The organism is Bradyrhizobium sp. NBAIM18 (assembly GCF_020193825.1).
GTDB lineage: Bacteria > Pseudomonadota > Alphaproteobacteria > Rhizobiales > Xanthobacteraceae > Bradyrhizobium > Bradyrhizobium yuanmingense.
In genome coordinates, this window is sequence record NZ_JADYVO010000001.1 from 170,578 (window position 1) to 227,909 (window position 57,332).

Annotated in this window: 52 protein-coding genes and 2 pseudogenes (2 of these 54 only partly in view); 18 read left to right on the forward strand and 36 right to left on the reverse strand. The window is 65.0% G+C overall.

Annotated features, from left to right (window positions below; all coding sequences use genetic code 11):
* Positions 1-215 carry the 5' portion of a hypothetical protein gene (locus I6F17_RS00780; RefSeq protein ID WP_225112735.1) on the reverse strand. The gene continues 22 nt to the left of window position 1, outside the view, so 215 of the gene's 237 nt are visible here — the first part of the coding sequence; its start codon is at positions 213-215; its stop codon lies off the left edge, out of view.
* A gap of 514 nt (positions 216-729) precedes the next feature.
* On the opposite strand from I6F17_RS00780, the gene I6F17_RS00785 reads away from it, so the two are divergent.
* The 3 genes from I6F17_RS00785 (at position 730) to I6F17_RS00795 (ending at position 3,290) form a co-directional block, all read left to right on the forward strand.
* Positions 730-1,779: a LysR family transcriptional regulator gene (locus I6F17_RS00785; RefSeq protein ID WP_036004499.1), complete on the forward strand. Its 1,050-nt coding sequence runs from the start codon at positions 730-732 to the stop codon at positions 1,777-1,779.
* Between the two features lie 29 nt (positions 1,780-1,808).
* Positions 1,809-2,180, forward strand: coding sequence for a helix-turn-helix transcriptional regulator (locus I6F17_RS00790; RefSeq protein ID WP_020608151.1), 372 nt, complete (start codon positions 1,809-1,811; stop codon positions 2,178-2,180).
* Positions 2,181-2,468: 288 nt separating this feature from the next.
* Entirely contained in the window at positions 2,469-3,290 is an 822-nt protein-coding gene (locus I6F17_RS00795) for an enoyl-CoA hydratase (RefSeq protein ID WP_225112665.1), read from the forward strand.
* A 33-nt stretch (positions 3,291-3,323) separates the two neighbouring features.
* Here the strand turns inward: I6F17_RS00795 and I6F17_RS00800 are convergent, their stop codons facing one another.
* The 8 genes from I6F17_RS00800 to I6F17_RS00835 form a co-directional block, all read right to left on the reverse strand.
* Positions 3,324-4,403 carry an isocitrate/isopropylmalate dehydrogenase family protein gene (locus I6F17_RS00800; RefSeq protein ID WP_225123701.1) on the reverse strand — a complete coding sequence of 360 codons (1,080 nt, stop codon included), beginning with the start codon at positions 4,401-4,403 and terminating at the stop codon, positions 3,324-3,326.
* A gap of 133 nt (positions 4,404-4,536) precedes the next feature.
* A complete protein-coding gene (locus I6F17_RS00805) occupies positions 4,537-5,604 on the reverse strand; it encodes an alcohol dehydrogenase (RefSeq protein ID WP_225123702.1) in 1,068 nt (355 codons plus the stop codon).
* A 75-nt stretch (positions 5,605-5,679) separates the two neighbouring features.
* Positions 5,680-6,651, reverse strand: a complete 972-nt coding sequence (locus tag I6F17_RS00810; RefSeq protein ID WP_225123703.1) for an oligopeptide/dipeptide ABC transporter ATP-binding protein — start codon at positions 6,649-6,651, stop codon at positions 5,680-5,682.
* Positions 6,648-7,640, reverse strand: coding sequence for an ABC transporter ATP-binding protein (locus tag I6F17_RS00815; protein ID WP_225123704.1), 993 nt, complete (start codon positions 7,638-7,640; stop codon positions 6,648-6,650). The genes I6F17_RS00810 and I6F17_RS00815 overlap by 4 nt, the downstream gene beginning before the upstream one ends.
* Positions 7,637-8,509: an ABC transporter permease gene (locus I6F17_RS00820; protein ID WP_036037768.1), complete on the reverse strand. Its 873-nt coding sequence runs from the start codon at positions 8,507-8,509 to the stop codon at positions 7,637-7,639. Before I6F17_RS00820 ends, I6F17_RS00815 begins: the two co-directional genes overlap by 4 nt.
* Entirely contained in the window at positions 8,496-9,446 is a 951-nt protein-coding gene (locus tag I6F17_RS00825) for an ABC transporter permease (protein WP_036037769.1), read from the reverse strand. Before I6F17_RS00825 ends, I6F17_RS00820 begins: the two co-directional genes overlap by 14 nt.
* 7 nt (positions 9,447-9,453) lie before the next feature.
* Positions 9,454-10,989: an ABC transporter substrate-binding protein gene (locus I6F17_RS00830; RefSeq protein WP_225123705.1), complete on the reverse strand. Its 1,536-nt coding sequence runs from the start codon at positions 10,987-10,989 to the stop codon at positions 9,454-9,456.
* Between the two features lie 131 nt (positions 10,990-11,120).
* Positions 11,121-12,317 (reverse strand): CoA transferase, encoded by a 1,197-nt coding sequence (locus tag I6F17_RS00835; protein ID WP_225123706.1) that lies wholly within the window; start codon positions 12,315-12,317, stop codon positions 11,121-11,123.
* Positions 12,318-12,508: 191 nt separating this feature from the next.
* Between I6F17_RS00835 and glgA the strand changes: the two genes are divergently transcribed.
* Positions 12,509-13,924, forward strand: a complete 1,416-nt coding sequence (glgA, locus tag I6F17_RS00840) for a glycogen synthase GlgA (RefSeq protein WP_225123707.1) — start codon at positions 12,509-12,511, stop codon at positions 13,922-13,924.
* Between the two features lie 141 nt (positions 13,925-14,065).
* Here glgA and I6F17_RS00845 read toward each other — a convergent pair whose 3' ends face one another.
* From I6F17_RS00845 to I6F17_RS00855, 3 genes are all read right to left on the reverse strand, one after another.
* On the reverse strand, positions 14,066-15,013 hold the full coding sequence (locus I6F17_RS00845) for an oxygenase MpaB family protein (RefSeq protein ID WP_225123708.1): 948 nt from the start codon (positions 15,011-15,013) through the stop codon (positions 14,066-14,068).
* 91 nt (positions 15,014-15,104) lie between these two features.
* On the reverse strand, positions 15,105-16,250 hold the full coding sequence (locus I6F17_RS00850) for a patatin-like phospholipase family protein (RefSeq protein WP_036025933.1): 1,146 nt from the start codon (positions 16,248-16,250) through the stop codon (positions 15,105-15,107).
* Positions 16,251-16,308: 58 nt separating this feature from the next.
* On the reverse strand, positions 16,309-17,133 hold the full coding sequence (locus I6F17_RS00855) for a 3-hydroxybutyrate dehydrogenase (RefSeq protein ID WP_225123709.1): 825 nt from the start codon (positions 17,131-17,133) through the stop codon (positions 16,309-16,311).
* A gap of 180 nt (positions 17,134-17,313) precedes the next feature.
* Here I6F17_RS00855 and I6F17_RS00860 point away from each other — a divergent pair, with 180 nt between their 5' ends.
* Positions 17,314-18,201, forward strand: coding sequence for a LysR family transcriptional regulator (locus I6F17_RS00860; RefSeq protein ID WP_036004434.1), 888 nt, complete (start codon positions 17,314-17,316; stop codon positions 18,199-18,201).
* A gap of 67 nt (positions 18,202-18,268) precedes the next feature.
* On the opposite strand, the gene I6F17_RS00865 is transcribed toward I6F17_RS00860, so the two are convergent.
* Entirely contained in the window at positions 18,269-18,985 is a 717-nt protein-coding gene (locus tag I6F17_RS00865) for a peroxiredoxin-like family protein (RefSeq protein ID WP_225123710.1), read from the reverse strand.
* Positions 18,986-19,258: 273 nt separating this feature from the next.
* Between I6F17_RS00865 and I6F17_RS00870 the strand changes: the two genes are divergently transcribed.
* Both I6F17_RS00870 and I6F17_RS00875 read left to right on the forward strand, forming a co-directional pair.
* Positions 19,259-19,738 (forward strand): cupin domain-containing protein, encoded by a 480-nt coding sequence (locus tag I6F17_RS00870; RefSeq protein ID WP_225123711.1) that lies wholly within the window; start codon positions 19,259-19,261, stop codon positions 19,736-19,738.
* Positions 19,739-19,924: 186 nt separating this feature from the next.
* Positions 19,925-21,127: an MFS transporter gene (locus I6F17_RS00875; protein WP_225123712.1), complete on the forward strand. Its 1,203-nt coding sequence runs from the start codon at positions 19,925-19,927 to the stop codon at positions 21,125-21,127.
* Here I6F17_RS00875 and ccoS read toward each other — a convergent pair.
* The 10 genes from ccoS to I6F17_RS00925 all read right to left on the reverse strand — a co-directional run bounded on the left by ccoS (position 21,124) and on the right by I6F17_RS00925 (position 30,698).
* A complete protein-coding gene (gene ccoS, locus I6F17_RS00880) occupies positions 21,124-21,291 on the reverse strand; it encodes a cbb3-type cytochrome oxidase assembly protein CcoS (protein WP_225123713.1) in 168 nt (55 codons plus the stop codon). The two genes, I6F17_RS00875 and ccoS, sit on opposite strands and share 4 nt — an antisense overlap.
* Positions 21,291-23,480, reverse strand: a complete 2,190-nt coding sequence (locus I6F17_RS00885) for a cation-translocating P-type ATPase (RefSeq protein WP_225123714.1) — start codon at positions 23,478-23,480, stop codon at positions 21,291-21,293. The genes ccoS and I6F17_RS00885 overlap by 1 nt, the downstream gene beginning before the upstream one ends.
* Before the next feature lie 11 nt (positions 23,481-23,491).
* Positions 23,492-23,977, reverse strand: coding sequence for a FixH family protein (locus tag I6F17_RS00890; RefSeq protein ID WP_036004419.1), 486 nt, complete (start codon positions 23,975-23,977; stop codon positions 23,492-23,494).
* Between the two features lie 15 nt (positions 23,978-23,992).
* A complete protein-coding gene (gene ccoG, locus I6F17_RS00895; protein WP_225123715.1) occupies positions 23,993-25,459 on the reverse strand; it encodes a cytochrome c oxidase accessory protein CcoG in 1,467 nt (488 codons plus the stop codon).
* A gap of 121 nt (positions 25,460-25,580) precedes the next feature.
* The gene (ccoP, locus tag I6F17_RS00900) at positions 25,581-26,456 is read right to left on the reverse strand and encodes a cytochrome-c oxidase, cbb3-type subunit III (RefSeq protein WP_225123716.1); all 876 of its coding nucleotides are present in this window, start codon (positions 26,454-26,456) and stop codon (positions 25,581-25,583) included.
* A gap of 6 nt (positions 26,457-26,462) precedes the next feature.
* A complete protein-coding gene (locus I6F17_RS00905) occupies positions 26,463-26,627 on the reverse strand; it encodes a cbb3-type cytochrome c oxidase subunit 3 (RefSeq protein ID WP_025034779.1) in 165 nt (54 codons plus the stop codon).
* A gap of 13 nt (positions 26,628-26,640) precedes the next feature.
* A complete protein-coding gene (gene ccoO, locus I6F17_RS00910; RefSeq protein ID WP_036025943.1) occupies positions 26,641-27,375 on the reverse strand; it encodes a cytochrome-c oxidase, cbb3-type subunit II in 735 nt (244 codons plus the stop codon).
* Positions 27,376-27,387: 12 nt separating this feature from the next.
* Positions 27,388-29,037, reverse strand: a complete 1,650-nt coding sequence (ccoN, locus tag I6F17_RS00915) for a cytochrome-c oxidase, cbb3-type subunit I (protein ID WP_036037781.1) — start codon at positions 29,035-29,037, stop codon at positions 27,388-27,390.
* Positions 29,038-29,398: 361 nt separating this feature from the next.
* Complete coding sequence (locus I6F17_RS00920; RefSeq protein WP_036037783.1) at positions 29,399-29,824, reverse strand: CBS domain-containing protein; 426 nt, start codon at positions 29,822-29,824, stop codon at positions 29,399-29,401.
* 40 nt (positions 29,825-29,864) lie between these two features.
* Positions 29,865-30,698: a universal stress protein gene (locus tag I6F17_RS00925; RefSeq protein ID WP_225123717.1), complete on the reverse strand. Its 834-nt coding sequence runs from the start codon at positions 30,696-30,698 to the stop codon at positions 29,865-29,867.
* Between the two features lie 217 nt (positions 30,699-30,915).
* On the opposite strand from I6F17_RS00925, the gene fixL reads away from it, so the two are divergent.
* The 4 genes from fixL to I6F17_RS00945 all read left to right on the forward strand — a co-directional run bounded on the left by fixL (position 30,916) and on the right by I6F17_RS00945 (position 34,300).
* Positions 30,916-32,433: a sensor protein FixL gene (fixL, locus tag I6F17_RS00930; protein ID WP_225123718.1), complete on the forward strand. Its 1,518-nt coding sequence runs from the start codon at positions 30,916-30,918 to the stop codon at positions 32,431-32,433.
* Positions 32,434-32,435: 2 nt separating this feature from the next.
* Complete coding sequence (fixJ, locus tag I6F17_RS00935) at positions 32,436-33,053, forward strand: response regulator FixJ (RefSeq protein WP_036037810.1); 618 nt, start codon at positions 32,436-32,438, stop codon at positions 33,051-33,053.
* 43 nt (positions 33,054-33,096) lie between these two features.
* Entirely contained in the window at positions 33,097-33,513 is a 417-nt protein-coding gene (locus I6F17_RS00940; RefSeq protein WP_225123719.1) for a response regulator, read from the forward strand.
* Positions 33,514-33,616: 103 nt separating this feature from the next.
* Positions 33,617-34,300, forward strand: a complete 684-nt coding sequence (locus I6F17_RS00945) for a helix-turn-helix domain-containing protein (RefSeq protein WP_225123720.1) — start codon at positions 33,617-33,619, stop codon at positions 34,298-34,300.
* A 38-nt stretch (positions 34,301-34,338) separates the two neighbouring features.
* Here the strand turns inward: I6F17_RS00945 and I6F17_RS00950 are convergent, their stop codons facing one another.
* The 4 genes from I6F17_RS00950 to I6F17_RS00965 are packed head-to-tail and all read right to left on the reverse strand — an operon-like array spanning position 34,339 to position 40,242.
* Entirely contained in the window at positions 34,339-35,652 is a 1,314-nt protein-coding gene (locus I6F17_RS00950) for an MFS transporter (protein WP_225123721.1), read from the reverse strand.
* A gap of 23 nt (positions 35,653-35,675) precedes the next feature.
* Complete coding sequence (locus I6F17_RS00955) at positions 35,676-36,197, reverse strand: PRC-barrel domain-containing protein (RefSeq protein WP_036004387.1); 522 nt, start codon at positions 36,195-36,197, stop codon at positions 35,676-35,678.
* 18 nt (positions 36,198-36,215) lie between these two features.
* Entirely contained in the window at positions 36,216-38,420 is a 2,205-nt protein-coding gene (locus I6F17_RS00960; protein WP_036004384.1) for an amylo-alpha-1,6-glucosidase, read from the reverse strand.
* A 58-nt stretch (positions 38,421-38,478) separates the two neighbouring features.
* A complete protein-coding gene (locus tag I6F17_RS00965) occupies positions 38,479-40,242 on the reverse strand; it encodes an ABC transporter ATP-binding protein (protein WP_036004382.1) in 1,764 nt (587 codons plus the stop codon).
* Between the two features lie 274 nt (positions 40,243-40,516).
* On the opposite strand from I6F17_RS00965, the gene I6F17_RS00970 reads away from it, so the two are divergent.
* Positions 40,517-41,587, forward strand: coding sequence for a glycosyltransferase family 4 protein (locus I6F17_RS00970; RefSeq protein ID WP_036004379.1), 1,071 nt, complete (start codon positions 40,517-40,519; stop codon positions 41,585-41,587).
* A gap of 228 nt (positions 41,588-41,815) precedes the next feature.
* Here the strand turns inward: I6F17_RS00970 and I6F17_RS37880 are convergent, their stop codons facing one another.
* From I6F17_RS37880 to I6F17_RS00985, 3 genes and pseudogenes are all read right to left on the reverse strand, one after another.
* Complete coding sequence (locus tag I6F17_RS37880; RefSeq protein ID WP_036004463.1) at positions 41,816-43,096, reverse strand: TRAP transporter large permease subunit; 1,281 nt, start codon at positions 43,094-43,096, stop codon at positions 41,816-41,818.
* A gap of 219 nt (positions 43,097-43,315) precedes the next feature.
* A pseudogene (locus tag I6F17_RS37885) lies at positions 43,316-43,873 on the reverse strand (TRAP transporter small permease); the annotation flags it as partial.
* A 182-nt stretch (positions 43,874-44,055) separates the two neighbouring features.
* Positions 44,056-44,826, reverse strand: a complete 771-nt coding sequence (locus tag I6F17_RS00985) for a methyltransferase domain-containing protein (protein ID WP_225123722.1) — start codon at positions 44,824-44,826, stop codon at positions 44,056-44,058.
* Between the two features lie 162 nt (positions 44,827-44,988).
* Between I6F17_RS00985 and I6F17_RS00990 the strand changes: the two are divergent.
* A pseudogene (locus tag I6F17_RS00990) lies at positions 44,989-45,141 on the forward strand (SDR family NAD(P)-dependent oxidoreductase); the annotation flags it as partial.
* 280 nt (positions 45,142-45,421) lie between these two features.
* On the opposite strand, the gene I6F17_RS00995 reads toward I6F17_RS00990, so the two are convergent.
* The 4 genes from I6F17_RS00995 to I6F17_RS01010 all read right to left on the reverse strand — a co-directional run bounded on the left by I6F17_RS00995 (position 45,422) and on the right by I6F17_RS01010 (position 49,175).
* Complete coding sequence (locus I6F17_RS00995) at positions 45,422-46,039, reverse strand: hypothetical protein (protein ID WP_081494513.1); 618 nt, start codon at positions 46,037-46,039, stop codon at positions 45,422-45,424.
* 24 nt (positions 46,040-46,063) lie between these two features.
* Positions 46,064-46,693, reverse strand: a complete 630-nt coding sequence (locus I6F17_RS01000; RefSeq protein WP_074447514.1) for a hypothetical protein — start codon at positions 46,691-46,693, stop codon at positions 46,064-46,066.
* Positions 46,690-47,733: a TAXI family TRAP transporter solute-binding subunit gene (locus tag I6F17_RS01005; protein ID WP_225123723.1), complete on the reverse strand. Its 1,044-nt coding sequence runs from the start codon at positions 47,731-47,733 to the stop codon at positions 46,690-46,692. The genes I6F17_RS01000 and I6F17_RS01005 overlap by 4 nt, the downstream gene beginning before the upstream one ends.
* Positions 47,734-47,795: 62 nt before the next feature.
* Positions 47,796-49,175, reverse strand: a complete 1,380-nt coding sequence (locus I6F17_RS01010; protein ID WP_225123724.1) for a hypothetical protein — start codon at positions 49,173-49,175, stop codon at positions 47,796-47,798.
* A 1,291-nt stretch (positions 49,176-50,466) separates the two neighbouring features.
* On the opposite strand from I6F17_RS01010, the gene I6F17_RS01015 reads away from it, so the two are divergent.
* The 4 genes from I6F17_RS01015 (at position 50,467) to I6F17_RS01030 (ending at position 53,789) form a co-directional block, all read left to right on the forward strand.
* On the forward strand, positions 50,467-50,856 hold the full coding sequence (locus tag I6F17_RS01015; RefSeq protein ID WP_225123725.1) for a hypothetical protein: 390 nt from the start codon (positions 50,467-50,469) through the stop codon (positions 50,854-50,856).
* A gap of 280 nt (positions 50,857-51,136) precedes the next feature.
* Positions 51,137-52,876 (forward strand): sulfate permease, encoded by a 1,740-nt coding sequence (gene sulP, locus I6F17_RS01020; protein WP_225123726.1) that lies wholly within the window; start codon positions 51,137-51,139, stop codon positions 52,874-52,876.
* A 191-nt stretch (positions 52,877-53,067) separates the two neighbouring features.
* The gene (locus I6F17_RS01025) at positions 53,068-53,499 is read left to right on the forward strand and encodes a pyridoxamine 5'-phosphate oxidase family protein (RefSeq protein WP_128263559.1); all 432 of its coding nucleotides are present in this window, start codon (positions 53,068-53,070) and stop codon (positions 53,497-53,499) included.
* Positions 53,500-53,513: 14 nt separating this feature from the next.
* Positions 53,514-53,789 carry a hypothetical protein gene (locus tag I6F17_RS01030; protein WP_225123727.1) on the forward strand — a complete coding sequence of 92 codons (276 nt, stop codon included), beginning with the start codon at positions 53,514-53,516 and terminating at the stop codon, positions 53,787-53,789.
* A gap of 157 nt (positions 53,790-53,946) precedes the next feature.
* On the opposite strand, the gene cax is transcribed toward I6F17_RS01030, so the two are convergent.
* Positions 53,947-55,050 carry a calcium/proton exchanger gene (cax, locus tag I6F17_RS01035; protein ID WP_225123728.1) on the reverse strand — a complete coding sequence of 368 codons (1,104 nt, stop codon included), beginning with the start codon at positions 55,048-55,050 and terminating at the stop codon, positions 53,947-53,949.
* A gap of 445 nt (positions 55,051-55,495) precedes the next feature.
* On the opposite strand from cax, the gene I6F17_RS01040 reads away from it, so the two are divergent.
* Positions 55,496-56,884 carry an MFS transporter gene (locus I6F17_RS01040; RefSeq protein WP_225123729.1) on the forward strand — a complete coding sequence of 463 codons (1,389 nt, stop codon included), beginning with the start codon at positions 55,496-55,498 and terminating at the stop codon, positions 56,882-56,884.
* Positions 56,885-56,888: 4 nt separating this feature from the next.
* Here I6F17_RS01040 and I6F17_RS01045 read toward each other — a convergent pair whose 3' ends face one another.
* Positions 56,889-57,332: the end of a B12-binding domain-containing radical SAM protein gene (locus tag I6F17_RS01045; protein ID WP_128263563.1), read on the reverse strand. 1,161 nt of this gene lie beyond the right edge of the window; the window shows 444 of its 1,605 coding nt (coding positions 1,162-1,605); the start codon falls outside the window, past its right edge; it ends in the stop codon at positions 56,889-56,891.

Consider the following 57,332-nt stretch of genomic DNA (forward strand, 5'->3'; position numbering starts at 1 on the left):
GGACGCCGGGGCTGGTCCTGCGTCTGCTTGGAAGGGGGCGGCGGCTCGCTGGCAGCGCTCCGCAGCATTTCGTCGCACAGCGCCTTGAGATCGGCACTGTCGATTCCTTTCAGTTTCATCCTGACGTCGAGGATGACGATGGACAGCATCTCGGCCGACTCGCGGCTGTTGCAGGCATTGAGAACCCTGCGGCACTCCTCGAGCGTTTCCAGCACCGACTGCAACTGTTCGTCTGAATGCGACACCGGCGTTCTTTCCGTTAACTCGGGCTGCGAGACGTATCCGTCACGCCCCCTTCGGCCCCCATGGAAGACGATAGATAGCACGAGGCGACTGCGCCTTCGAACCTGATTTCAGTGTGTTTCTGCTGTGGAACCGGGTTCCCGCTCGCATCGCCATGCGGTGCCTTTGGCGACCGCCGCAATGCTCCGGGACCGAACGCCTGACGCGGTGCGATTGATCCAGCAACGGCGAAGAGCACCGACTCCTGCGCAAGACCGTTCATTGCAGTCAGCGCCGGCACTCCCGCAGCCATCTCGCGGCTCGCAACGGAACTCACGTCATACCCCTCACTCGAGCCGATAGCCTCGCCCGAATTCCCAGCCAATGGGAGCATCCAAATACCGCCCTAAGGTAGTAAGGATGACGTTCAAAACTCGTCGTTCCCCAACCCGTCGTGGTTGTGGTTTGCGCCAGATTCTGCCAGTTTAGCGTTCCAAAGGGAATTGTATGCACTCCTTGGCGGAAAGGGGCGTTCCTCTGGAGGAACGCCCAAAGACAAATATCAGCGGCCTCTCCGACTGGGACGCCGCCCGCATATTCTTGGAAGTCGTCAGATGCGGAAGCTTTCGCTCGGCGGCCGAGCGCCTGTCTCTGTCGATCAACGCCGTGCGGCGCCGAATCGACGATTTCGAACGCCAGACCGGCACCACGTTATTCACGCGCGACGTCCACGGCACCCATCTGACCGATGAGGGCGCCTTGGTAGTCTCCGCTGTCGAACGCATGGAGGCGGCCACCTTCGACGTGCTGCGCGCCAGCGATTCGATGGCCAACGCGCTGTCGGGCGAGGTCCGCGTGGCCGTCACCGAAGGGCTCGGCACATTCTGGCTTGCCCCCCGCTTGGTCGAATTCCAGCAGGCCTATCCGAAAATCCTGGTGGACCTGCATTGCGCGATGCGCTCGGCCGACGTCTCGCGCCACGAGGCCGACGTCGCCATTCATCTGTCTCGTCCCTCGGCGCTGGACATCAAGCTGGTGCGGCTCGGCCGCATGCATCTGATGTTCTGGGCCTCCGAGAAATACATCGCAAAGCATGGCGCGCCGCGCTCGGCGGCGGAATTGATCAAGCATCGTCTGGTGCTGCAATTCGCCGACCAGCTCGCCGCCAAGGAATCCTTCGAGAGCTTCTTCCCGGGCGTGTCGGAACGTGACCTTCTGGTCATGAAGACGAACGTCTCCAGCGCCAATTATTGGGCGGTCGCGAACGGCGCCGGCATCGGCGTCTTCCCGAGCTACGCCATTGCGCTCGGCGGGAAACTAATTCCACTGGAGGTCGAGCTGAACCGGCCGCTGGATATCTGGTTGTCCTACCACCCCGGTAGCGGCCGTATCCCGCGCGTGCGGCACATGATTGACTGGCTGATCGACGCTTTCAATCCGGCCCGCTTCCCGTGGTTTAAGGAAGAGTTCGTGCACCCGCATGAATTCAAGGACTCGTATATGGGCGAACCCCTGACCCAGCTCTTCGGGGGATTTTCAACCGAAGAACAAAGGTGAAAACAGAGATGAAAGCAGCGGCGAAAAGAATGAAGCAGCGCAGCGCGGGCAAGCCGGACATCGAGCTTGGCAAGCGGATCCGTCTGCGGCGCGTCGAGATGAAGATCTCGCAGGCCGAGCTCGGCGAGAAGCTCGGCGTCAGCTTCCAGCAGGTGCAGAAATACGAGAAGGGCGTCAATCGCGTCGGCGCGGCTCGGCTTCAGCAGATCGCCTCCGCCCTCGATGTGCCCGTGACCTTCTTCTACGACGGCGACAACAAGGCCCGAGAAGTCGAGAGCCTGCTCTTCCTCGACTCGGCCTTCAGCCTCCGCCTGCTGCGCGCCTACAGCAAGATCAAGGACCAGACGGTGCAGCGTCAGCTCGTCTCGCTGATGGAATCGATCGCGGCGAACGAGAGCTGAGGCCGGTCGACGGTCCGGCCTTCGCGGCCGACGTTCAATCCGCCGCGTCACCGGGGGGCGCGGCCGGATTGCACGAGATCGGCCGAAAGATGTCTGCGCGCAACTGCGCGCGGCCTGTCTCGGGGCGGCCTGGCCGCCCCTTTTTCTTGCCGGTCTTCCTTCGAAGTTTCCGGCCGCGCGCCATGCAATCGCAGCACAGGCGGATGCAGGCTCTGCTCTCCCGCGCCGGTTGACCGCGGCGGCGCCTGCGCCGCACATTGCGCCTCGCCACCGAGCAGCGAGCACGCGATGCCAGACGTTATCAGCACGACCGGAACACCTTACGCCGACGGCAAGATTCTGACGCACACGGCCGATGGCGTCGGCGTGATCACCTTCAACAATCCCGACAAGCGCAACGCGATGTCGCTGGAGATGTGGGAGGGATTTGGCGAGGCGCTGACGGCCTTGCGCGACGACGACACGGTGCGCGTCGTGATCCTGCGCGGCGCCGGCGGCAAGGCGTTCGTCTCGGGTGCCGACATCAGCCAGTTCGAGAAGGTGAGGCACAATGCGGCGGCGTCCGAGCAATACGCCAAGCGCAGCGCCGCCCAGCGCGCGCTGCTCGCCGATTATCCCAAGCCGACCATCGCCTGCATCGACGGCTATTGCCTCGGCGGCGGCATGCAGGTCGCCATGCTCGCCGACATCCGCCTCGCCTCGCATGAAAGCCAGTTCGGCATTCCCGCCGCCAAGCTCGGCATCGCCTATGGCTATGACGGCCTGCGGCATCTGGTGTCGCTGGTCGGGCCGTCCTGGGCGCGGCTGCTGATGTATACGGGCATGCGCATCGATTCCGCCGAGGCGCTGCGCATCGGCCTCGTCGAGCGCGTGTTTCCGCAAGGCGAGCTCTGGGGCGAGACCATGGCGATGGCCGAGACGATCGCGCAGAACGCCCCGCTCGCGATCAAGGCGGCCAAGATCACAATCGCGCAGGTGCTGAAGGACGAGAGCCGGCGCGACATGGAGGCGATCAAGGTGATCGGCAATGCCTGCATGGACAGCGCGGATTTCCGCGAGGGCCGGCAGGCCTTCATGGAAAAGCGCAAGCCGCAGTTTAGGGGGAAGTAATTTCGTCGTGGAGAGAGGCGAGGAGCACAGCCCCTACAGCGCTCCCAGCACCGCCTTCGTGATGTCCGCCGTGCCGCTGCCGCCGCCAAATTCCATCGGCTTGATGCCGCCGGCATAGACCTGGTCCACCGCACGCTCGATTGTCTGGCCGGCCTCCGCCGCACTCTCGACGCCGTGCTTGTCGGCGAGCCAATCCAGCATCATCGCGGCGGACAGGATCATGCCGGTCGGGTTGGCCTTGCCCTGCCCCATGATGTCGGGCGCCGTGCCGTGGCAGGGCTGGAACACCGCGTATTTGTCGCCGATGTCGGCGGACGGCGCCATGCCGAGGCCGCCGATCAGGCTCGCGGTGATGTCGGAGACGATGTCGCCGAACATGTTCTCCATCACCATCACGTCGAAATCCCAGGGGCGCTTGACCAGCATCGCCGAGCAGGCATCGACATAGAGGTGATCCGTCTTCACGTCCGGATGACGTTTGGCGGCCTCGTCGAAGATCCGGCGGAAGAAGGCGAACGCCTTGAACACATTTGCCTTGTCGACACAGGCAAGCGACCCCGGCTTGCCGCGCGCCTTGCGCCGCTCGGCAAGGCGAAACGAGAACTCGAACAGACGCTCGGAGGTTTTGCGCGTGATCACCAGGGTCTCGCGCCCGTCCTCATGGGTGACGACGCCCTTGCCCATCGAGGCGAACAGGCCTTCGGTGGACTCCCTGATCACGACGAGATCGATGCCGCGCTGGTCCGCGCCGACGATCGGGCTCGGCACGCCCGGAATGAGACGCGCCGGACGCACGCCGGCGTAGAGATCGAAGATGAAGCGCAGCTCGATCTGCGGCGCGATCTCGGTGTTGTCGGGGTAGCGCACCGACGGCAGGCCGCAGGCCCCGAGCAGGATCGCGTCCGCCTCCTCGCAGAGCTTGATGGTGCTATCCGGCATCGACTTGCCAGTCGCGAGATAATGGTTGGCGCCGGCCGGCGCCTCGGTGAAGCGGAAGCCGAGGCCGGACTTCTCGCCGACCTTGCGCAGCACCTCCAGCGCCGGCGCCATGACTTCAGGGCCGATACCGTCACCGGCGAGCACGACAATGTGGAAGGCGTTGTTTGCGGACATTTAAGGCCTCAAGGAAGGTGTCAACCAAGTCGTCATTGCGAGCGAAGCGAAGCAATCCAGAACTGCATCCACGGAGACATTCTGGATTGCTTCGTCGCTTCGCTCCTCGCAATGACGAGGGAGAGAGCGTTCGTTACGGCGTCAGCACCGTACGCCCGACCACCGCGCCCTGCTGCAATTGCAGCAGGGCGTCGTTGGCCTTGGCGAGCGGTTGTTGCGTCACCGGGATCGGCGGCACCTTCTTCGACCGCACGAGGTCGAGCAGCTCCTGCGTCTCGCGCAAATTGCCGACATAGCTGCCCTGGATCGTCACCGCCTTGATCGGAATCAGCGGCAGCGCCCAGGTCGCGCCGCCGCCGAACAGGCCAACGATGACGAGCTTGCCGCCCTTGGTCAGGCAGTCGAAGCCGAGCTGCGTCGTAGCAGCGTTGCCGACGAGGTCGATCACGGCGCGGATAGGGCCGCCCGCCTTCTTGGCAAGCTGCTCCAGCGCGTCAGGCGCCTTGGGATCGACGGTCGCAAGCGCACCGGCCTTCTCCGCCGCCTCGCGCTTCCTCGCGTCGATATCGACCATGATCGCGCCCTTGCCGCCCATTGCCTTGAGCAGCGACAACGCCATCAGGCCGAGGCCGCCGGCGCCGAACATCACGATCGGCGTGTCGAAATGCTGCTCGACCTTCTTCAGCGCGCTGTAGGTGGTGACGCCCGAGCAGGCATAGGGCGCCGTCGTCGCGGGATCGAGGCCCTTCAGATTGAGCAGGTAGCGCGGATGCGGCACCAGCATGTGATCGGAATAGCCGCCGTCGCAATAGACCCCGAGCGAGCGCGGCGTCAGGCACATGTTCTCGTCACCGGCGAGGCACGTGGCACATTTGCCGCAGCCGATCCAGGGATAGACCAGCCCGACATCGCCGACCTTCAGGTCGCCCTGGTCGGTCGGCTTCACGTCGGGGCCGAAGGCGAGGACCTCGCCGACCGTCTCGTGGCCCATGGTCAGCGGCAGGTTGATGCCGCGGTCCTTCAACGAGAGCGGCTTGCGTCCATGGCCGAGATCATAGCCGCCTTCCCAGATGTGGAGGTCGCTGTGGCAGACGCCGGCGGCCTTCACCTTGATCAGCACCTGCGTGCCCGAGGGCTGCGGCGTCGCCTCGTCGACCTCCTGCAGCGGCGCCTTGAAATCGGCAACCTTGAAACTCTTCATCGGCGTCCTCCCGCATGCTTCTTGTTGTCGTGCCACCATGCCATGGTCGGCGCGACCAGACAAACCGGTCTTAGTTCAGGCCAGCGGATGATGGCAAGCCGCGAACTGGCCGGGTGCGACCTGGCGCAACTCCGGTATCTCCGCGCTGCAACGCTGATCCGCGCGCGGGCAGCGGGTGCGGAAGCGGCAGCCGGATGGCGGCGCAATCGGCGATGGTGGCTCGCCGGCCGCCACACTTTCGGCGGGTCGCACGTCCGGATCCGGCACCGGGATCGCCTGCAACAGCAGCGCGGTGTAGGGATGCGCAGGCCGCGCGAACAATTGCTCGGAGGGGGCGACCTCGCAGAGCCGGCCGAGATACATCACCGCGACGCGGTCGCTGACCGCTTTGACCACCGCGAGGTCGTGCGCGATGAACAGCAGCGTCAGGCCGAAGCGCGCCTTCATCTCCTCCAGCAGGTTGAGGATCTGCGCGCGGATGGAGACGTCGAGGGCCGACACCGGCTCGTCGCAGACGATGAATTCCGGGTTGAGCACCAGCGAGCGCGCGATGCAGATGCGCTGGCACTGGCCGCCGGAGAATTCGTGCGGCAGGCGGTTCGCCACGAGATCGGGGTCGAGCCCGACCGCGGAGAGCACCTCGTGAACGCGCCGTTTGCGCTCGGCGGCATCCTTGATCCCGGCGATGATCAGCGGCTCGGCGACGATGTCGCCGATGCGCCGGCGCGGATTGAGCGAAGCAATCGGATCCTGGAAGATCAGCTGCACGCGGCGGCGCATCCGGCGCAGCGCCTCGCCCTCCATCGCGGTGAGGTCCTCGCCGTCGAACATCACGCGGCCGGACTTGGCGCGGCGCAGTTGCAGCACCGCGCGCCCGAGCGTCGACTTGCCGCAGCCGGATTCGCCGACCAGCCCAAGCGTCTCGCCGCGCGCGACCTGGAGGCTGACACCGGAAACGGCATGAACAATCTTGTTGCCGAGGCCGTATTCGACCACGAGATTGTCGACGTTGAGAAGCGGCGCGGGGCGCGCGGCAAGCTGCATCATGCCTCGATCCCCTCCGTCATCCGGATCGGATGGAAGCAGGCATAGAGATGTCCCGACACCTCTGCGCTGGTCAGGACCGGTTTGGCCTCATGACAGCGCCCGCCGGCATAACTGCAGCGCGGCGCGAAGGAGCAGCCCTTCAGCGGGCGCGTCGGATCGGGTGGACGGCCCGAGATCGCCGGCAGCGGCGTATGCGGCGCGGTCTCGAGCTTCGGGATCGCCGCCAGCAGCGCCTCGGTGTAGGGCATGTGCATGCGCTTGAACAAGGCTTGCGTCGGCGCGCGCTCCACCACCCGGCCGGCATACATTACCGCGACCTCGTCGGCGCGGCCGGCGACCACGCCGAGATCGTGGGTGATGATGATCATCGCCATGTGGCGGCGGCGCTGCTCGCGCGCGAGCAGATCGAGGATCTGCGCCTGGATGGTGACGTCGAGCGCGGTGGTCGGCTCGTCCGCGATCAGGAGCTTCGGCTCGCAGGACAGTGCGATCGCAATCGCGATGCGCTGGCGCATGCCGCCGGAGCATTGATGCGGATATTGCGCGAGCCGCTGCTGCGGGGCGGGAATGCCGACGGCGGCGAGCAGCTCGATGCTGCGGGCCTTCGCGGCGGGAGCGTCAAGCTCGAGGTGCTCCTGGATCGTCTCCATCAGCTGCGTGCCGATGGTGAGCACCGGGTTAAGCGAGGTCATCGGGTCCTGGAACACGACCGCGAGGTCGCGTCCACGCAGGCGCCGCAGGCTTTCAGCCTCGAGCCGCACCAGATCCTCGCCGTCGAACATCACCCGGCCCGTCAGCTTCGCCTTCTTCGGCAGCAGCTGCAGCACGGCGCGCGAGAGCATGGTCTTGCCGCAGCCGGATTCACCGACGATTCCGAGCGTGCGGCCGGCCTGCAGCGAAAGGTCGACGTGATCGACCGCGCGCAGGTTTCCGCGCGGGGTCGGCAGCTCGACCGCGACATCCTCGATGGCCAGGAGCGGCGCGGTCACAGTGCCCCCTGACGTGGGTCGGTGAGAGCCCGCAAGGTGTCGCCGACGAGGTTGAACGCCAGCACCGTCGCAAACAGTGCTGCCGCCGGCAGAAAGGCGAGGCGCGGCGCGACGTCCAGACTGTCACGTCCCTCCCCGATCATGCTGCCCCAGCTCGCCATCGGCGGCGGCACGCCGAGGCCGAGAAAGGACAGCGCGCCCTCGACCACGATGGTGACGGCGACGCCGAGCAGGAAGAAGGCAAGCAGCGGCAGGATGACGTTCGGCAGCAGCTCGCGCAGCAGGATGCGCGCATGGCTCGCCCCTAGCGCCTCGGCCGCGATCACGAATTCTCGCCGCGCCAGCGTCAGCGTCGCCGCGCGCGCCACGCGCATGAAGGCGGGAATGCCGAGCACGCCGAGGACGACAGTGAGGTTGGGGACCGACTGCCCGAGATAGGCGACCACCGCGAGCGCGAAGATCAGCGGCGGAAACGCGAGCAGCACGTCCATGCTGCCGACCACCAGCGTCTCGAACCGGCCACGGAAATAGCCGGCCAGCAGGCCGAGCGCGCCGCCGATGACCAGGCCGATCATGGGCGCGATCAGTCCGACCGTCAGCGACACCCGCGCGCCAAAGATCAGCCGGGCGAGCTCGTCGCGGCCGAGCCCGTCGGTGCCGAGCCAATGTTCGCCGGAGAAGGCGGCGCGCCGTTCCAGCATGTCCATATCGGTCGGGTTCTGCAGCGGCAGCACCGGCGCCAGAATCGCTAGCGAAAGGATGATCGCAACCCAGGCGCTTGCGATCCAGAACAACAGGCCGAGCTTGGGCTTGCGGCCGACCGGCGCAGCTACCTCCTCGTCCTGGATCGACAGCTCAAGCGTGGCCATGGCGGATCCTGGGGTCGAGCACGGCATAGAGCATGTCGACGATGAAGTTGACGATGACGAAGCCGCAGGCGACCAGCAGCACCACGCCCTGGAGAATGACGAGGTCCCGGGTGTAGATCGCCCCGACCAGCAGCCGGCCGATGCCGGGCAGCGCGAAGATCGATTCCACGATCAGCGTGCCGCCGAGCAGGCGGCCGATATTGATGCCCGTCACCGTCACCAGAGTCAGCGAAGAAGGCTTCAGCGCATGCACCAACAGGATGCGCGATGGCTTGAGACCCTTTGCTTTCGCCAGCGCGATATAGTCCTCCTGCAACGTCGCGATCATGTCGGAGCGCAGCACCCGCATGATGCCCGGCCATTCCGCCAGCGCCAGCGTCAGCGCCGGCAGCACGAAGAAGCGCAAATTGGCCAGCGGCGCCTCGGTGAACGGCACATAGCCGGTCGCCGGCAGCCAGCGCAGCTCGACCGCGAACAGATAGATCAGCAGGATCGCAGTCAGGAACGACGGCATCGACAGCATCGCGAAAGCGCTGCCGGTCATGAAGCGGTCGAACGCACCGCCGGCGCGCGCGGCACAGGCGATCGCGACGGGAACACCGATCAGGAGCCCGATGAACTCGGCCATCAGCATCAGCTGCAGCGAGACCGGGATGCGCTCGGCCACCGCCTGCAGCACCGTCTGCCCGGTGCGAAACGAGCGGCCGAGATCGCCCTGCACCACGTGGCCGAGCCAGCTCAGGTAACGCCACCACAGCGGCTGGTCGAGCCCCATGTCGCGGCGCAACGCCGCGACGTTCTCCGGCGTTGCCTGATCGCCCAGGATGACGAGCGCGAGATCGCCCGGCAGCAGCGAGGCGATCAGGAAGGTCAGCAACGAGACGGCGAGCAGGACCGGCAGCATGGCAAGCAGCCGCCGCGCGACGAAGTTCAGCATCACGCGGTCATTCCAGCCAGGTGGTCGAGACGTCGATCACGCCGTTGTAGATCTTCGGAAAGCCCTTCAGCCTGGCGCTCGACAGCGCGTAGTAAGTGTTCTGGAAGGTCCAGAACCAGATCGCCTCCTTGTTGATGAGGCGGCTGATGGCGCAGTAATCCTCGGTGCGCTGGCCGATGTCGGCGGTGACGCGCGCATGGTCCAGAAGCTTGTCGAGCTCGGGGTTCGCGTATCCGGCGAGCGCCAGCGGGCTGCCGCTGCGGAAATTCGCGTACATCTGCGGATCGGGATCGGCGAGATCGACGATGCGCCACGGCGTCAGCTGGAACTGGCGGGTGAAGGCGCGCGTCGGAATGGTGGCCTGGTCGACCTGCTCGATCTCCATGTTGGCGCCGACGCGCTTCCAGAATTGCTGCAGCACTTGGCCGACCATGCGGCCGCGCGGCGTCGCCGTCACCAGCATCTTGAACTCGACCGGCTTGCCGTAATCTTTGATCAGCGCCTTGGCCTTCTCAACGTCGAACGGCAGCGCCCCGTCGTCCTTGCACTTGACCCAGGAGCCGTCGCCGTAAGGATTGCTCGCGGGCCGGCTCAGGCCGTTGCTGATCGCCTGCGACATCTTCGGACGGTCGATCGCCATCACCAGCGCCTGCCGCACCCGCACGTCGTCGAACGGCGCCACCTTGGTGTTGAAGGCGTAGACCTGCGCGCCCGAGCCTTTGTAGGTGTGCACCGTGAGCTTGGGGTCTTTCTGCGCCTTCATGATGTTGTCGGCGTCGTTCTCGTCGTCCCAGATGATGTCGGCCTCGCCCGATTGCAGCGAGGCGAAGCGCGACTGCGCGTCGGGCAGCGGCTTCAGGACGATGCGGTCGAGATAGGGACGGCCCTTGTCCCAATAGTTCGGGTTCTTCTCCAGCACCATGCGGTCGCCGGCGGTCCAGGATTTCAGGATGTAGGGACCGGTGCCAATGGGGTTGCGATTGTAATCGTCGCCCTTGGTCTTCCAGGCGGTCGGCGAATGGATGACGTTGTTCTGGCTCTGGATGGTGATCGTCGCCGGCAGGTTCACGCTAGGATCGGTGAGATTGTAGACGATTGTGTATTCGTCCGGCGCCAGCACCTCCTTGACGTTGGTGATGTAGAAGGCGCAGCGGCACTTGTTGGCGGGGTCCTTCTGCCGGTCGAAATTCTCCTTGAAGGCCTGCGCATTGAACGGCGTGCCGTCGTGGAATTTGACGCCTTCGCGGAGCTTGAAGGTCCAGGTCTTGTAGTCCTCGGAATGGCTCCAGGACACCGCGAGCTTCGGCGCCGCCTCGCCCTTGTCATTCAGCGTCGTCAGCGTGTCGAAGATCGCGGCGGCAGCGGTGAAGGTCGAGGTGTCGTAGACGCCGACCTTGAGCGGATCGAAGCCTGCAATCTCCAGCTCCTGACCGACGGTGATGCTGCCGCCCGATTTCTGCGCCTGCGCTGGCGTAGCCAGTGCAAATGCCGCAACGAGGAAAATAGGCACGCGCCTGCGTGCCAAGGCCGCCGCGTTCGTCATGGTTCCTCCCGGGATCCCTCGTCCGATGTTTCGGATCGTTGAATGACTCGGAGGCGAGCTTGGCGACAAATGCCCGCCTCGGCAAGAGGAACGAACGAGAGTTCGAACGCCGCATGCGGCGGCGATAAGACTCAGGATGTCGCGGCCGTTTTGCCTGGCGGAATTGCCATACCGTCCGCAAGGCCGATCTCCTGGCGCAACGCGTCGGTGTGCTGGCCGAGCACGGACACGGTCCTGGCCGGCGCCGTGTCAGCCCCCGACATCCGAAACGGCAGGTTGAGCACCTGGAACGAGCCGCCCTCGTCCCGCACCTCTGAGAGTGCCTGGCGGTGCGCAAGCTGCGGATCGGCCAAGGCCTCGGACACGCTGCGATAGGCCGAGGCCGGCACGCCGGCAGCGCCAAGCACGCGCAAGCACGCATCGGTCGAAAGCTGCCGCGACCAGATTTCGACGCCGTCCATCAGCTCGGCCCAGTTCGCGCGCCGCGCGGCATAGGTGGCGAAGCGTGGATCGGAGACCCAGTCCGGGCGGCCGATCACCCCCATCAGCGCCTGGAACGTCTTCTCGCTGGCGATCGTGATCATGACGTAACCGCTTGCCGTCTCGGTCGGCCCGAACATCGGGCGTGGCGGCGGCGGCACCGCGAATTGCGAGCTCTGCAGCTCGGTCAGCGTCAGCGACAGCATGGTTTCCAGCATGGAGACGTCGATGTGCTGGCCGGCACCCGTCACGGTGCGCTGGTAGAGCGCGGACGCGATCGCGCCAAAACCATAGGTCCCGGTGACGACGTCGGCGTGGTAGATGCCGCAATAGTCCGGGCGGTTGCGGCCCGGCTGGTAGGCGAGATGGGCCATGTCGTAGCCCGAGGCCGCGTGGATCACCGGGGCGTAGGCCGGAAGCTCCGCCGAGGGGCCGGTCTGGCCATAGCCCGAGATCGAGCAATAGATCAGCCTCGGGTTGACCTGGCGCAGGCTGTCGTAGTCGAGCCGAAGGCGGCGCATCACGCCGGGACGGAAGTTCTCGACCAAAATGTCCGACGTCGGGGCCAGCCGGCGCACCGCCTCCTTGCCGTCCTCGGACTTGAGGTCGAGGACCACGCTCTTCTTGCCGACATTGAGCTGGCCGAACGCGGTGCTGCAGCCGTTGCGGAGGGGAGGCCGGGTCCGCATCGTCTCCCCGCCGTCGGTCTCGATCTTGATGACCTCGGCGCCCATGTCGGCGAGCATCCGCGTGCAATGGGGCCCGGCGATCGTGGTCGAAAAATCCAGCACCCGCAATCCCGCGAAGGCCTTTGTCGTCGTCCCCTCATGCTTATCTGCTAGCTGCATGCCTGCCTGCGCCCTTGGACTCGTGGAACCATCGAAGATCTTTGTTGTTGATGCGGCGACCCTAGAGGGCGGCGGCTGAGTAGGAAAGTGTTTACCGAACAGACGTGCCGCGTGGGCGGGCTTTGGACTTCCAGTACAACTGGACCCGTTCTTGCATAGCAGCAAGCGGGGTCGAAAGAGGGCGGCTGTTCTTGAGGGTCTTGTTCGTCACCACAGAGATGGACGACTTCGTTCGCGTCGGCGGATTGGGCGCCGTTTCCGCCGCCCTCCCCCGCGCACTTCGCTCCTTCGCCGATATCCGGATCATGCTGCCCGGCTATCGCGACATCATCGAGCAACTCACGCATATTCAGATCGTCGGCCGCTGTCCTGCATTCGCCGAGATGCCGGCCTGCTCGCTCGGCCGTGCCGCGACCAAGGACGGCCTGCCGGTCTATGTGCTGTTGTGCTCGCAGCTCTACGACCGACCCGGCAACCCCTATGGCGACGAGTTCGGGCGCGATTGGCCCGACAACGACATCCGCTTCGCGCGCTTGGCCTCGGCCGCGGCTGAGCTCGCCATGGGCAAGCTGGACAAGAATTGGGCAGCAGACCTGATCCATGCCAACGATTGGCAGGCCTCGCTCGTGCCGGCCTATCTGGCCTGGCAGGGCGCCAAGCTGCCGTCTATCCTGACCATCCATAACCTCGCCTATCAGGGCCTCTTCCCGAAGGACTCGCTGCGGCGGATCGGCGCACCGGAGAGCTCCTTCCACATCGACGGCGTCGAGTTCTACGATCAGGTCTCCTTCCTCAAGGCGGGCCTCGTCTACGCCTCGCACCTCACCACGGTCAGCGGCACCTATGCGCGGGAGATCACCACGGCCGAATTCGGCTGTGGCCTGGAGGGCCTGCTCCGCCTGCGCTCGGACGCCGCCGAGCTCACCGGCATCCTCAACGGCATCGACGAGAGCTGGGACCCGCGCTCCTGCGCCCAGCTCGCCCAGCAATTCGGCGCCGGCGACTGGGTCGGCAAGAAGGCGAATGCGGATTACGTCCGCAAGCAGTTCGGGCTGGCGGTCTCGCGCGGGCCGATGTTCGGCATCGTCGCGCGTCTCGTGCACCAGAAGGGGATCGACCTCGTGCTGTCGGCGGCGGACGAGATCGTCGATGCCGGCGGGCAGATCGTGGTCACCGGCTCCGGCGAGCCGGCGCTCGAGCAGGCCTTGATCGACGCGCACCGCCGCCGCCCCGACGCAATCGGGGTTGCGATCGGCTTCAACGAGGCCCAGGCGCGGCGCATCTTCGCCGGCAGCGACTTCACCTTGATGCCGTCGCGGTTCGAGCCGTGCGGGCTCAGCCAGATGTACGCCCAGCGCTTCGGCTCGCTGCCGATCGGTCACCAGACCGGCGGCCTCGCCGAGACCATCAGCGACGGCGAGACCGGCTTCCTGTTCTCGAGGCCGTCGCGCGAGTCCTTCCTCGGCGGCGTGCGACGGGCCTTCTCGGCCTTCATGGCCCACGATCAGCTCGACACCATGCGCCGCAGCGCCATGGGGCGCTCGTTCTCCTGGAGCATCTCGGCCGGCAGCTACAGCGCGCTGTACCGCAAGCTGGCGTCGGTGTGAGGCACCGCTGTCATTCCGGGGCGCGCCGTTTGGCGCGAGCCCGGAATCCATCGTGCGGCCGGAATGCTCGGAGAAATGAATTCCGGGCTCGCGCTCCGCGCGCCCCGGAATGACAAGCTGCGACAAGCTTGCCTCGAGACCCTATTTCCCGCGCACATCCATCTGCGAACGGCCGATCCAGGCGCGATTAAGACACCGTGTCATCCAGTCAGGCTGCGCTTCGCCCCGCAGCCGCGCCTGCGCTTCCTGGTAGGGACCGACATAGCGCAGCCGGCCAGGCAATTTCGGATAGACGCGCCTGATCCACCGCAGCGCGTTATCGGCGGATCGGATCGCACCCGCTTCGAGCTCGAAGCCGAAGCCTGCGCGCAAGCGCTCGGGCAGCATGCTCGCGGTGAGCGCGCAATACCAGCGCGGCGGCCGCAGCCACGGGCGCGCGCCGCTGAATATCTGCGCGGCGATCTCGCGCGCCGCAGGGCCAACGGTCAGCGTCTCCGACTGCGCCATTGCCTTGGTGTAGGCGACGAAGCCGGACCAGTCCGCCGGCAAATCATCCCCCTTCAATCCGAACAGGGCGCCGTACAGCCTGGCCTCGCTCCAATAGCGATCGCGCTCCTCCGCCGAGAGTGGCGGCAGCACCAGATCATGTGCCATGAGCGCGGTCTCGACCAGCGTGGCGTGGACCCAGCGCAGCGCGGGGATGTCGTTGGCGCAGTAGCGCGAGCCGGCCGCGAACGGCCCCACGGTCTCGGGCATCTCGCCGACGATCATGCTGTGACGCCGATGCAGCTGCCGGGACGACAGCAGCGCCCGGTCCAGCGAGCCGAACACCATCGTAAAGACGATGTCGAAGGTGCGATGGAAGCGGCCGATCGGATCGGCAAGGGTGCGCGAATGCCCGGCGATCGCCGCCGCCACCCAGGGATGGGCCAGTTGCAGCAGCAGCGCACGGCCGGCGCCGAGAAAGAGCACGGCCTCCCGGTCGATCTGCCAGGTCAGTGAGGCCGGACCGAATACGCCCGCGACCGGTCCCGCCGCGTTGGCACGCAGCGTCTCGAGCGACTCCTCCAGATCTTTCTCAGCGACCAATTGCAAGCCTCGCGACGAAGATACGGCGACCATACTCCGGACCGCGCGCCTGCAAAATCGTCGTCGTGCGAGGCTATGACGGACAGAGCCCTCACTCCGCCGCCATCGGCATCTCGTCCATATGCTCGTGCAGCACGACGCCGGCGAGCGGATCGAATTCGCCGATCCAGGGCTTGCGCGCCAGCACCGATTTCGTGTGCGCATAGCCGGCGTGCCAGCGCCGCGTGATCCCGGACGGACTGAAGTCGATATCCTTGGTATGGGTCTCGTGCTCGAGCTGCGGCGCCAGCAGACGCACCACATGCATGCGGGTCGGGCAGCCGTAGCTCGTCAGTTCCCTCACCGCGGGATCGTTGCGCTCGCTCTCGGGCAGCCGCGCCGCGAGCTGGTTAATGACGTGGCGCAGACGATGGGCCTGCTGCTGGCGCACGATCTGGCTGGCGATGCGGCTGGAATATTGCACGTCCTTGTGCCGGTTCAGCACCTCCGCCATCGTGGTCGGCTCCGGCCCGACCGGATTCCACAGATGCACGGAGAAGATCAGCGAGTTCCTGCGTGGATTGTCGTCGAACACAGCTTCGGTCGGCGTGTTCGACAGGATGCCGCCGTCCCAATAGAGTTCGCCGTCGATGCGCACGGCGGGGAAAGCCGGCGGCAGCGCGCCCGAGGCCATCACATGCTTCACCGTCAGCTCGCCGTCGCGGCTGTCGAAATAGCGCATTTCGCTGGTGCCGACATGAGCCGCACCGACCGTCAGACGCGGCGCGCAGCGGTTGGCGAGATCAAAATCGACGAGCTCGCTCAGCGTCTTCTCCAGCGGCGCGGTCGAATAATAGCCGGCGTAATCGGCGCCCAGCGGATAGGAATCGCCGGCATGGGCCAGCGGATTGGGCCGGAAGAAACCGGCAATGCCGTGGGTCACGGTCGACCAATAGGCCAGCTTCTCGTTGAAGCCGGGAAACGCGGCTCGCCAGTCCCAGACCGGCTTCTGCTCCATCCGTTTCCAGAACTCCCGCAAGCGCGCGAGCCGGTGCTCGGGCGCGTTGCCGGCGATGAGGCTCGCATTGATCGCACCAATCGAGGTGCCAATGATCCAGTCCGGCTCGATGCCGGCTTCGTGCAAGGCCTGGTAGACCCCGGCCTGGTACGAGCCGAGCGCACCGCCGCCCTGAAGCACGAGCACGACCTGACCCGGCAGGTCGTGCTGCTTATGCTGAGAATTGTCCTGCGTGCCCATGTCTCGCTCCTGGTGAGCTTGCACCGTTCGAGTATTCGACTTGCTGCGCCGGCCCATGTCAATGCGCGGTCCAACCGCCGTCGACCGGCAGCGCAACGCCGGTGATCGAGGCCGCCGCGTCCGTCGACAGGAACACCGCGAGTGCACCGAGCTCCTCGACCGTAACAAAGCGCTTGTTCGGCTGTTGCGCCAGCAGCACGTCGCGGATCACCTGATCGCGGGAGATGCCATGGGCCTTGGCCTGGCCGTCGATCTGCGCCTCGACCAGCGGCGTATGGACATAACCAGGGCAGATCGCGTTGCAGGTGATGCCCTGCTCCGCCGTCTCCAGCGCCGTCACCTTGGTGAGGCCGACGATGCCATGCTTGGCGGTGACATAGGCTGCCTTGAACGGCGAACCGACTAGGCCGTGCGTGGAGGCAATGTTGATGATCCGGCCAAAACCGTTCTGCCGCATTGCCGGCAACGCGAGCCGCGTGGCGTGGAAGGCCGAGGACAGGTTGATCGCGAGGATCTGGTCCCACTTCTCGACCGGAAACTGGTCGAGCGGCGCGACATGCTGGATGCCGGCGTTGTTGACCAGGATGTCCAGCCGGCCGGATTGGGCCACCGTCGCCGCGATCATCTCGGCGATCGATTTCGGCCTCGTCATGTCCGCCGGCGAATAGCTGGCCTTGACGCCGAACTCGGCGGCGATCTGCTCGCGCGTCCGGCCGATCTCGCTGGCGACACCAAGGCCATTGAGCACGATGTCGGCCCCCGAGGCGGCGAGGGTCCGTGCGATACCGAGACCGATGCCGCTGGTCGACCCGGTGACAAGCGCCAGCTTGCCGGCAAGCACGCGTGATGAAGCGGACGTCTGCGTCTTGATGGGAATATTCATGATCCAGACCTCTTCTCGGCGCGACACCGCGCCAGGCTGGATCGGAATGTGTGGGATCTCCGGAATTTGCGGAAATGCCGGTTGGCTTCCGAGTCGATACGTTCGCGCTATCGCAGGCGGGATGTCATTTCCCGCCCTGATCGGCTAGATTTCCGGTCGATTTCTGCTGGGAGCCGATCCATGGAAATGCACCAGGTCCGCTATTTCCTCGCGGTGGCGCAGCTCTTGAATTTCACGCGCGCGGCCGAGGAGTGCAACGTGACGCAGCCCTCGCTGACGCGCGCGATCAAGCAGCTCGAGGCCGAGCTTGGCGGCGACCTGTTCCGCCGCGAACGCCCCGCCGCGCAATTGACTGAGCTCGGCCAGCGCATGCATCCGCTGCTGAAGCAGTGCTATGACGCGGCCATCGGCGCGCGTTCGCTCGCCTCCTCGTTCAGGAGCGGAGAGATCGGCGCGCTCCGCATTGCGCTGACGCATTCGATCGATCTCGCTTTGCTGATTCCGCATCTCAACGAGATCAAGCGGCAGTTCAACCGGCTCGAATTCCGCTTCCTGCGCGGCTCGGGCCGGGAGGTCGGCGACTTCCTGAAGAAGGGCGAAGCCGAGCTCGGCATTGCGGCCGAGATCGACGAGGCCTGGGACCGGCTGGATGTCTGGCCGCTGTTCACCGAGAGCTTCGAGCTCGTCGTCGGCGACGGGCACCGGCTGGCCGGCCGCAGCTCGGTCGAACTGGACGATCTGCGATCGGAGCTGCTGCTGAGCCGAACTTTCTGCGAGCACGCGCGCCGCATCTCCGCGAGCCTGCGCGAGCACGGCATCGACATCGAACAGGGCCATGAGGTCTCGAACGAGCGCGACTTGATCGAGCTGGTCGAGGCCGAGATGGGCATCGCCATGGTGCCGCACACCTCGCCAGTGCCGGAGCGGCTGACCCGCGCCGCGGTCACGGGGCTGGACGCCCGCCGCACCGTCAACCTCTATGGGGTCGCCGGCCGGCAACGCACCGCCGTGGGCAACGCCGTGATGCGCATGCTGCGCGGCGCCGACTGGCGCGAGATCGCGGGGTAATTGCGAAAGCGGTTGCTGTGTTTCTTCCTTCTCCCCTTGTGGGAGAGGGAAAGAAAAGTGAGGACGCTCAATTCTTCTGGCTCGCGCGCTCCAGCGCTTCGATCAGATCGTCGATCTCCATGCGCTTGCGGAAATCCGGATCGACGGAACGGGCTTTCACGATGCCGTCGCGTCCGACCACGAACACGGCGGGGATCGGCAGCATCCAGCCGTCATTGCCGTGGAATTTCGCCATGTCCTGATAGGACAGCAATTGCTGGATCTCGGGGCCGAGCCAGATCGCGAGGTCGAGCGACAGCGCATAGCCGTTGTCGAGATCCGTCAGGATCGGAAACGGCGCGCCGGATTCGGCCTTGAGCTGCCCGGTATATTCCTGCGTCTCCGGCACGATCGCGACGACCTGCGCCCCCATCGCCTTGATGCGGTCCAGCGCCTGGACCACGGCGCGGACATTGAGCCGGCAATAGGGACACCAATGGCCGCGGAAGAACATCACCGCGACGGGGCCGCCCTCCAGCAGCGAGGGCAGCGACACGAGACGCCCACCCTCGTCGGGCAGCATGAACGGCGGCATCGGATCGCCCGGCCGCGGCGCGGTCTCGCCGCCGCCGTTGTCGCTCAATCGCGCGACCAGGCGATCGACCGCCTCGCCATAGGCAGGAAAGACCTCGCGGCTGGCATCGGCATAGGCGCGGAGCTGTTCGTTCAGCGTGCTATCCATGTCGCGGCAGCGCTGGAACGCGAGCCTGAGCTGTTCGGCATCGGCTGGCGAGAGAGACGTCATCTTCCTGCTCCGGCTTCCTTGCGGGCGAATATTAGTTTCCCGGTTCGCCCGCCCGCAAGGGGCGACCGCAATCGGGCGCGCTGGCATCGGACGCCGGATGCTGCGAAAGCGGAAATGCCGATGCCCAATCGGTTCGATAGCTGCCGCCTATCGGCATAGCCCAGGGCTATCGCATCGAAAGCAAGCCGGCATTTCAAGATGGAGAGGGTCTCGACGAAGCTCCTGCCATCGCCCGCGGCCATCAGGGCTCGCGGCCAACAAAGGAGACTTTCCATGTCTAGCCATCTCACAATGTCGCGCGTGGTTTGGACAGGCGTTGCCGTTCTCGGCGCGCTGACATTTGCGACGCCGGTTTTCGCCGGCGAATGTCCGGCCGGCAAGACCAAGGCGAATGCGCAGCCGATGGTCGACTACAAGCCGGTCGGCGTCACCGACGTGACGCTCGGCACGATCGATCTCGGCAAGCAGCCCGCCCGTATCGAGGGCCGCGAGCTGCGCTTCCGCAAGCTAACCATCGAGCCCGGCGGCATCGTGCCCTGGCACAGCCATGACGACCGTCCGGCCCTGATCTTCGTGCAGCAGGGCGAGATCGTCGAATACGCCTCCAACTGCGTCGACCCGATCGTGCACAAGGCCGGCGACATCCGCCCCGAAGTCCACGGCACCTCGCACTGGTGGAAGAACCTCGGCAAGGAGACCGTCATTCTCTATGTCGGCGACGTCCGCAAGGATCCCAACGACCGCCATATGTAATTCCCTGCGGCCATACTTCGAGACGCCCGCTTCAGGCTGGCTCCTCAGGATGAGGACGGAGTGTGCGGCAGCAGCCTCGGCGGCCACGATGTCGCTTAGCCTCATCCTGAGGAGACCGCGAAGCGGTCGTCTCGAAGGACGAGGCGCGCGCTCGGGGCATGCCGGGGCATGAGGGAGCGCAACGACATGACCGATCTTTCCGCATCGATCAAACCGATCGCGACGACGATGAATGCGCATTCCCCTGGCTTCGCGTTTCGCTCGCTCGTGATCGGCCTCACCGCATTCCTGACGGTCGTCGATCTCTTCGCGACGCAGGCGATCCTGCCCTCGCTGACACGGCACTACGGCGTCACACCCGCGACAATGGGCTTTGCCGTCAATGCCAGCACCTTCGGCATGGCCGCAGCCAGCCTCGTCGTCGGCTTCTTCAGCCCGGGTATCGACCGGCGAACGGGCGTCCTGCTCAGCCTGGCCCTGCTTGCGGTCCCCACCAGCCTGCTTGCTGTCGCGCCCAATCTGGCCGTCTTCACCGCGTTGCGGGTCGCGCAGGGCCTGTGCATGGCGTCCGCCTTCGCGCTCACCCTCGCCTATCTGGGCGAGCAATGCAGCGCCATGGACGCCGGCGGCGCCTTTGCCGCCTACATCACCGGCAATGTCGCCAGCAATCTCGTCGGCCGGCTGATCTCGGCCGCATTGGCCGATGGCCTCGGCCTCGCCTGGAACTTCTACTTCTTCGCGGCGCTCAATCTTGCCGGCGCGGCGCTGGTCTATTTCACCGTCAACCGCGTGCCGCCGATGCATGCGATGACGCCGGCGGCTTCGCCGCTCGCCGCCACCATCGCGCATTGGCGCAATCCGCAGCTGCGCGCCTCTTTCGGCATCGGCTTCTGCATCCTGTTCGCCTTCATCGGCACCTTCACCTACGTCAATTTCGTGCTGGTGCGGCCGCCGCTGTCGCTCGGCATGATGGATCTCGGCCTCGTCTATTTCGTCTTCCTGCCGTCGATCGTCACGACGCTTCTGGCCGGCAGGGTGGCGGCGCGGCTGGGAACGCGGCCCACGATCTGGGGCGCGCTCACTGTTGCCGGGCTCGGCCTGCCCTTGATGCTGTCGCCGCGTCTGAGCGAAGTGCTCGCCGGCATGGTCCTGGTCGGGGTCGGCACATTCTTCGCACAGGCCGCCGCGACGGGTTTCGTCGGACAGGCCGCAGCCGACAATCGCGGCATCGCCAGCGGGACCTATCTTACGTGTTACTTCTGCGGCGGACTGGTTGGTACGGCCGTGCTCGGGCGCCTGTTCGACGCTTTCGGATGGCAGGCGTGCGTATTCGGCGTGGGCGCGGCGCTCGTTGCCGCAGCCCTGCTTACGTTCGCCCTGAAACGCTAGCGCTTGGCCGGTGCTTCCCGCGGCGGCTCGTCGTCGGCGATCGCGCGCCAGGCGGCGCCGTCGAGATCGTCGTACTGGCCGCTCCTGAGCGACCACAGGAAAGCGACGAGACCGGCACCTCCGAGCATCAAGGCTAGCGGGACCAGGATGACCAGTATCTCCATTACACGATCTCCCGCGAGGCGCTGCGGGCGCGCAGCGAGTTCAGCATCACCAGGATCGACGATCCGCTCATGGCGGCAGCGGCGATCAGGGGCGTCACGACGCCGCTGATCGCAACCGGCACCGCGAGCACATTGTAGCCGATCGCAAGCCAGAGGTTCTGCCGCATCAAATGCAGCGCCTTGCGCGAGGCGTCGATGGCGGCGACGACGGGGGCCAGCGGCCGGCCGAGGAAGACGAGATCGGCGGTGGCCTGGCTGAGATGCGCGGCCGAGATCGGCGACATCGAGACATGGGCCGCCGCGAGCGATGGCGCATCGTTCATGCCGTCGCCGACCATCAGCACTTTCGCGCCGCGCCGTTTCAGCTCCTCGATCCGCGCGATCTTGTCGGCCGGGGTGACGCCGGCGCGCCACTCGGGGATGTCGAGCGATTGGGCCGCGGCCTTCACCGCCGGCTCGCGATCGCCGGACAGGATCTCGATGCCGATGTTGCGCGCCTTCAGAGCCGCGATCACCGCCTTGGCATCGGGTCGCAGGCCCTGGCGAACCGAGAGGATGAATCTTTCGCTGCCCTTGCTGAACGCGACGATGGAAGCTTCGGGATCGACCAAGGCGCTGCCGACCAGCGCCTCGGCACCGCAGAAGGAGGGACGGCCGAGGCGAAGCTCGAGGCCGTCGACGGTCGCACGGACACCCTGCCCGGCCTCCTCCACCGCACTGAGGATCGGAGACTTCGCACCGGCAGCTTGCGCGACGGCGGCAGCCACCGGGTGATGGCTCGACAGTGCGAGCCGGGCGGCGAGTTCGAAGACATCGGCGGGAATGTCGGCGGCATTCATCACTTCGAGCTCGGGCAGCGTCAGCGTGCCGGTCTTGTCGAAGATCACATGGTCGGCTTCAGCCAGCCGCTCGATCGCATCGCCCGCATTGAGCAGCACACCGGCCTTGAACATCGCGCCCGAGGCCACCGTCTGCACCGTCGGGATCGCAAGCCCTAGGGCGCAGGGACAGGTGATGATCAGCACGGCGACGCCGGTCACGATCGCATCGTGCCAGCTCGCACCGGCGAGGACCCATCCGAGAATGGTCAGGAGCGCGGTCGCATGCACCACGGGCGCATAGAGCCGCGAGGCCCGGTCGGCAAGGCGCATGTAGCGCGAGCGCGCCTGGAGCGCGTTGTCGAGCAGCCGCGTGATCTCGGCGAGCAGCGTCGCCTCGGAGGCGGCCGAGACCCGCACCCGCAAGCTGCCGGAGATGTTCATCGATCCCGCATAGACCGGCGTGCCCTGCTCGGCCGTGACATAGAGCGTCTCGCCGGTGATCAGGCTCTGGTCGATCTCGGAACGCCCTTCGATCACGGTGCCGTCGACCGCGCAGCGCTCGCCGGGCCGGAGCAGCACGATGTCGCCCGGGTTGATCGCCGCAACCGGCACCTGCGAGATCTCGTCGGGCCCGATGAACTTCGCCGCCGTCTCCGCCTTCAGCGCGGCGAGATTGCCGGCGACCGCGCGGGTCCGCCGCCGCATGTTCTGGTCGAGGAAGCGGCCGACCAGGAGGAAGGTCAGCAGCATGATCGCGGCGTCGAAATAGGCATGCTCGGCGTGGTGGATGGTCTCGACCACGGACATGCCGAGCGCCAGGATCACGCCGATCGAAATCGGCACGTCCATGTTGGTGGTCTTGGCCGACAGAGCGCGCCAAGCCGAGCGAAAGAACGGCTGGCCGGCATAGGCCGCCGCCGGCAGCGCGATCAGCGCCGACAGCCAGTGGAAGAAATCGCGCTGCTCCGGCAGCATGTCCGAGACGTTGCCGGACCACACTGGGATCGACAGCATCATCACGTTCATGGTGGCGAACGCGGCGACCCCGAGGCAGCGCAGCAGGAAGCGGGATTCGGCGACCTCGGCCACTTCCGCACTCTCGGTCTCGAACGGATAGGCCTTGTAGCCGAGCTCTTCGAGCCGGTCGATGAAACGGCCGGGGTCGAGCGTGCCCGCCTTCCATTCCAGCGCGACGCGGCGGTCGGTGAGGTTGACGCGCGCCAGGGTGACGTCGGGGATGGCCGAGAGCCCGCGCTCGATCTTGGCCATGCAGCCGGCGCAGTGAACGCCCTCGACGGCGAGATCGATGTGCCGGAGGCCCTCGCCCGCATCGCGGACGTAATGAGAGAAATCGCGCGTGACCTGCATGACGGAATCCTTCAGTTCAGGATCACGCGGTTGCGCGACATGAACACGCGCGTCCCCCGCGCCTCGCCCTCGATCACCAGGTCCCATTGGCCCGGCGCGACGGACGCCGCATTGCCGCGATAGAGGCCGATGCCGGCTTCGGTGAGCTCGACAGCGAGGTCGGCGCGCTTGTCGGTCGGCCGCTCCAGCCGGCCGCCGAACTTCAGCCCGGAGATCGGCTGGCCGCCGGCGTCGCGGGCCTCGACCTGGACCGAGGCGCCGCCGTCATTGCGGCGCTCGACATGGGCGTTGACCTTCCACTTCCGCGCGGCCTGGTCCTGCGCCGCCGAGATCTCGCGATCGTAGACGAGGCCCGCGGCATAGGGGCTGTCGACGTCGGTGCCGGGCAGCGTTGCGATGGCGAGCTTCATCATGGTGGCGTTGACGCCGATCACGAGGCCGAAGAAAGCGACCAGCATCAGGAAGACCTTGGTTCCGGTCAGCGGCTTGGATGACATGGTGGTCTCCTGATCTTACGGCGCGACAAAATTGTCGGTGGCGCTCGCGGCGACGCCGAGCCCGATGTCCATGACGTGGAAGCGAACCGGAATCGATTTCTCCGGATTGTTTTCGGCCGGCGCGGTGACCAGCAGCCGCAGCTCGCTGGTCGCATCGCGCGGGATCACGATGATCGGACGGCCCGGCGTGACCGAATCGATGCCGACGACGTGCATCGTGGGGTTCACGGGCCCCTCGACGTCGATCGCGATGACGCGGTCGTAGCCGCTCTTGTTCAGCAGCCGCACCGTATAGGCGTTGCGGATCGAGCCGTCGCTCAGCTTGACCGCGACCGGGTTGCGGTCGTGCAGCACGTTGACGTCGAGCAGGCTGCGGGTCGCCAGCGTATAGATCATGAAGCCGCCGACGGCCGCGATAATGGCACTATAGACGACGGTGCGAGGCCGGACGATCCGGTAGATCGGCGCCTTGCCTTCCTGGCGGCGATGGATGTTGATGTCGTTGTCGTAGCCGATCAGCCGCTTCGGCCGGCCGATCTTTGTCATCACGTTGTCGCATGCGTCGATGCAGAGGCCGCACTGGATGCATTCCATCTGCGGCCCGTTGCGGATGTCGATGCCGGTCGGGCAGACCGCGACGCATTGGTAGCAGTCGACGCAATCGCCGACCTGCTGGCCGAGGGCGCGCAGCTCGGCGGCCTTTTTCACCGAGGTGCGCTTCTCGCCGCGGTCATAGCGATAGGTGACGTTGAGCGCCCATTCGTCGGTGAGTGCGGCCTGAATGCGCGGCCACGGACACATATAGGTGCAGACCTGCTCGCGCATGAAGCCGGCGAGCAGATAGGTCGTCGCGGTGAGGATGCCGATCCAGATATAGGCGAGCATCGGCCCCTGGAAGGTGACGAGCTCCTTCACCAGGGTCGGCGCGTCGTTGAAATAGAGCACCCAGGCGCCGCCGGTCCACCAGGCGATCATGAGCCAGATCGAATGCTTGAGGACGATCTCGGAGATGCGCTCCAGCTTCATCGGATCGGACGATTTGTCCTTCTTCATCCGCTCGCGCCGGTCGCCCTCGATCAGGCGTTCGACCGCGTAGAACAGGTCGGTCCACACCGTCTGCGGACAGAGATAGCCGCACCAGATCCGCCCGCCGATGGAGTTCATCAGGAACAGCGCCACCGCGGCGACGATCAACAGGCCCGTGAAGTAATAGACCTCCTGCGGCCACAGCTCGATGAAGAAGAAATAGAAGCGGCTGTTGGGAAGATCGATCAGCACCGCCTGGCTCGGCGCACCGAGACCGCGATTCCAGCGCACGAAGGGCAGGAAGTAGTAGACGCCGAGGCAGAATGCCATCAGGCCCCATTTGATCCGGCGGAAAGTACCGGAGACGCTCTGGGGATAGACCTTCTTGCGGGCCGCATAGAGCGGCCCGACGTCGTCCGCGGGCTTCAGTTCGTTCGGATTGACGGTCTTGTTCATCGCCTCGAGCTTCTTCAAAGGTGCGATTAAACCTAGACCCGGCACCGCCGCGCAGGTTGATCCAACGCAAACGGGGGCGCTTTTCTTCGCCCCCGCCGGAAGTCGTCGGTCGCGGATCGGCCTATTTGCCGCCGCCGAGCGAGTGGACGTAGACCGCCATCGCCTTGATGGTGGCGGGATCGAGCCGGCCTTCCCAGGCCGGCATCACGCCGGCGCGGCCCTGGCCGATGGTCTCGATCAGGCTCGCCTCGTCGGAGCCGTAGAGCCAGATCTTGTCGGTCAGATCAGGTGCGCCCATCTCCTGGTTGCCCTTGCCGGCGTCGCCGTGGCAGGCGGCGCAATTCTCCGCGAAGATCTTCTGGCCCTTGGCGGCGTCATAGCCGTTGCGGGTCGACAGGCCCGACAGCGACCGCACGTAATTGGCGACCGTGACGATCTCGTCGCCCTTCAGCACGCCATCCTTGCCGAAGGCGAGCATCTGCCCCTCATGGGTCTTGGCATGGCCCGACCGCACGCCGAACTGGATGGTCTGCATGATCTGGTCGAGCGAGCCGCCCCACAGCCATTCATCGTCGTTCAGGTTGGGATAGCCCTTGGACCCCGTCGCACCCGTGCCGTGGCACGGCGCGCAATTGTCGCCGAACACCGTCTTGCCCTTGGCGCGCGCAAGCGCGAGCAGAGCCGGATCCTTCTGGATGTCGGCGAGCGAGGCCGTGCCCAGCGCCGCCATCTTGTCACCCCGGATCTTCTCGAGGTTGGCGAGCTCGACCGCGACGTCGGCGCGCGAGGAGTAGCCGAACAGGCCGGTGGTGTTGCTTTGGATCAGCGGCCAGGCCGGATAGACGATCCAGTAGCCGATCGACCAGACGATGGTGAGATAGAAGGTGATCACCCACCACCGCGGCAGCGGCGTGTTGAGCTCCTTGATGCCGTCCCACTCGTGTCCGGTGGTGGATTTGCCGGAGACGGAATCGATGTCGCTAGAATGATCGGTCATGGTTTCTCACTCCTCCCGCAAGGGCAGGTGCGCTGCCTTGTCGAACGCAGCCTTGTTACGGGGCCAAAATGCGTAGGCGATGATCGCGAGAAAGATCGCGACGAACACCGGTGTCCAGATCGTGGTCACGAGATCGGACGCAAGATTATGGACGGTCAGGATGGCTTTCATCGTTCATGCCTTCTCAGCGAAGATTGGCTTTCTCGTTGTAGATCTTGAAGTCGACCAGCGTGCCGAGCATCTGCAGGTACGCGACCAGCGCGTCCATCTCGGTCGGCGTGCCGGTCTTGCCGTCGAAATTGCGTACGACGGCCTTGGCGTAGCGCTTGGTGAAGGCGTCGGTGCCGGCATTGTCCGGATCGGCCTGGGCCTTCAGGTCGGCGGCGGCATTGGCGAGCTGCTCGTCGCTATAGGGCACGCCGACGGTCCTAAGGGTGCGCATGTCGCCGGCGATCGCATCCGGGTCGATCTCGGCCTTGCTGAGGAACGGATAGCCGGGCATCACGGACTGCGGCACGATCGCGCGTGGGTTGGCCAGATGGGTGACGTGCCACTCGTCGGAATATTTGGCGCCGACACGGGCGAGATCCGGGCCGGTGCGCTTGGAGCCCCACTGGAACGGGTGATCGTACATGCTCTCGGCGGCGAGCGAGAAGTGACCATAGCGCTCGACCTCGTCTCGCAGGGGGCGAACCATCTGCGAGTGGCAGAGATAGCAGCCCTCGCGGACGTAGACATTGCGCCCCGCCAGCTCCAGCGGCGTGTAGGGCCTGACCCCATCGACCTTCTCGATCGTGCTCTTGAGGTAGAACAGCGGAGTGATCTCGACGAGACCACCGACCGCGACTACCAGCAGGATGCCGACAATCAGGATGATCGAATTCTTTTCGAAGATTTGGTGACGTGTCCAGAACGACATTGCTTGAGCTCCTCATTCCGCCGGCTGAAGAGCGACGGGCATCTGGACTTCCTGTTCGCCGACGCGAACCGTCATCCAGAGATTGTAGGCCATGATCAGCGAGCCGATCAGGAACAGGCCGCCGCCTGCGGCGCGGATGATATAGAAGGGATGCATCGCCTCGACGGTCTCGATGAAGGAATATTCGAGGAAGCCGAGCGAGGTGTAGGCGCGCCACATCAGGCCCTGCAGGATGCCGGACACCCACATCGCCGAGATGTAGAGAACGATGCCGAGGGTGGCGACCCAGAAGTGCCAGTTGACGAGCTTGAGGCTGTAGAGGCCCTTGCGATTCCAGGCCCACGGCACCAGGCAATACAGCGCGCCGAAGGAGACGAAGCCGACCCAGCCGAGCGCGCCGGAATGCACGTGGCCGATGGTCCAGTCGGTGTAATGGCTGAGCGAATTGACCACCTTGATCGACATCATCGGGCCTTCGAAGGTCGACATGCCGTAGAAGGCGACGGAGACCACGAGCATGCGCAGCACGGGATCGGTGCGCAGCTTGTCCCAGGCACCCGACAGCGTCATCAGGCCGTTGATCATGCCGCCCCAGGAAGGCATCCACAGCATGATCGAGAAGGTCATGCCGAGCGTCTGCGTCCAGTCCGGCAGCGCCGTGTAGTGCAGATGGTGGGGACCTGCCCAGATGTAGAGGAAGATCAGCGCCCAGAAGTGGATGATCGAGAGCCGGTAGGAATAGATCGGCCGCTCGGCGCGCTTCGGGATGAAGTAGTACATGATGGCGAGGAAGCCGGCGGTCAGGAAGAAGCCGACCGCGTTGTGGCCGTACCACCACTGGAACATGGCGTCCTGGATGCCGCCCCAGGCGACGTAGGACTTCGAGCCGAACACCGAAACGGGCAGCGCCGGGTTGTTGCCGAGATGCAGCACCGCGATCGTCACGATGAAGGCGAGATAGAACCAGTTCGCAACGAAGATGTGCGGCTCCTTGCGCTTGAAGATGGTGGCAAGGAAGACGAGCAGATAGACGACCCAGACGATGGTCAGCCACAGATCGGCGTACCATTCCGGCTCGGCATATTCCTTCGACTGCGTGACGCCGAGCAGATAGCCGGTGCCCGCGATCAGGATGAAGAAGTTGTAGCCGAGCACGACGAACCACGGCGCGAGGTCACCGGCAAGGCGCGCGCGGCAGGACTTCTGCACCACGTAGAAAGAGGTCGCGATCAACACGTTGCCGCCGAAGGCGAAGATCACCGCGGAGGTGTGCAGCGGGCGCAGGCGGCCGAAGCTGATCCAGGGCAGATCGAAGTTCAGCGCGGGCCAGGCCAGCTGCGAGGCGATGATGAGGCCGACGAGGAATCCGGCAATGCCCCAGAACATCGCCATGAAGGCCGAGAACTTGATCGGCCCCATGTTGTAGTTCGGGCGGCCGTTGATCTCCTGGGCCGGCAGCGCCGCCGGCCGCTCGAAGTAGCGGTTGACGATGAAGAATACCGCAGCGAGGCTCGCCGCCGCGCTGAGCGCAGCGTGGAACGCGAAGGGCGCATCGAGCGCCTTGGCCGAGGCGATCACGCAGAGGAAAGCGGTGACTGCGAATACGACAGCCAAGCCGCTTTCACCGATGGTCATGGATTTTGAGATGGAGGGCTGGCTCATGCGGATTCTCTCTGAAAGAACACGCTGCCAAAAACCACATCCACCCTCGCGGGGAATTGATTGAAATCAAGCTGGATGGATTTCTGTTAATGTGAGCCGATGCGACGCCGCGTTCATCCCCTCTCCCCTTGTGGGAGAGGGTGGCTCGCCGCACAGGCGGCGAGACGGGTGAGGGGTCTCTCTCCACGAGCACCTCTGTCGAGAGAGACCCCTCATCCGGCGCCATAGCCGAAGCTCCGCTTCGGCGTTCTTAAGGACGGCGGCCGAAGGCCGCCTATGCCACCTTCTCCCACAAGGAGAGAAGGAAAAGAGCGGCAATCACCGTCAAATCACGGAGTCTGGGAATGCCAGAATCGAATCCTCACCCCCGCGCCGTCGCCTTGAGCGCCGCGATGACGTCCTCGCGCGCGATGATGCCGACCAGCTTCTGTGTGCCGTCCAGCACGATGATGCTCCTGATGCGGTGCTCGACCATGATCTGGAGCACGCGCGTCAGCCGCGTGTCGGGGCTGACATAGATGAACTCGGGCGTCATGACGTCGCCGATCTTGCGGCTCATCAGGTCATCGTAGCGCGGCAACATCTGGCTCGGCGTGAAGGCGAAGCACTTCAGGATGTCGAACTTGGTGACGATGCCGACCACCTGCCCGTCGTCTTCGACCGGATAGGAATTGAAATCGTCGGTCTCGAACATCTCGCTGAGCTGGAACAAGTCGAGGTCGCGCTGCACCGTCTTGACGTTGCGCGTCATGTAGCCGTCGACGGTCTGTTCAAGAAATTGGTACACGGCGCGTCCTCCTCGATTCCTCAAACGGGCCAGCCGATGGTCAGTGCGACAGCAGCACGCTGCGGACGGTTTGCGTCACCAGATATTGGGTGACGCCTCCGAGGATCAGTTCGCGAAATCTCGAATGACCATAGGCGCCCGCGACGATCAGGCCCGCGCCGACGTCGCCGGCGACTTTCTCCAACCGCGCAGCAGGGGTTTCGTTTCCTGCGGCCTCGAGGACCCGCGCAGTCGCGGTGATGCCGTGGCGGCCGAGCCAGGCGGCAACGTCGCTGACACCGGCCATCACGGCCGAACGGTCGTCGCCCCGCTCCGGGATTTCCACGATGGTGACGTCCTTCGCCTTGTGCAGCATCGGCAGCGCGCCCGCCACCGCCCGCCGCGCTTCCGGCGTGTCCTTCCACGCCACCAGCACGCTGCGCAGGTCGAGCCAGTTGGCCCGGTCGGGAACGACGAGCAGCGGGCGGCCGGTCTGCATCACCAGGTCCTTGGGGCTCGCCAGCGAGAAAGCATCGGAGAAGGCCGGGCTCTGCCCACCACTGACGACGATATCGGCGCAACGCGCCTGCGCCGTGACGAAGCGGGCCGGATAATCCATCGCGCTGCGCCACTCCGCGTGTCCGCCGCGATTTTTCACGGCCGCGCGGAATTGCGCTTCGAGCCCGGCCAGCCGCCGCTTGATCGAAGCTTCGCCCTCGTCGATCAGCGCTTGCGCCTCTGCGCCGTCGGTGAAATAGAGCGGCGGGACGAACTGCGCCGCAGCGACCCCGACGATGGCCGCCTCGAATCGTTCGGCGAGCTCGCCTGCGACCTGAAGACGCGCTTCGTTGGGCTGATCGAGCGCCAGGCTGACCATGACGGTGGCGTATGTCATCGGGGATCTCCAGCATTACAGAATTTTTTGAATCCTAGACCTGCTGCCGCGCAACAGGCTGAGCTAGATCAAATCGAGGTCTCTGGCTGCCCACTCTCCCGGAATGGGGAGTCCGGCAGTGGATTCAACGTCCGCGCTTGCCTCCGGCCGAGCCTTGGGCGACATTGCCGAAGCGGTAACGGCATCCTGCCGACCCGCCGAGAAGAGGAGCAGAGCCTTGGCGCCGACCCGCGGGAACCATCCGGCAGACGATGGTCGGGGCGAGCATTTCCGAGTCCGCATCGAGGGATTCGGGGTCGGCACCTGGGACCTCGACCTGCAGACTCGCGAGCTCGACTGGTCGGACACGGCCAGGCGGCTGTTCGGCCTGCAGCCGGACCAGGCCGTCAGCTACGATCTCTTTCTTTCCCTGTTGGAGCCGGGCGATCGGGACCACCTCCTGAAGGCGATCGGGCGCACGTCGGAAGGTGGCGGGGGCCTCGACTTGTCCTTCAAGGTCAGCGGCGCGTCCGGAAACGGCCAATGGATCCGGGCCAGGGCCGGCGTGATCCGCGACGATGCGGGCACGCCGCGTCACCTCAGCGGGATATTCCTGGACATCAACGAGGAGAAGCAGCTCGAAGAGGCCCTGCGGTCCCAGGAGAATCATCTTCGCTCGATTCTCGAAACCGTGCCCGATGCCATGATCGTCATCGATTCACGCGGCATCATGCAGCTCTTCAGTAGCGCCGCGGAGCGGCTGTTCGGCTACAGCAGGCAGGAAGCCATCGGCCGGAACGTGAGCATTCTCATGCCCGAACCCGATCAGTCGCGTCACGACAGCTATCTCACGCGCTATCTCAGGACCAATGATCCGCACATCATCGGCATCGGCCGGATCGTGACGGGCAAACGCCGCGACGGCACGACCTTCCCGATGCACCTGTCCGTCGGGAAGACGCAACGCGCGGGCGAGCCCCATTTCACCGGCTTCGTGCGCGACCTCACCGAGCACCAGCAGACCCAGGCGCGGCTCCAGGAGCTGCAATCCGAGCTCGTGCACGTGTCGCGGCTGACCGCGATGGGCGAGATGGCTTCCGCGCTCGCCCACGAGCTCAACCAGCCGCTGGCGGCGATCAGCAATTACATGAAGGGATCGCGGCGCCTCCTCGCCGGCAGCACCGATCCAAACATGCCGAAGGTCGAAAGCGCGCTGGACCGCGCGGCGGAACAGGCGTTGCGCGCCGGCCAGATCATCCGCCGCCTGCGCGACTTCGTCTCCCGCGGCGAGTCCGAGAAGCGGGTCGAGAGCCTGTCCAAGCTGATCGAGGAAGCCGGCGCGCTCGGGCTCGCCGGCGCGCGCGAGCAGAACGTGCAGCTCCGCTTCAGCCTCGATCCCGACGCCGACCTGGTTCTGGCCGACCGGGTGCAGATTCAGCAGGTGCTGGTCAACCTGTTCCGCAACGCGCTCGAGGCGATGGCGCAGTCGCAGCGGCGCGAGCTCGTCGTCGCCAACACCCGTGTCGCCGACGGCATGATCGAGGTGGAGGTCTCCGACACCGGCATCGGCTTCCGCGAAGACGTCATTCCAAACCTGTTCCAGACCTTCTTCACCACCAAAGACACCGGCATGGGCGTGGGACTCTCCATCAGCCGCTCGATCATCGAGGCCCATGGCGGCCGCATGTGGGCCGAGAGCAACGCAACGGGCGGAGCGACGTTCCGCTTCACCCTGCCGGCAACCGACGAGAGCTGACCATGACGATCAAGGGAAACGTTTACGTCATCGACGACGACGCCGCGATGCGGGACTCGCTGAACTTCCTGCTGGATTCCGCCGGCTTCGCCGTCACCCTGTTCGACGACGCGCTCGCCTTTCTCGAAGCCCTGCCCGGCCTCGGTTTCGGCTGCGTCGTCTCCGACGTGCGCATGCCCGGCCTCGACGGCATCGAGCTCTTGAAGCGGATGAAGGCGCAGCAAAGCCCGTTCCCGATCGTGATCATGACCGGTCATGGCGACGTGCCGCTGGCGGTCGAGGCGATGAAGCTCGGGGCGGTCGACTTCCTGGAGAAACCATTCGATGACGACCGACTCACCGCCATGATCGAGTCGGCGCTCCGCCAGGCCGAGCCCGCCGCCAAGAACGAGGCCGTCACGCACGACATCGCCGCCCGCGTCGCGTCCTTGAGTCCGCGGGAGCGCCAGGTCATGGAGGGGCTGGTCGCGGGCCTCTCCAACAAGCTGATCGCCCGCGAATACGACATCAGCCCGCGCACCATCGAAGTCTACCGGGCCAACGTCATGACCAAGATGCAAGCGAGCAGCCTTTCGGAACTGGTTCGCCTCGCGATGCGCGCCGGCATGCTCAACGATTGAGGCAGGTCAAGGCGACTTCACGGCGCAGTGCTAACCAGACCGCATGGTTGATGTCAGCCCACATCGTGCGCGGCCGTCGTCCTCCCCACAACCCACCGTCTTTGTGGTCGACGATGATGCCGCAGTCCTCGGATCCCTGCGGTTCCTGCTGGAGACCGACGGCTTCGTCGTGCGGACCTTCAGGAGTGGCACGGCGCTGCTCAATCTCGGCGCCGCGCCCGGGCCGGACTGCTACGTCATCGACTACAAGATGCCCGACATCAACGGCATCGATTTGACCGGCCGGCTTCGCAAATCCCACCGCGATGCGCCCGTGATCCTGATTACCGGCTATCCCGACGAGAACATCTCGGCCCGGGCCGCGATGGCGGGCATCAAGGACGTGGTTTTGAAGCCGCTTCTGGACGAAAACCTCGTCAAGTGCATCCGCCACGCGATCAAGGACCGCCCCCGCGCCTGACCTAAGGGATTCTACGTAAGGCACCCCCCTTAAGATATCTCGCGAAATTTTCGAAGCACCCGGTACCGCGTAGGAAAGCGTCATCACAACGGAGATGGCGCAGATGCTGACCCAGACGCTCAACACCCAAATCGGTGGCAAGATTGTTCCTGCCCACCCCGTTACCGACCAGTTCGGCGCGATCGCGGGCCATGTCGGTCTGGTCGCCACCGAGTTCTCCTACGGCAAGGACGAGGAGATCTATGGCGAGGAGGAGGCGGCCGAATATGTCTATCAGGTCGTCACCGGCGCGGTGCGCAGCTACAAGCTTCTCTCCGACGGCCGCCGCCAGATCGGCGCCTTCCATCTTCCCGGCGACGTGTTCGGCCTCGAATCCAGTCCCACTCACCGCCTCGCCGCTGAAGCCATCATCGACACCACCGTTCGCCTGGTGAAGCGCGCCAGCCTGGAAAAGGCCGCCGGCACCGACGTGCAGGTCGCCCGCAAGCTCTGGGCCATGACCGCCGGCGAGCTGCGTCATGCCGAGGACCACATGCTGTTGCTGGGCCGCAAGACTGCGATGGAGCGCGTCGCGACCTTCCTGCTCGAAATGGACCGCCGCCTCGCCGTCGCCGGCATGATGGCGCTGCCGATGTGCCGCCGCGACATCGGCGACTATCTCGGCCTCACCTTGGAGACCGTGTCGCGCGCGCTGTCGCAGTTGCACGCTCAGGGCATCCTCGGTTTCTCCGGTGCCCGCCAGATCGTGCTGCGCAACCGCCAGCGCCTGCACAATCTCGACGCCTGATCCTTCTTCCTCCCCCCACTTTGGCCGGCTGAATTCGTTCAGCCGGCCATTCCTTTGGCGGCGGTCAGACCCGTGCGCCGCGTCTCCGGCATCACAAAGAAGATCAGCAGGAGTCCCGCTGCGGCAACGCCGGACAGCCCGATGAATGCGGTGGCATTGCCGAACTTGTCGCTGACATAGCCGCCAAGCACCGTGCTCAGCGACGCGCCGATACCCGTCGCGGTGCCGACGATCCCCTGCGCCAGATTGAAATGCCCGCTGCCGAAGGCCACGTCGGCGACGATCAGCGGGATCATCACCGCGAAGACCGCCGCGGTGATGCCGTCGAACACCTGCACCAGCACCAAGAGATACGGATCGCGCACGGTCGCAAACAACAGGCCGCGAATCGCCAGAGCACCGAATCCGATCAGCAGCAAGGGCCGCCGGCCCCACGCTTGCGCCTTGCGCCCGACTGTCGGCGACAGCAGCGCCACGATCGCTTGCGGAACGACGATGCAAAAGGCGACGAGCACGGTCGCCCATTGGCTCGATCGCGCCGTCACCGCGCTCGCCATCAGCGGCATCATCGCGGCGTTCGCGAGCTGCAGCAGCAGCACGCTGAGCGCGAACACGATGAGCGGGCGCTGCCGGATCAGGTGCCAGATATTGGGATCGCCCCGGTCGGCGGCTTCAGGCGGCATTTCGCCGTGACAGCGCCTGATGTCGATCTCATTCTCGCGTATGCGCGACAGCGCGATCAGGGTCGGGATCACGAGCAGGAAAGTGACCAGGAAGACCGAGTGGCTCGACAACAGATACCCCGCGGTCCCCATCACCGCCGCCGCGACGCCGTTGCCTAGCGAGGCGAAGCGCGCATTGCGGCCGAGCCGCTCGCCGATCGCGAGCGGGCCGACGAGGCCGAGGCTGATCGCGGCGATCGCGGGCCCGAGCACGCAGCTCGCCATCGCATGCAGCGTTGCGGCGGTGACCACGACGGGGAAGATCGGCATCGCCGCATAGGCCAGCGCGCAGGCGCCGATGGTCGCGATCGCGAGGGCGGCGACGAGGCGCTCCGATTTCGCGGCATCGATGATCGCGCCGCCCGGCATCTGGCCGATCAGGGCGACGATGCCGCCGATCGACAGCACGAGCCCGATCTCGACCTGGGTCCATTTCTGCGTCGTCAGATAGACCGCGATGAAGGGACCGAATCCGGTCTGCACGTCGGCGAGGAAGAAGATGAACCAGTCGAGGCCACGCAGGCTCTGGCGCGACGGCGCCGGAATGCCCGCAGCCGCCGGCTCCGCGACGTTGTCCTGCTCGACGACGCCGCCGCGATCTGCATGATTCGGCTTCCTCGACAACAGCACGGGCGGTCAGCCCTCCCTGCACCTCACTGAATCGCTTGCAGCGGCTGAAGGCTGCCGGACGCGCCGAGCACGACGATCGGCGTGTCCTCCTTGTATTCCGGTGCGGCCGCGACCTGCGCCTTGGTCAATTCCAGCGTGATGCTGTCCTTCTTGTTGGCGATCTTGCCGAAGCGCAGCGCGTTCCAGTCGACGACGATCTTGCGGCTGCCGACGCCGAGGAAGCCGCCGAAATCGATCGCCGCAGCGCGGACATGGCCGGTGCGATCGACGATGACGTCGACGATGCGACCCATGTCCTCGCCGGCGGCGCTGCGAACGTCGCGGCCGAGAACGCCGTGGGCCTCGCTCGCGCCGATGATGGTCACCGATGGCGGCGGCGCGGCGTCCTTGGGCGTGACGGGCACCGTGGAAGCCGGCGGTTGCACATTTGCCGGTGCCTTTGCTTCGCTCGGGGATGCAGGCGGCTCCTCGGCCGCGCGCGATCCGGCGACCGTCAAGCCCGCGACAATCGCCACGCCCAGGACCAACCTTCCGATCGCACGCATGACCTCCTCCTCGCGCCTCTAGCGCGCCAGCACGATCGAGACCTGGATCTGACCGCGCGTGCGCAACACTTCCAGCGCCACGTCGTCGCCGTGACGGCTGACGCGAAGATCGACGCTGGATTCGCCAAGGCGCAGATCGCGCAGAATCACCTCGTTGAGGAACGCCGGCAGATGCGGGTTGCGCAGGCGAATCTCGCCGCGCGCGACGTCGAACTCGAGGCCGAGCGCCGCCTCCAGCAACGTGAACGGCGTCGCGCTGGCCCAGGCCTGCGGCGCGCAGGCGACCGGGTACAGCGTCGGCCCGCGCCGCTTCTCGCGCCGGAAGCCGCAGAACAGTTCGGGCAGCCGGCGCAAATCCATGTAGGTCGCGGCGTCGAACAGCCCCTTGAAGACATGCGCCACCGAATGCTTGAGGCCGTAGCGCGCCAGCCCCAGCGCGATCAGTGCGTTGTCGTGCGGCCAGATCGATCCGTCATGGTAGGACATCGGGTTGTAGCGCACCTCGCCTTGCGCGACGGTGCGGATGCCCCAGCCCGAGAAGAAATGCGGCCGCATCAGATCGGCGGCGACGAGACGCGCGCGGTCCTCGCGGACCATGCCGCTGAACAGGATCTGCCCGGCATTCGAGGTCCTCACCTTGCAGGGCCGCTTCTTGCCGTCGAGCGCGAGCGCATAGGTGCCGAGCTCCTCGCACCAGAACGCCTGCTCGAAGCGCTCGGCGAGCGCCCTGGCTTCGGCCTCGAGCTTGCGCACGCGGTCCGGCTTGCCGAGCCGCAGCGCGCAACGCGCCGCGAGCTGCTTGGCGGCGAAGACGTAGCCCTGGACCTCCGCGAGCGCGATATTGCCCTCGGCAAGCCGGCCGTCGGCATGGAAGATCGCGTCATAGGAATCCTTCCAGCCCTGGTTCGCCAGCCCTTTCTCGGTCGCGCGCTGGTATTCGACGAAGCCGTCCTGATCGGGATCGCCCGGACCGTCGATCCAGGCGAGCCCCGCCTCGATCGCGGGCCACAGCTCGATCAACGTGGCCTCGTCGCCGGTGCGCTCGAAATAGCTGCCTGCGAGCAGCACGAACAGCGCGGTCGAATCGACACTGCCGTAGTAATGCGCGAACGGGACTTCCCCAAGCGCGGCCATCTCGCCACCGCGCATCTCGTGCAGGATCTTGCCGGGCGCGGCGTCCGCGAGCGGATCGACCGCCGCGGCCTGGAAATGCGCGAGCCGGCGCAGGACGCCCTTGGCAATGCGCGGATCGACCCAGAGCATCTGCAGCGCGGTGATGAGGCCGTCGCGGCCGAACGTCGTCGAGTACCAGGGAATGCCGGCATAGGGATAGCGCCCCTGCGGCGTCTCGGTCATCAGCATGTTGAGGTCGGCCATCGCCTGGCACAGCACCTCGTTGAAGATGTTGTTGGAGGTCTCGATGCTGGCCGCGCCCATGGTCGACTGCCGCATCTCGCGGCGGTGCGCCAGCAGACCCGGGAAGAACCGCACAGGCTTCTCCGTCAGCGGCCGGTTGCAGGACACGGCCACGAACAGCGATTTGGCCTGGTGCGGCTCCAGGTCGAGCTCCCAGGTCGCAGCGTTGACCGAGAGCCGCGTCGGACGCGGATCGAAATGCAGGCCGGTGGTCCGCTCGGCGTCGTCAAGGCCGCGATACTCGAACAGGACGTCGGTCGGCCCGAGCAGCCGGCCGGTTCCGACGCCGCGGCGCGGCCGCCGCTCGCCGCGAACCTCGAACAGATCGGCGAAGTCGTTGCCGAACAGCAGCGTCAGCTCGAAGCTGGTGCGCCGGTCGCCATGGTTCTGCACGCCGATGCGCTGGTAGGCGGTGCCGCGCCACAGGAAGATGGTGCGCACGACGTGCAACAGGTCCTTTTGCAGAACGAGGTTGCCCTGCCGGTAGATGTCCGGATTGGTGAGGTCGACGGTCAACGCCGAATTGTCGTCGCGCAGATTCGAGCCGAGCAGCAGCGGCTGGAGATCGTCGAGCACGAGCTCCAGCCGCGCAAGATAGCGCGTGTCATGATGGAACAGCCCGTCCGGCCCGCCGGCCGACGCGCCGATGTCGCCGTGGCTGTCGAGCACGATGAAGGTGTCGTCGTGCTTGAGCGAACGCCGCGGCCGGGCCGAGGGCCCGGTCATCGGAATGTAGAAGGGCTGTTCCGCGACCTGTTCCGGGGTCCGCGTCACGGAGACGAACTGGGTTACGGCTTCTGCCGACATGAGCTGCTCCCCTGCGCTTGATTCGAAACGCGACCGACTCGAGAACGCGACTGTTGGTTTACGCGGCGGCTTGCGCGAGCCGGCTCATTTCCTGCGTGACCAGCTCACGATACGGCCCGTGACCCTGCATCAGGCGCTCGGGCGAGCCGTCCTCGATGATCTTACCATTCCTCAACACCACGACACGATCGAAATTGCGCAGCGTCGCAAGGCGATGGGCGATCGCGATCACGGTGCGGCCGCGCATCAGGCGCGACAGCGCCTCGCGGATCGCCTCCTCGGATTCGCTGTCGAGCGCGGCGGTCGCCTCGTCCAGCAGCAGGATCGGCGCGTCCTTCAGGAAGGCGCGCGCGATCGCGATGCGCTGGCGCTGGCCGCCCGACATCTTGACGCCGCGGTCGCCGACCATGGTGTCGAGGCCCTCGGGCAGGCTCTCGACGAAGTCGCAGCGCGCTGCGATCGCCGCGCGCAGCACCTCGTCGTCGGTCGCGTTCGGCCGGCCATAGCGGATGTTCTCGCGAATGGAGCGATGAAACAAGGAAATGTCCTGCGGCACGACGGAAATCGCCTCGCGCAGGCTCAGCTGCGTCACCTTCGAGATGTCCTGGCCGTCAATGGTGATATTGCCCTCGTCGACGTCGTAGAAGCGCTGCAGCAGCGTGAACAGCGTCGACTTGCCGCCGCCGGACTGGCCGACCAGTCCGACGCGCTGGCCGGGCTGGAGGCGCAGGCTGAAGCGCTCGAAGATCTTGTCGCTGCCGGGATAGCCGAAGGTGACGTTGTTGTACGCGATGGCCGCGCCGCTTTTGACCAGGGGCTCGGCCTCGGGATGATCGCGGAGCTCGTGCGGCACCAGCAGCGTGGCGATCGCCTCTGTCAGACGCGCGACGTGCTGGGTGACGTCGACCAGCGCCACCGCGAGATCGCGCGTCGCGCTCAGGATCGAGATGCCGAGCGTACAGACCAGCACGACGTCGCCGGTCGTCGCTTGGCCCTTCTGCCAGAGCGAGATCGCCCAGGCCATCAGCGCAATGGTCAGAAGCACGGTGATGACGGCATGCAACAGCCGCAGCTTCTCCAAATAACGCAGGCTGCGGCTGCGCGCGGTCAGCTCCTGGTTCACGGTCGCGTCGAACCGCTCATGCTCGTGGCTGATGCCGCAGAAGGCGCGCACCAGCGGCATGTTGCTGATGACGTCGATCATCTCGCCGTCGACCAATGCGGCCTTGTCGGCGAAATCGTCATGCAGCGGCTTGCCGGCCGCGGCCAGACGAAACATCGCAACCACCATGCCGCCCGCGATCGCGATCAGGCCGAGCGCCATGTAGGGACTGACGGTTCCAATCAGGATGATTGCCGCAATTGTGGCAATGCACGGCGGCAACACATTCCAGACGAACATGTTCTCGACGGTGAACACCGCGTTCGAGGTCGCGGTGATGCGGCTCGTCAACATGCCGGGCATCCGGTCCGAGAAGTAGCTCGGCGCGTGGCCGGTCAGATGACGAAAGATGTCACGCCGTAAATCGCCCGTGACCCGGACGAAGGTGAAGCTCGCTGTCCAGCTCGCGATCCGCCACAGGAAGTTGTCGGCGGCAATGAGTGACATGAGCAGAATGAATGCCAGCCATACGCCACCGCCATACGAGGGACCGGCGGACAAGGCGTCGACCAGAGCTTTGACGCCATACTGGGTGCCTACGGAGCAGGCAACGGCCCCCACGACCGCGGTCAGGATCACCAAATGCGACGCGAGACGACGCCGGAGATAGCGCAGGACAAAGGCAAATGGCCTACGCGCGTACCCAGAAAGCTGATCCATATGGCTGTCGCCCCGTTATGCTGATTTTTCGTTTCGTTACTGGTCGAGTGAACATCGACCGCTTCGCCTCGGTTCCCGGGCAATCCCATCACGACATGCGGATGCGGACGATGTGCGAAGATGTAGTGGCAGCATCGCGACGCTCCGCCGACGTGTCGAATATGTAACGTTCGGGGGAAGGAACTTCGCAGGTGCGGGAACGTTCCCTCGTCTGGCATTGCCGGTGCCGTTAAGGCGGGGGTTTCAACTTCATGATCGCAGAGGAGATGGTGAGATGCGCATCGCGCAGGTAGCTCCGTTGACGGAGGCTGTTCCACCCAAGCTGTATGGCGGCACCGAGCGGGTGGTGCATTGGTTGACGGAAGAGCTGGTGGCCCTGGGCCATGACGTGACGCTTTTCGCCAGCGGCGACTCGCGGACATCGGCCAAGCTCGATGCATTATGGCCGCGGGCACTTCGGCTCGACGGTTCCGTGCGCGATCCCAACGCGCTGCACATGGTGCTACTGGAGCGGGTGCGGCAAAAATGTGACGACGAGGAGTTCGATTTCCTCCACTTCCATCTCGACTATTATCCCTGGTCGTTGTTCCACCGCCAGCCGACCCCGTTCGTGACGACGTTGCACGGCCGGCTCGATCTTCCCGAGCATCAGCCGGTCTTCAACACCTTCACCAAGATGCCGGTCATCTCGATCTCCAATGCGCAGCGACGGCCGGTGCCGCAGGCGAACTGGGTGACGACGATCCACCACGGCCTGCCGGAGAAGCTGCTGACGCCGAAGCCGGCCAAACAGGAATACCTCGCCGTGCTCGGCCGCATCGCGCCCGAGAAGGGCGTCGATCGCGCCATCAAGATCGCGACCCATTGCGGCATTCCGCTCAAGATCGCGGCCAAGGTCGACCGTGCCGACCAGGATTATTACGACGAGCTGATCCGGCCGATGATCGAGAACAATCCGTTGGTCGATTTCATCGGCGAGATCAGCGATCACGAGAAGTCGGATTTCCTCAGCGGCGCGCTCGGCCTCTTGCTGCCGATCGATTGGCCGGAGCCATTCGGCCTCGTCATGATCGAGGCGATGGCGTGCGGGACGCCGGTCGTCGCCTTCAACCGCGGCTCGGTGCCGGAGATCATCGACGAGGGCCTCACCGGCTTCATCGTCGAGGACGTCATCAGCGCCGCGGGCGTGGTGAACCGGCTTCCGCAACTCGACCGCGCCGCGATCCGCAAGCAGTTCGAAACGCGCTTCACCGCGCGACGCATGGCCCTGGACTACCTCGCCGCATATCGCAGCCTGACCGAGGCGCAGGCACCGCGGATCAAGCTGGTGAGCAGCGCAGAGTAGGAAGGCAACTTAAGCGCAAGCGTCATGGCCGGGCTAGTACCGGCCATGGTTTGTATATGCGCCCCGCCCTGTCAATTCGTCGTTGCGAGCGCAGCGAAGCAATCCAGGATCTTTCCGCGGAGGGACTCTGGATTGCTTCGCTGCGCTCGCAATGACCGGGGACTTTGGGACAGCCCGCCCCTATCCCACCCTCGCCCCCACACGGGGGAGAGGTACACGCTCGCCCAGCTACATCCCCAATAGCCGCGGCAGCCACAGCGACAGGCCGGGCCAATAGGTCACCACCACGAGGAAGCCCAGCATCGTCAGCAGCCACGGCCACACTGCGACCGTGAGCTCGGTGATCCCCATCTTGGCGATGCCCGAGGCGACGTAGAGATTGAGGCCGACCGGCGGATGGCACAGGCCGACCTCCATGTTGACCGTCATCAGGATGCCGAAATGGATCGGGTCGATGCCGAGCTTGACCGCGACCGGAAACAGGATCGGAGCCATGATTAGGATGATCGAGGACGGCTCCATCACATTGCCTGCGAGCAGCAGCAGGATGTTGACGAGCAGCAGGAAACCGATCCAGCCCAGGCCCTGGTCGATCATCCATTGCGCCAGCGCCTGCGGCACGTTCTCGTAGGTCATCAGGAACGAGAACAGCACGGCATTGGTGATGATGTAGAGCAGCATCGCCGAAAGGTTGGCCGACGACAGCAGCACGCGCGGCACGTCGCGCAGCTTCAGGTCCTTGTAGATGAACACCGCGACGATGAAGGCGTAGACCGCGCTGACGGCGGCAGCTTCAGTCGGCGTGAACAGGCCACTGTAGATGCCGCCGATCACGATCACGATCAGGAGGATGCCCCAGATCGACTTGCGGAACGCATCGAGACGCTCCATGAAGGTCGCCTTCGGCATCCGCGGATAGTCGTTGCGCCAGGCGCGATAGAACGTCGTCATGCCGAGCAGCGTGGCGAGCGCAAGCCCCGGCACGATGCCGGCGATGAAGAGCTTGCCCACCGAGCTGTTGGTGGAGACGGCGTAGAGCACCATCGGGATCGATGGCGGAATCAGAATGCCGAGCGAGCCCGACGTCGTGATCACGCCGGCGCCGAACCGCTTCGGAAAGCCTTGCGCGACCATCGCGGGCAGGATCACTGAGCCGATCGCCACCACGGTCGCCGGCGAGGAGCCGGAGATCGCGGCAAACAGCGCGCAGGCGACCACGCCCGACAGCGCGAGCCCGCCATACCAATGGCCGACCAGCGAGGTTGCGAAGGTGATCATCCGCCGCGCCACGCCGCCATGGGTCAGGAAGTTGCCGGCCAGAATGAAGAACGGGATCGCCATGATCTCGAAATTCTCGATGCCGGTGAACAGCTTTAGCGCCACCGATTCGGTTCGCACGTCAGTCAGCGTGAACATGAAGCTGAGCACGGTCAGACCCAGCGCAATCGAGATCGGCATGCCCGTCAGCATCAGCGAGATCAGCAGCGCGAACACGATGAAGACGCGCAGGCCCTGCGGCAAGGTGATGATATGGGCCGCATGCGCGAAGCACAGCGCGACGATCAGGACCGGCAGCAGCATCAGGATCCAGCCGAGCGGGCTGCGCTCGTCCCGGACCACCTGGGTCGGCGTGACCGGCGCCGGATGCACCGGATCCGCCTCGACGCCCTCGACGCCCGCCATATCGTGATGCGGCAGCTCGCCGGTGCGGTAGAACGACCAGGCGACCTGCAGGAAGCGGAAGCACATCAGGCCGGAGCCGAGCGGGATGGTGAGATACACCATCCACATCGGCGCTTCCAAATCGTTGGACTGTTGGCCGCTGTACCACATGTGGCTGACGAAGGCGGCTCCGAAATAGCCCACGATGGCGGTGAACAGCGCACCGCACAGCAGGCCGAAGGTGATGATGCGACGGCGCGAGCCGCCGGGCAGGATGTTGACCAGCACGTCGACGCCGACATGGATGCCGGTCCGCACGCCATAGGCGGCGCCGAACTTCGCCATCCAGATGAACATGTAGATGCAGAGCTCCTGCGCCCATGACAAATCGAGCGCGGCAAGCCAGGCGAACGTCGCGCGGGCGGGCACGGCGAGGAAAGCCAAGCTGCGGGCTTCCGCCCATTTGGCGATGTCGATCGACAGCCCGGCGCCGTAACGGTGCAGCACCGCGACGAAGATGAGCGACGTCGCAGCCGCGATCATCGTCGCGATCAGCCATTCCTCGAGATGATCGAGAAAGCGATTCAGCACACGCAGCAACTTGGTCCCCCCGGATTGGATCATTCAAGCGCAACGGCCGGGAGCGCAATTGCCGCCGACCGTTGGTACTGTTGTTATTGGGCCGCAGCCGTCGGTAACAACGAGAGCTAAGCGCTGCCAAGCTAACGTGATGACCGCCGGATGCGCAAGCCGGCATCCGCGCGAGTCCGAGGCAACGCGTGCTATGCCGCATTGCGGCAGCGCCATCAGCCTTTCCGTTGCGCGACCATGAAGAGGCGCCGGAACGGGAACAGCGTCTGCCCCGCCGCATTCTTCGGATAGGCGCTCGCGACGCGCATCCCGTAGGCGGCTTCGAATGCGGCCTTCTCCTCGCCTTGGAGCACGTCGAGATAGCGCGTCAGCCAGGTGCCCTTGGTCCATTCCTTCACGGGATTGTCGCCTTCGAGCACTTGCAGATATTCGGTCTCCCAGATGTCGATGTTGGCCGACATCGGCGCGAGCAGATCGTGGTAGAAGCCCGGCCCTTCCACCGGCGGCCGGGTGACGAGATGCTCCACCTTGGACCGCCATGGGCCGTCGAGCGCAGTCTCGCCGATCAGCACATGCGAAGGCGCGAGGAAATTGCGCGGCATCTGCACCGCGAGCATGCCCCCGGGCGTCACCTTCTCCATCAACGACGGAAACAGTGCCGCATGATTGGGCAGCCAATGCAGTGCGGCATTGGAATAGATCAAGTCGTACTGCCCAGCGGGACTCCAATGGCCGAGATCCTCATGTGACCATTCCACGTCAGGCGCGGCCTTGCGTCCTGCCGCGACCATCTCCGTCGAGCCCTCGACACCGGTCACGCGTGCCTCCGGCCAGCGCTCCCTGATCAATTTGGTGACGTTGCCGGCGCCGGCGCCGAGATCGGCGATCGCGCGTGGGGCAAAATCGGGAATCCGCATCAACAGGTCGACGGCGGGCCGGAGCCGGTGGCCGGAGAACTTCAGATATTGCTGCGGATCCCAGACCATCCTTCGACGCCTTTGTTCTTCGTATTTCCCTCGCCAAGGCTCTTGTCCTTCGGCAAGCCTCTTGGTTACCACTGCTCGTCCCGGTCGGGCAATTCGCAAGCCCGCGGGACAGAGCGGCAAACGAACAACAAAAAGCAGGCAGGACCAAGGGAGCGTGCGACCATGGACCTCGGGCTCAAATCGAAAACCGCTGTCATCACCGGCGCGAGCATCGGCATCGGCCGCGCCATCGCCAGGGGCCTCGCCGCCGAAGGCGTGCGCGTCGTCGGCGTGGCGCGCCGTACCGATCTCCTCGCCGAGCTGGTGAAGGAGATTGCTACAAGGCAAGTGCACTCCCTCTCCCGCTTGTGAGAGAGGGCTGGGGAATGTTTCCGCAATGGGATAGCCCCGAGAGGAGAAAGCCCTGACCCGCGCCGGAGCCTGTCGTCGGGCGCGCCGTCGGCGCGAGCCGGTGGCGTGACCTCTCCCGCATCCGCCTTCGCCAAGGCTTCGGCGGACAAGAGCGGGAGAGGTTGCACCGAGCCCGTGGCAATCGATTCAACCTAAAGCCATTCCGCTCTAACTGCGCATCCGATGGCCCCATTGTCGCCGGACCTCACGGTTTGACGTAGCTCCAGCCCTGTTCCTGCAGCTCCATGACGCGGACGACACCCGATTTGACCACCGTCGCCTGCGGAATCAGATTGATGTCCTTGTTCTCCGCCTTCCGCATATTTTCCTGGGTGTTGCCGCAGGCTTTGAAGGAGATTTCGGGATTGCTCATCGCGAGCACCTCGATGCGTGGCTTTACCGGCGAGGTATCATCGCGCAGCATATGAAGACCGGGACCAAAGGTGACAATCTCGATTGAGACTGGTTCACCGAGATCGCGGTAATATTGCGCGACATTGGTGGCATTGTTGAGCGTGAGGTTCATCATCGCAGGTTCGTTGGAATTGACCTGCAATATTAGCTGGTGCGGCTTTTTGACGATCTCGGGTTTTGTCGCCTGAGCCATCGCCGCCCGTGTCGCAGCGGTTTGCTTGCTCGTGTGAGTCTGCCCCGGCTTGCTCACGTGCATCCGTCTAGTCGGTTGCTTCGGATCGCGTGCCTGATTCTTCTCGCTCATCTGCGGGATCAACTGGTTGTCCTGTTGCGCCTGCGCGCTTGGTTCGACCAGAAGCACCATCGCCAGGCCGCCGATGATTGCTATCGTCAACTTCGGATTGATCATCTCGTGTCTCCCGTTCCTTGACCATCACCTTCCCGGTCTGGCGACGCTATGTGGCCATTTGCATGCAGCCGCCATTCTCTTGCGCACGTTCTCGAATCCGCTGAGCAGGAACTGTCCGTCTTGCACCTGACCAGTGCGGGCGAAAAGGCGCACGACGATGTGACCCTCGTCGGGTAGCGCGTTCAGCAACTTTACGACGTCGCCCCCGAAAGCGACGCCGGAGCCGAATGACGGCGACGCTGCCGCGAGTTGCATCGGCGTGTCCGCATTCAGCCGAAAGGAGATGACGTATTCGTTGGCGCTCCGTGACAGCGCCGGTCCGGCGACCGTGACTTCCGTTCGGCCTTTGCGGCAGTGGATTGCGAGTTGCATCGTGGCTCCATCCGAGCCGCCAACCGAAAAGGTGGTGGCGGTGACGACGGGTGAATAGTCGACCGGCGAGGTGGTCTCGCTGATCAGCCAGCCGCCGTCTGACGCCCGCCGCCCGGGCGGCGGAATCTTACGTGACAGTTCTTGCAGGCATTCCAGCCGGCCCCGCCCTTCCATCGCCGAACAAGCCCGAAGTGACTCGACGGCATCGCCCGTGTCTTGCGCGTAAGCGATTCCGCAGGCTACGTTCAAGGCGACGGCGAACGGAGGAACGGCACTCTTCATGGCCTCGCCTGTACGCTGCGTGCCTTGCGATCCAGCCATTGCTGCGCAGCCGGGAAGCGGGTGAGCCCGGGGACGGACGCCGCGAGATTGATGGACTGCCATTTCGGATCGAAGCCTGGTGCCTGCAGGCGGTCAATCCGCGAGAACAGGTACTCGACGAGGCGCGCCACGCGTTGATAGCGGTTTGAGCGTGGCGGCCAGTTGAATGCAACGAGAGCCGTCGGCACGGCAAGAGTCGCAACCCGCTCACCCTGTTTGATCAGATTGGGATACTCGTTGGCGTTCAAGGTCGCCGGCAGATAATAGTCCTCGAACTTCCCGTCGTAATGGACCGGCAGGAACTTGAATCCAGCTTCCCAGCGGCCTCGCACGAAGGCGTCCACGGGCTTCGACGTGATGAACACGACGGCCGACATCTCCCCCTTGCGCATCTGTTCCAGGGCAAGCTGATGCGGAATGAACGTCTTGTCGACGTCGACGCCGAGGCGGCTGAAGATCAGCGGACCGGAATAGGCGGCTGCGGTGCCCTGAGTATTGAAGTTCACCTTCTTGCCGGCAAGGTCCTGCAGGCTCGTGATCTCCGGCCGCACGAAGATGTGCAACTCGGACGGAAACAGATTGAGCAGATAAGTGATGCGGCTTTGGATCTGCGGAACCTGAAGCTTGTACTCCTCGAGCGCGTCGGAATTGATGATCGCGGTATCGACACCACGCAGATAGAGCAGCGCATTCAGATTGTCGGTGGCGCCCCGGGTGACGATCGGCAGGAGATGCAGCTCTGCTCCGTCGTCGACGACACGGGCCATTTCTGCCGCGAGGCGGATCGGCGCGCCCTCGAGCAGGCCGCCCGCGAGCCCGACGGTCCAGGCGTTCATCCGGCCCTTTTCGCTCTCCTGAGGGAGCGGCCGTCGGAGCATTTGTGCATCCGCCTTGGCCGATCTTGCGGTTTGTGCTTCCAGGCAAGTCGTTTGAAGCAGCACGGCAATCGGCACCAGCGCGGCGAGCACGAGCGACGAGAGCGACCTTGGCAGCTTGTTCATGTCGTTCCTTTCCGGATTGCCCACCGTCACCACTCTTCCCGGCATGAATGCAAAGCCCACTCTCAGTGATGCAATGCATCCAGTCGTTCCTTGGCTCCGCGAATGCCGCTCCTGTGTGCCTTCGCGTAGAGCTCGCGCGCCTTGGCCGCCTCGCCGCGCGTTCCATAGGCACCCCAAGCCGACAGAACCGCCGGATCATATGTCTCCGCGAGCATGAAGGTCGCCTGCGCACTGTTCTTCTCAGCCGCAAGCTCGAGCACAATCCGCGCTGCACCGATATTGCCCTGATCGAGCAACGCTCTGGCACGCGGGATCAATCGGGCCTCCACCTCGTCCTGGCCTGGATTCGTCGGCGGCTCCGTTGCGGTCACGTTCTGCGCCGTCGACAAGGTCGGGCCGCCGTTTCTTTGCGCCGCCGGGGCGTGCTGATCGATAAGGCGCGATACCGAGGCGATCTCGCTCTCCCTGGCTTCAGTCCTGCTCCGCTCCCGCTCCAGCGACTGTCGCAGTTCGGCGATCTCCCGGTTCGCTGCCTGTCTCTGCTGCGAGGCTGCATCGTTCGCCTCGCGCAGATGCCCGTTCAGCGATTCGATGACGCCGCGCGTTTGCGCAAGCTTGCTCTCCAGCGCGGCAGCATGAGCCTGGGTCTCTTCGAGGGCACGGCGTTGTTGCTCGGCGTTCGCCGTTGCCGACCGCGCGGCGTCCTCCTGTTGCGCGAGGGCTGCGTTCCTTTCGCGCTCCTGCTGCAAGGACTGCCGCAATTCCGCGATCTCCCCGCCCACCGCCTCGCTTTGCTCCGCCGTCGCACCGTCGGCCGTAGCCGATCCGCGAGTGATGCCGGCAAGCTCGCTCGCGAGGGCGGCGGCGCGTGAGTGCGCCTCGTAGCGTTCTTGCTCAGCGCTTGCCGCTATCGCCTGCGCGGCGCTCACTCGCTTCGCCAGGACGGCGCTCTTTTCCCGCTCCTGCTGCAGAGACTGCCGCAGTTCAGCGATCTCCCACGCCGCCGCATCCCTCTGCTGTGCGGCCACCTCATCCGCCTCGCGCGCCTGCGCGATACGAGCCTCTACTTCGCGGCGGGTTCCGGCAAGTTCGTCCGCGAAGGCGGCGCTGCGGGCTCGCTCATTTTGAAGAGACTGCCGCAGCTCCTCCGTGGCAGTTTCCGCTGCATGCGTGCGCTGGACCGCCTCTTCGAGCTCCCTGCGCGCGCCGGCCAGTTCACCGGAGAGCGCGTCACTGCGCCCGTCGGCGTCGAGCCGTGGTGGCGGGCCCGCCGCGCTTGCCGAGACCGCCTGAATCGGGGCCTTGGACATTTCGCTCTGAAGGAGTGCTGGCGATCCGGTCGCGAAGTCAGGCCGCTGGTCGAGGCCGGCGGCGCTCCCGCCGTCGATTCGAGTTGTTTCGGCAGTCGGTTGGGCGTTGAACGGGTCGAAAGCCCCGAGCACGGTCACCCCAGCGAAGATAAGGGCGACCAGAACGACAGCTGCAATGAGCGAACTACCCGTCTCCTCCGGATCGATATCCTCGGTCTCACCCCACCAATGGGTCCGTGAAGAGCGGAGCGCTGAGCCGTCCTTTGCGCCCCATCTGCCCGTCTCAGGCGACCCGTGACCGAGCTCCTCCGCCGCATCTTCTATTCGGGTGCTTTCTCGGTCCCTGGGTGCAGTATCGATTGATTGGCGCATGCATCACGCCTCTCTCAAGAGCAACTCCAATGGAGCGATCGCCCAGCCTGTTCGCATGGTTTCGGCACCCGATCAGAACACGCGTAGATGTAGATAATGTGTTGCGGCGCGGCGACACGCCCAAATTAAATATAGCAATTAACTCAAATACCTATAATTTTGGCCAATTAAAAGTCAAATTAAATATGCTCGTCGGATGCCGTTAAACAGCTCATACATCGCATGGAATATAGGGCTGGCGCCCCGAATCTGCGTATCTGACCATGTTCTCGTCGCGTCTAGGCATGGAGGAATGACCATGCGCATTGCATTGCCGTATTTGGGAATTGGCGTCTGTTTGTCTGTTGCCAGCTGGTTGGTGCTCGGGCTTGTGCTCTAGCGGCGATTTTCCGTAAGAACTCGGAATCGAACTGGGGTGGTCGCGCAAAATCACCGATCCAACGGCGGCGCTTTGATCTTTGGCGTGTTCCGATCGCGGTCGGCGACGTCCCTGCCGCGCGTGTCAACCAAATTTCATGAACCTGTGCTATGGTCATCAACACCCATAGGTTTAAGTCCATTCTGTTTTTTGACCCAGCTAATCATTTCCTGACAGTCACAGTTTAGGGCGCGTCATGAGTACTTGTGGTCAGTGCGACCGTATTGCGATTTTGCGTCAACGTGTTTTGTCGCTCAGCTCTCAACTGACAGAGCTTCAGAACCTTCGTACCCGCCTGGAAAAGGCTGAGGAAAGACGAATCCGCAAACGTTCAAAAGTTACTGGTAGCTTGGCGATGCGGCGCCGATCTTGGCAGTAGGCGAGTCGACAGCCCAAGCCCGCGTCGGTCCTTCACTTGCCTCATCGGGCCCATGCCCGTTACACACCCAGGCGTGTCCCTTCGGTTGTTCTCGTGCCACCACCGCTGGCTCGAGATCGCCGAAACGGCCCGGCTTGACCGGATGAGTGCGTGCGCTCGTAGTGTTTTGGGCCTCGCGGGTGCGATACATCACGGGAGCGGTGATCCCGGTGGATGGGGGGCTTGCGGCGGTATCAGTTCTAGGAATTCATGCGATGCGTTCGACATTGAAGAGCGTGAAGGTTGGGATCGGCCTCTTGATGCTCGTTGCCGCAGTTCACTTGACCGCCGCGTTCGGCGAGGACAAGCAGAGCGCCGGCAGTCGAGATGAGGCTGCCGCGTTCGATCCCATTCGGTTTGGAGGCAGAACGGATTTCCAGATCTCAGCCCTCGCCGAAGTCCCGCGGCAGGTGGCGCGCGCGGCACAACGCGAAAACTGCGACGTCGCAAAAGGCATGAAACAGATTCCGCTTCGCTTCTTGGTCGAGAGGGAGCGCCGTTCGTCTTTCGAGACGGCGCTTACGCGCCTCCTCAGGATGAGGCTAATCGGCGTCAGTGTCTTCCGAGACTGCAGCCACACACTCCGTGCTCAGGAGCCCGCCTAAGCGGGCGTCGCGAAGGATGGCACAGAAAAAGGCTCTCGGCCCTTCGGTGGATGGCGGGTTGCGGTATCAGGTCTAGGAGCACAGGCTCTCGTCCCAAGGATTGCTGCGCCGCGGAATAGTCGGGGTTACGACAACGTTGATTTGCGTCAAGCGAGTGGTCGAGTCGTTGCGAGATCGTCGCGCGCTATCGGCGAGCCGACACGTGACTGCAGATATCCGTGTTGATCGTCTGTTGACCGGCGATCGCTTCGCATGGCGACCGGCCTTTGGAGTGCGCGCGGTGCACGTTTGGACGCGTTGGGTGCCTGGGATCGATACGCTTCGGTACTACGAAGCGGCCTGGCTTCGGCATGATGTCTTCGCAGGTCTCGTGCTGGCGACCATGCTTGTCCCGGTCGGAATTGCCTATGCCGTGGCGTCCGGTCTGCCGGGCATCCACGGCCTCTACGCGACCATCGTCCCGCTTCTGGCCTATGCGATGTTCGGTCCGAGCCGCATCATCGTGCTCGGACCGGACTCGGCGCTGGCAGCTGTCATCCTCGGCGTTATCGTCCCCCTGTCCGGCGGCGATCCGGTCCGCGCCGCAATGCTTGCCGCCATGATGGCGCTCGTTTCGGGAACGGTGCTCATTGTGGCCGGCATCGCACGGTTAGGGTTCGTGACCGAGCTGCTGTCCAAGCCGATACGGTACGGCTACATGAACGGGATCGCGCTGACCGTTTTGATCAGCCAGTTGCCAAAGCTGCTCGGCTTCTCGATCGAAAGCGAAGGACCGCTGAGAGACCTATGGGCGATCGCCGTTGGGATCGGTGATGGCAAGATCAATTGGGCCGCATTCGCAGTCGGACTTGGTACGTTGATCGTCATCCTGCTGCTCAAGGACAGCAAGCGACTGCCGGGAATCCTGATTGCCGTCGTCGGAGCGACCCTTGTCGTCTCACTCCTTGATCTGGGAACTGGTTATGGTGTGAAAGTCTTGGGGCCACTTCCACAAGGTCTGCCGGCCTTCTCCATTCCCAGGATCGGCTATGGCGATCTGATCCCCGTGCTGGCCGGCGGCTGCGCCATCGCTCTGGTCTCGTTCGCCGATACCAGCGTGTTGTCGCGAACCTATGCCGCTCGTCTGGGCGACAAGGTCGATCCGAACCAGGAGATGGTGGGCCTCGGCGCGGCCAATTTGGCGACCGGCTTTTTCCAGGGCTTCCCGATCAGCAGCAGTTCCTCGCGCACGCCCGTTGCCGAAGCCGCCGGCGCCCGCACCCAGCTCACATGTGTCGTCGGCGCGTTTGCTATCGCGTTCCTTCTGTTGGCTGCGCCAAACCTGTTGCAGCACCTGCCGAATGCCGCATTGGCCGCCGTGGTGATCGCAGCCGCAATCGGCCTGATCGAGATCAGTGATCTCAAACGAATCTACCGGATCCAGCGCTGGGAATTCTGGTTGACCGTGCTGTGCTTCGTGGGCGTAGCCGTGCTCGGCGCAATTCCCGGAATCGGCCTCGCCATCGCGGTCGCCATTGCTGAGTTTCTGTGGGACGGCTGGCGTCCGCACTCCGCAATTCTCGGGCGGGCGCAGGGCGTCAAGGGCTATCACGACATCACGAGATATCCCGATGCCCGCCTGATACCCGGACTGGTGCTGTTCCGCTGGGACGCGCCGCTGTTCTTCGCCAATGCCGAGTTCTTCAAGGAACGTATTCTGGCCGCGGTCGCGCAATCGCCGACACCCGTGCGCTGGCTGGTCGTCGCCGCCGAACCGGTCACGAGCGTCGACGTCACCGCCTGCGACACAATTGCCGAACTGGACGAGGCGCTCCACGCCAGGGGCATCGAACTTTGCTTTGCCGAGCTCAAGGATCCCGTGAAGGACAAGCTGAAGCGGTTCGGGTTGTATGCGCAGGTCGGCGCAGCCCAGTTCTTTCCGACCATCGGCTCGGCCGTCTCGAGCTACCTCGACATCAACAATGTCGAATGGGAGGACTGGGAGGATCAGGTCGAGGTCGGTCGTCACGTCGGGTCGTGACGAGCCGACTAGCGCGACAACCAGCGCAGGGCCGCACCTGCGGCCATTTTCGGTGAGCATGGCGGCCAACCGCCAGACCGCCGCCGGCAATAAGCGAGTCATTGCTGAACCGCGGGCGCGCACTTCGTCCCCGGCTTCAGGGAACATGGGCCCAATCCAGTCGTTGCCTCCGCTCCACTGGAGGAAAGTTCATGCCCAAGAAATCGCTCGCCGAAATCTCAAAGGAAATGGCCGGCATCGACATCGCCATTCTCTCGACGCACACCGAGAACGGCGAGATTGCCAACCGTCCGATGAGCAACAATGGCGACGTCGCCTACGACGGCACCTCGTATTACTTCACCTACGAACAGGCGCGGACGGTATCGGACATCCAACGAAATCCCAAGGTAGCGCTCGGATTCTCATCGGAGGCGGGCCTATTCTCGAAGGGGGTCTACGTCGCGGTCGAAGGGACTGCCGAGCTGATCCGCGACAAGGCCGCCTTCCAACAGCATTGGACCAGCGACCTCGACAAGTGGTTCGACAACGGCATCGATACGCCGGGCATCGTCCTGATCAAGGTCAAAGCCAAGCGCATCACTTATTGGACGGGCCGCGAAGAGGGTGAGGTCGTGATCTGACCGACGCGGTGATCGTGCGCCGATTCCTCGATTGGTTCTTCAGGAGCCGCGAAACCGGTGCCATCACCATCGCGCAATGGCCCAACCTCGTTCTTTGGGCCGTGATCTTCGCGGGAGCTCTGCTTTGGCTCTGGCCTTCCGCGGGAAGAGCCAGCGTCGCCCTGACAATCGTCTTGAAAGGCGGACTGATGATTTGGGGCGCCGACGAGATCATCCGCGGCGTGAATCCCTGGCGGCGCTGTCTCGGCGCTGCGGTCGTCGTCTACGAGCTCAGCACGTTTGTGCCGTAAGGTGATTTCGACGAAGCACGCCTAACCTTCGCGGTTTGCTGATCCCTGCGCATCGCGCCGCCACGCACCCGGGCTGACGCCGACGATCGCGGCCTGGAACTGGCATTTTCTCGTACGACCAATAGCCTACCCGGGCGAGATCGAGGGGCACCGAACTTCACCCCTGCCCCGCCGGCGGGACCACGTACAGCGTCAGCGCGAACACGGCATAGATGAAGATCAGCAGGGCGCCGACGAACCACGCCGAGCGCCCGCTGGCGGTGATGAAGCCCGACGTCACCGTCGCGATCATCATCATGGTGACCGCGCCCGGCCAGAACTGCAGGTCCATCGGCTTCGGCCCCACGACATAGCTGAGCAGCACCAAAGCGGGTGCGACGAACAGCGCGATCTGCGAGGCGCTGCCGAGCGCGATGCTGACGGCCATGTCGAGCCGGTCCTTGCGTGCCGCGGCGAAGGCCACCGCGAATTCCGCGGCGGCGCCGACCAGCGAGACGACGATGAAGCCGACGAAGGCCGGGCTCATTCCGAAGGTTTCCGCCGCCTTCTGCACCGATTCCACGAAGATCTCGCTGACCAGCGCTACCAGCACGGTGACGACCAGCAGCGTGCCGACGGCTGTTCCGATCGGCCAGTGCGCCTCCTTGTCGCCGTCGCCGTGACCGGCGCTTGCGAACAATTCCTTGTGCGTTCGCAGCGAGAACAACAGGCCGAGCCCGTAAGCGATAATGAGCAGGACCGAAATGCCGAGGCTGAGCTTGTTGAGGATGCCCCCGCCCTGCGGCAGGTGGTCGAGATCGGCGACCGCCGAAGGCGCAAGCAAGGCGACGGTCGCCATCAGCAACAGGCCGGACGAAAGCCGCGCACCGGCGCGGTTATATTCCTGCACGTGATAACGCAGGCCGCCCAGCAGCAGGCAGGCGCCCAGCATGAACACCGCGTTGGTGACGATCGCGCCCGCAATCGAGGCCTTCACCAGCATGTACTGGCCGGCGCGCAGCGCCGTGATGGCGATGATCAGCTCGGTCAGATTGCCGAGCGTTGCATTGAGCAATCCGCCCACGGCATCGCCGGTCTTGGCAGCAACCGCCTCGGTGGCGTGGCTGAGCAGCGCCGCCAGCGGAACGATGGCCAGCACCGCGAGCACGAACAGCAGCGTGTGGGAATGCGGCGCCACCGCCTCGGCCACCAGCACGATGGGCACGAAGGCCAGCATCCAGAGCAAAGGGGTATTCCGGATTTCCCTGAGCAAAGTCTGCATGTGGCCGCCCTTCCATCGATGCGCTGATGGAAAGGTCGGGCGACCGCGCAGGTCGAGTATTGATCTGTCTCAAGGTCGGCGTGGTGGAGGCGGCGCGCGCAGGACGCGCATGCGGCCTGCTCCCGACCGCTCGCTGGCACGCTGGCACGCTGGCACGCTGGCATCCTGCCAGTGTTTTGCCCGACGGGTCAACCTGATCGCGGCTGCGACCGCCGTTTGCGACACGGCGGGAAAATGCCTTGTCGATCAAAGGGCCTTCTACTGTGCATGGGGTTGTTTTTCGACTTTTTTTCATTTGGCCTCGCCCTGCGCTCGCAGCGCAGCCGCATCGCCTGACCTTCGCGCATACACAGCATGCAAGCTTGCGCCTGTGGAAGCCGGCGCCTCCGTAGTACATGCCGAACGTCCCCCACGGCTACGCCGCCGGAGCAGCGCGCCAACAAAAATGACGATCACGTTACCTGCCGCCGCGCGCGAGCCCGACCATCCCACCGCCGACGGTCTTCCGTCGACGCAGCGGCGCTGGGCGGTTGCCGCGATCTTCACTGCGCTCGCGATGGCCTCGCTCGACACTGCCATTGCCAACATCGCCCTGCCCGCCATCGCCGCCGACCTGCACGTCACGCCGGAGCAGTCGATCTGGGTCGTCAACGTCTACCAGATCGCGCTGGTGGCGACGCTCTTGCCGCTCGGGGCGCTCGGCGAGATCGTCGGGCACCAGCGCATCTATCTCGGCGGACTGATCCTGTTCACCATTGCCTCGCTGTTCTGCGCGGTGGCATGGTCGCTCGACAGCCTGTTGCTGGCGCGCACGCTGCAAGGGCTGGGCGCGAGCGGCATCATGAGCGTCAACACGGCGCTGGTGCGCTTCGTCTATCCCGGCCGCATGCTCGGCCGCGGCTTCGGTCACAACGCACTCGTGGTCGCGACCGCCTTCACTTTCGGGCCCTCGATCGCCTCCGCCATCCTCGCCTTCGGCCCGTGGCCGTGGCTGTTCGCCGTCAACATCCCCTTCGGCCTCATCGCCATCGGCATCGGCTTTGCCATGCTGCCGAAGACCCCGCGCGCCGATCACGGCTTCGACTTGCTCGGCGCGATCCTGGCCACCGCCTGCCTCGGCCTGTTCATCACCGGCATCGGCAGCGCCGCGCACAATCTGTCGCCATTCGTGGTCGGCATCGAGCTGGTCACAGCCCTGGTGCTCGGCGTGATCCTGACCCGCCGCCACGCCGATCATCCCGCGCCGATGCTGCCGATTGACCTGTTCGCCAGGCCGATGTTCGCGCTGTCGGCGGCAACGGCGGTGTGCGCCTTCGCCGTCCAGGGCCTCGCCTTCGTCTCGCTGCCGTTCTATTTCGAGGACGTGCTCGGCCGCTCGCAGGTCGAGACCGGCTTCTTCATGACGCCCTGGCCGCTGGTGGTCGGCATCATGGCGCCGATCGCAGGCCGCCTCTCCGACCGCCATGCCGTCGGCCTGCTCGGCGGCATCGGCCTCGTCCTACTCGGTCTCGGTATGGCGCTGCTGGCGACGCTGCCGCCCAATCCCGCCATTGCCGACATCATCTGGCGGATGGTGATCTGCGGCATGGGCTTCGGCTTCTTCCAGGCGCCGAACATGAAGGCGGTGATGGCAAGCGCACCGCCCCACCGCAGCGGCAGCGCCTCCGGCATCGTCGCGACCGCGCGCCTGACTGGGCAGACCACCGGCGCGGCGCTCGCCGCCGCCTGCTTCGCACTCGCTGGCCACGAGGGCGCGACGCTGGCGCTGGCGCTCGGCGCGGGCTTTGCCGCGCTCGGCAGCGTGATGAGCTTCCTGCGGCTCGGCGTGAAGTAAGCTGTCAGGCCGCCGTCACGCCGACAGCCACCGGAGCGACGGCCTCGTTGTCCAGCGCCGCCAAGCGCTCGTCGATCGCCGCGATGACCTTGCGGGAGTACGGGCCGAGATGTGCATAGGCCGCGATCATCTGCACGGCGATGCGCGCCGATGACGTGTCGCGCTTGGCGCAGTTCATGAAGGTCTGCCAGAGCGGCCCCCGCGCCTCAGGAAGCGCGGACACCACCTTGTGCACGGTCTCCATGGCTCCGAGCTTGGAGCGGATATCGCCTTCGGCAAGCTCGGAACGCTGCCTCGACCGGTCGAGCAGCGTCATCAGGCGGTCGACACGTGCTGCATAGGCCGCCGGGCTGTAGATGTGTTCCAGCACCCGCTTGTAGTCCGTCAGGATGTCGCGCAACGGGCGGACCGGATCGAAATTGATGCCCGCCGTGCACTGATCGGCGCC

Coding starts and splice junctions, on each gene's coding strand:
- I6F17_RS00785 (WP_036004499.1), top strand. CDS start 730: ATGCACTCCTTGGCGGAAAGGGGCGTTCCTCTGGAGGAACGCCCAAAG.
- I6F17_RS00790 (WP_020608151.1), top strand. CDS start 1,809: ATGAAGCAGCGCAGCGCGGGCAAGCCGGACATCGAGCTTGGCAAGCGG.
- I6F17_RS00795 (WP_225112665.1), top strand. CDS start 2,469: ATGCCAGACGTTATCAGCACGACCGGAACACCTTACGCCGACGGCAAG.
- I6F17_RS00800 (WP_225123701.1), bottom strand. CDS start 4,403: ATGTCCGCAAACAACGCCTTCCACATTGTCGTGCTCGCCGGTGACGGT.
- I6F17_RS00805 (WP_225123702.1), bottom strand. CDS start 5,604: ATGAAGAGTTTCAAGGTTGCCGATTTCAAGGCGCCGCTGCAGGAGGTC.
- I6F17_RS00810 (WP_225123703.1), bottom strand. CDS start 6,651: ATGATGCAGCTTGCCGCGCGCCCCGCGCCGCTTCTCAACGTCGACAAT.
- I6F17_RS00820 (WP_036037768.1), bottom strand. CDS start 8,509: ATGGCCACGCTTGAGCTGTCGATCCAGGACGAGGAGGTAGCTGCGCCG.
- I6F17_RS00825 (WP_036037769.1), bottom strand. CDS start 9,446: ATGCTGAACTTCGTCGCGCGGCGGCTGCTTGCCATGCTGCCGGTCCTG.
- I6F17_RS00830 (WP_225123705.1), bottom strand. CDS start 10,989: ATGACGAACGCGGCGGCCTTGGCACGCAGGCGCGTGCCTATTTTCCTC.
- I6F17_RS00835 (WP_225123706.1), bottom strand. CDS start 12,317: ATGCAGCTAGCAGATAAGCATGAGGGGACGACGACAAAGGCCTTCGCG.
- I6F17_RS00850 (WP_036025933.1), bottom strand. CDS start 16,250: ATGGGCACGCAGGACAATTCTCAGCATAAGCAGCACGACCTGCCGGGT.
- I6F17_RS00855 (WP_225123709.1), bottom strand. CDS start 17,133: ATGAATATTCCCATCAAGACGCAGACGTCCGCTTCATCACGCGTGCTT.
- I6F17_RS00860 (WP_036004434.1), top strand. CDS start 17,314: ATGGAAATGCACCAGGTCCGCTATTTCCTCGCGGTGGCGCAGCTCTTG.
- I6F17_RS00865 (WP_225123710.1), bottom strand. CDS start 18,985: ATGACGTCTCTCTCGCCAGCCGATGCCGAACAGCTCAGGCTCGCGTTC.
- I6F17_RS00870 (WP_225123711.1), top strand. CDS start 19,259: ATGTCTAGCCATCTCACAATGTCGCGCGTGGTTTGGACAGGCGTTGCC.
- I6F17_RS00875 (WP_225123712.1), top strand. CDS start 19,925: ATGACCGATCTTTCCGCATCGATCAAACCGATCGCGACGACGATGAAT.
- ccoS (WP_225123713.1), bottom strand. CDS start 21,291: ATGGAGATACTGGTCATCCTGGTCCCGCTAGCCTTGATGCTCGGAGGT.
- I6F17_RS00885 (WP_225123714.1), bottom strand. CDS start 23,480: ATGCAGGTCACGCGCGATTTCTCTCATTACGTCCGCGATGCGGGCGAG.
- I6F17_RS00890 (WP_036004419.1), bottom strand. CDS start 23,977: ATGTCATCCAAGCCGCTGACCGGAACCAAGGTCTTCCTGATGCTGGTC.
- ccoG (WP_225123715.1), bottom strand. CDS start 25,459: ATGAACAAGACCGTCAATCCGAACGAACTGAAGCCCGCGGACGACGTC.
- ccoP (WP_225123716.1), bottom strand. CDS start 26,456: ATGACCGATCATTCTAGCGACATCGATTCCGTCTCCGGCAAATCCACC.
- I6F17_RS00905 (WP_025034779.1), bottom strand. CDS start 26,627: ATGAAAGCCATCCTGACCGTCCATAATCTTGCGTCCGATCTCGTGACC.
- ccoO (WP_036025943.1), bottom strand. CDS start 27,375: ATGTCGTTCTGGACACGTCACCAAATCTTCGAAAAGAATTCGATCATC.
- ccoN (WP_036037781.1), bottom strand. CDS start 29,037: ATGAGCCAGCCCTCCATCTCAAAATCCATGACCATCGGTGAAAGCGGC.
- I6F17_RS00925 (WP_225123717.1), bottom strand. CDS start 30,698: ATGACATACGCCACCGTCATGGTCAGCCTGGCGCTCGATCAGCCCAAC.
- fixJ (WP_036037810.1), top strand. CDS start 32,436: ATGACGATCAAGGGAAACGTTTACGTCATCGACGACGACGCCGCGATG.
- I6F17_RS00940 (WP_225123719.1), top strand. CDS start 33,097: ATGGTTGATGTCAGCCCACATCGTGCGCGGCCGTCGTCCTCCCCACAA.
- I6F17_RS00945 (WP_225123720.1), top strand. CDS start 33,617: ATGCTGACCCAGACGCTCAACACCCAAATCGGTGGCAAGATTGTTCCT.
- I6F17_RS00955 (WP_036004387.1), bottom strand. CDS start 36,197: ATGCGTGCGATCGGAAGGTTGGTCCTGGGCGTGGCGATTGTCGCGGGC.
- I6F17_RS00960 (WP_036004384.1), bottom strand. CDS start 38,420: ATGTCGGCAGAAGCCGTAACCCAGTTCGTCTCCGTGACGCGGACCCCG.
- I6F17_RS00965 (WP_036004382.1), bottom strand. CDS start 40,242: ATGGATCAGCTTTCTGGGTACGCGCGTAGGCCATTTGCCTTTGTCCTG.
- I6F17_RS00970 (WP_036004379.1), top strand. CDS start 40,517: ATGCGCATCGCGCAGGTAGCTCCGTTGACGGAGGCTGTTCCACCCAAG.
- I6F17_RS00985 (WP_225123722.1), bottom strand. CDS start 44,826: ATGGTCTGGGATCCGCAGCAATATCTGAAGTTCTCCGGCCACCGGCTC.
- I6F17_RS00995 (WP_081494513.1), bottom strand. CDS start 46,039: ATGATCAATCCGAAGTTGACGATAGCAATCATCGGCGGCCTGGCGATG.
- I6F17_RS01000 (WP_074447514.1), bottom strand. CDS start 46,693: ATGAAGAGTGCCGTTCCTCCGTTCGCCGTCGCCTTGAACGTAGCCTGC.
- I6F17_RS01005 (WP_225123723.1), bottom strand. CDS start 47,733: ATGAACAAGCTGCCAAGGTCGCTCTCGTCGCTCGTGCTCGCCGCGCTG.
- I6F17_RS01015 (WP_225123725.1), top strand. CDS start 50,467: ATGCGTTCGACATTGAAGAGCGTGAAGGTTGGGATCGGCCTCTTGATG.
- I6F17_RS01025 (WP_128263559.1), top strand. CDS start 53,068: ATGCCCAAGAAATCGCTCGCCGAAATCTCAAAGGAAATGGCCGGCATC.
- cax (WP_225123728.1), bottom strand. CDS start 55,050: ATGCAGACTTTGCTCAGGGAAATCCGGAATACCCCTTTGCTCTGGATG.
- I6F17_RS01040 (WP_225123729.1), top strand. CDS start 55,496: ATGACGATCACGTTACCTGCCGCCGCGCGCGAGCCCGACCATCCCACC.